The sequence below is a fragment of the Flavobacterium sp. genome (genome assembly GCF_013822155.1).
GTDB lineage: Bacteria > Bacteroidota > Bacteroidia > Flavobacteriales > Flavobacteriaceae > Flavobacterium.
The window spans coordinates 1-42,540 of record NZ_PNJW01000023.1; the positions used below are offsets into that span (position 1 = coordinate 1).

The following is a 42,540-nucleotide window of genomic DNA, read 5'->3' on the forward strand; positions in this document are numbered from 1 at the left end:
TATGGAGAAAATTCTGTTTACACAAAATAAATTTAAATTAATGTGAAAATATATATTCCGGAAATAGATTTTTCTGTTGTAAAAAAGAAGCAATTGTTTTTATTAACCCGACCTTTCTTTGCTGATTTTGGATGGTGTAATAATCAAATGGTTAAACAAGAATGGAAATTAAAAGACAATTTTGAATATACATCTCAGCTAGAAGAGGCAAATATTATTTTGATTGGAGTGCCAATTAATCAATATAAAAAAAATAATAAAGATTTTCAACTGATTGAGTATAATCAGCTTTGTGTAAAGCATAATATAAAGGGTTATGGTTATATTTCAGATGATTTTGGAATTGCTTACCCCGAATTTTCGAATCTTACTTACTTTAGAATGGGTGGATTTAAGAGTCAATTATCAACTAAAAATTTAGGTTTTCCAGTTCCACTTTCAGATCATTTTCAACGAATTTATAAACTTGAAAACCCAATTCCTAAAGATAAAACTGAAAAACCGATTGTTGGATTTTGTGGTCATGCAACAAATTCAACTGTAAAAAGGTTTAAGGAACTCGCAAAATGTTTAATGGAAAACAGCAGAAGAGTTATTGAGAATCCTTTTAGAAAAGATTGGGAGCCTATGTTTGCCTCAGCTTACGAACGATGGAGTTTGCTCCAATTTTTAGAAAAATCAAAAAAAATCACTTGCAATTTTATTTATCGAACTCAATATAGAGGAGGTGCTCAAACTCCTGAACAGAGAGAATTTACAACAAAAGAATATTATGACAACATAGCACAATCAGACTATGTTTTATGTGTTCGAGGTGCAGGAAATTTTTCCGTTCGATTTTATGAAACTTTACTAATGGGTAAAATACCTATATTTGTAAACACAGATTGTTTGTTGCCTTTAGAACATGAAATTGATTGGAAAAAGCATACGGTTTGGGTTGAGTGGAATGAACGTAATCAAATTGCGGAAAGAGTTTTTGCGTTTCATGATAAGCTTACAAATGTGCAATTTATATCACTACAAAAAAGTAATAGACAGCTATGGAAAGAAAAACTTTCTGTAGCTCATTTTTTAGAAATCTTAGCACATGCTGTTTAATTTTTTAAAATATATTAAACCAACTTGGTATTTTAATCTTAAGCCAACTCGTGATTGGGGGTATTTTCCTTTGCCGGAGCAATTAGAACAACTTAATTTATTACCCAAAGACACAAATTATTTATCCGAAACTGCTCAAAACAGAGATTGGGCTTATGCTGCTTTTCAAATAGGTTATATAAATAGAAATTATACTGAGGGTAACAATATCTGGCAAAATGAAAAAATTCCAACAAAAGATGAATACCGATTTCTCAGAAAAAATTTTCATCATTTCTGGGTAATTTATACCTTGATGATTCGAATTTTAACCGGGAATAATCCTTTTAAAGAACTCTACGGATTTTTTAATTCCAGATCAGTCAAAAGAGTTGATTATTCATTATCAGCTCTAGAATATTCAGAGTATGATATTTTTGAAAGTTCATTGGTAAAAAGTAATCCTTTAGTTTCCATAATTATTCCAACTTTAAATCGCTATATTTATTTAAAAGATGTTTTAAAAGATTTAGAAAATCAGAGTTACACAAATTTTGAAGTTATTATTGTTGATCAGTCAGAACCTTATCAGGAAGATTTTTATAAAGAATGGAATTTAAATTTACGATTTTGGTATCAAAAAGAAAAAGCTTTATGGAAGGCACGTAATGAGGCAATTAAAGAAGCAAAAGGAGAGTGGATTTTATTGTATGATGATGATTCTAGAATCGAATCAAATTGGGTTTTTGAACACCTTAAAACGATTGACTTTTTTAAGGCTGATATCTCCTCTGGAGTTTCTTTAAGTGTTGTTGGTGCTGAGATACCAAAACATTACAGTTATTTTCGCTGGAGTGATCAATTGGATACCGGAAATGTATTGTTAAAAAAAGGAATCTTTACTAAAATTGGTTTTTTTGATTTAAAATTTGAAAAGCAAAGGATGGGAGATGGAGAATTTGGATTACGAGCCTATCTAAACGGGTATAAAAACATTTCAAATCCAAAGGCTAAAAGAATTCATTTGAAAGTTAGTGAAGGTGGATTACGTCAAATGGGAAGTTGGGATGGTTGGAGACCAAAAAAAATTTTTGGACCACGACCCGTACCCAGTGTTTTGTATTTGTCCAGAAAATATTTTGGAGATAGTGCTAGTCGATTAATGTTGTTAAAAGAAATTATACCGGCGATGATTCCTTATAGATTTAAAGGAAATAAAGTAGTGTATGGATTATCTTTTTTAGTATCACCATTGTTTTTTCCCATACTCATTTTTCAAATGATAAAATCATGGCAATTGGCTACCATAAAATTGAAGGAGTAATGATTTTTTTAATTTGTAAATTATGAAAGAACAATTTTATTTTTTTGGAGATGATATAAAAAGGATGTTAGGAAAACAAAAAATAAGAATATTATTTATTTGGTTGAGCAGATCTTTTTGGGGAATTGGGTTGTATAGATTGGAAAGAAGTTTATATTTACTTTTTGGTAAGTATTACAAGGGAGTGAGAATAATTTTTATTCCAATTTTCAATTTAATTCAGTCTTACTCAAATATTGATATTCATTATCACGCTGATATAAAAGGAGGGATTAATGTTTTACATCCTTCGATAGGTATTGTTGTTTCTGGAAAAGCAATAATCGGAAAAAATTTATCGTTAACAGGAGGTAACATAATTGGAGTAAAAGAAAAGTGTGAACCAAATTCTTTTATCATCGGTGATAATTGTACTTTAGGAGCTAATGCAGTAATTCTAGGGCCACTAATGCTCGGCGATAGTATTACAATTGGAGCATCAGCCTGTTTGTTAAAAGATTGTTTAATTAACAATTCTGTTTTAGTAGGGGTTCCTGCATCAAGAGTAGAAAATAAGTAACAAATAATTTTTAGAAATCTTTTAAAGAAAATACTTTTAAAAGTAGATTAAAAAAGTAAGTTAATGTTTTTAAAATAATCAATAATTAATTTAGATAATTAAGGTGTTTAAAAAATTAAAAAAAATAGTTGTATTTTATCTTTTCAAGAAAGCTGACAAGTATCAAGCTTTTGAAATAGCTGGGGTAAAATTAAAAGGGTCAAAAGGAACATTTAGAACTAAGGTTGATAAAGATGACGCTTGGTATTTTGAATTAGTAAAAAATAGCGAACATGTCTTTGATATTGGTTCAAATATTGGTTATATGTCATTATTAGCGGCAATTCAAAATAAGAATAAAAGTGTGCTTTTAGCAGATCCTAATCCGGAAGCTTTGGCAGAGGCAGCTCAAAATATGGTGATAAATGGATTTGGTTTAAAAACAAAATTTGTAAATGCTTTTATAAGCGATAAAGATGGAGAAAAAATAAAATTTTATACCGTAGGAACCGGTGAAGCGGGTAGTATGTTTTCAGGACATGCTGAAACTGCTAAAGCAGTGAATTCTTATTATTTTGTTAGTCAAATGACTATTGATACTATTGTTGATAAGGTAAAAGTTGTTCCCGATTTAATCAAAATTGATGTAGAAGGAGCAGAATCATTAGCATTGCAAGGGGCAATAAAAACAGCCTCACTTAAAAAAACAAAGTTTATGATAGAAATGCATTCCCCACCAGAATTGCCAATGGTACAAAATGCAAAAAAAGTTTTAGATTGGTGTATTTCAAATCAATATAATGCATTTTATCTCTGTAATTCAAAACGAATTGAGTCGCCTGAAGTTATTGCCCATAGGGGAAAATGTCATTTATTATTATTGCCGGAAAATGAATTGTTTCCGGAATATTTAAAAAACATTAAAGAAGGGAGTCAATTACCTAAAAATATAAATTGAGGAATATTATTTTACTTACTTCTGAATTTCCTCCTTTGCCTGGTGGTATTGGTACTCATGCTTTACAGTTAGCAATGGGTTTATCACAAAATGGATATATGGTAACAGTGATTACCGATCGTCGATCTGATGATTGGGAAAAAGAAGATATTTTTGATACTAATTTAAGTTTTAAGGTAATTCGAATTGCAAAAAAAAGTTTTGGAAGAACTTACTGGAATAGAATTCTACAAACAATAATTCAAATTATTAAAGGAAAGCAACAAATTGTTATTGGTTCAGGAAAATTTTCACTTTGGACTATTGGTTTTGTATCGCTGTTTTTTAGAAATAATAAATACTTAGGGGTGATTCATGGGACAGAATTAAGAGCAGGTGGTTCAATTAGTAAATTGCTTACTAAGTTGAGTTTAAAAAAATGCAGAAAATTAATTGCTGTTTCTAATTTTACAAAAAATAAAATATTGGATATATTGCCATTAGCGAAAGTAGTTGTAATAAATAATGGAGTTGTTTTGCCTGTAATAAAAAAGGAATTAATTGAAAAAGAATTAGGAATTTCATTAGTAACTGTTGGAAATTTGACTCAAAGAAAAGGGCAGCATAATGTGATTAATGCTTTACCAGAAATACTGAAATCAAATAGTTCCGTGCACTATCATTGTATAGGCATTTTATCAGAATTAGATAAAAATATTACCTTAACATTGAAGATGAATGTTATAGAAAATGTTACTTTCCACGGTGTTTTATCTGACAATGAAATGTATAATCAAATGCAAAGGAGTCACATTTTTATGATGTTAAGTGAAAATTTGAGTAATGGTGATTTTGAAGGATTTGGAATTGCAGTATTAGAAGCAAATGCATTAGGACTTCCAGCTATTGGGTCCAAAAACTCAGGTATTGCAGACGCTATAAAAGATGGTTTTAATGGAAAGTTAGTTTCCCCCCATAATCCAGTTGAAATCAAAGAAGCTATTTTAGAAATTTTGAATAACTATAATAGCTATTCAATTCAAGCAAAACAATGGGCTTTACAAAGTAAATGGGAATATATTATTCCAAAATATATTAATGTTTTAGAAGAATGAAAAGAAAGAAACTTGTTATAATATCACACACAGAACATTATATTGAAGAAGGAATTCCTAAAGGATGGGGACCAACTGTTCATGAAATTAATTATTTAGCAAATCATTGGGAAGAAGTTGTACATGTAGCCTGTTTGTATAATGAAAAGCCACCATTAAGTTCAGTTGCTTATAATCAGTCTAATATTACTTATGTTCCAATACCAGCTTACGGAGGGAACACATTTTTTAAAAAAATGAATATTCTTTTTAAAATGCCTGGAATAATTCGGACTGTAAAAAAGAATTTGGCAAATGCTACTGAAGTACAGCTTAGAGTACCCACCGCAATGGGATTATTTTTATTGCCTTTATTTACATGGATTTGGAAGAGGAAATACATTTTTTGGGTTAAATATGCCGGTGATTGGGAACAAGAGCGACCACCTAGATCAAATGGATGGCAACGATGGTTTTTGCAAAAAAAATGGATTAATTTTCCGGTTACAATTAATGGTTTTTGGCTAAATCAAGCTCCACAATGTTTTTCTTTTGAGAATCCTTGTTTGACACAGCTTAACATAAAAGAGGGAGCAAAAATTGCAGATAATAAAAAGTTCGAACCTCCTTTTGTATTAACTTTTGTAGGTCGTATTGACCATGTAAAAGGGGTTGACAGAATTTTGAATGCCTTAGCAACGATTCCAAAAGAAAAAATTAAAGAAATACATATTATTGGTGATGGTCCAAATAAGATTATGTGTGAATTACAAGCAAAAAATCTTGACCTTTCCGTTCAGTTTCATGGCTATTTAGATAGACCTAGTGTTCATCATTATTTAGCAAAATCTCATTTTTTTATGCTCCCTAGTTCTAATGAGGGTTTCCCAAAAGTAATTGCTGAGGCTGCTTGTTATGGTACTATACCTGTGGTGTCTAATGTAAGTAGCATAAAGCATTATTTAAATGATGAAAACGGGTTTGTTTGGGATTTAAAGGGTAAAGTTACTTATTCGGAAGTAGTTCAAAGTGCGTTTGAAACATCTAACGAAAAACTTCTTTTAAAAGCAAATAAAATTCAAGAGCTCTCAGAATTGTTTACTTTTGATCACTATTATTTTCATTTGTGTAATTCTGTTTTAAATTTAAAAAGTAAAAAGTAAAAAGTAAAAAGTAAAAAATGTACACTAATACCCAGTATAACAGTTTACTAGTTTTTCACTCCGGATTAGGAGTGTTATTTTTTATTTTTAGGCCCATGGCAATTGTTTATGGGTTATTGATTTTGTTGATAGGTGTTTTTTGGATTTTTAGAAATCATAATAAAAATGAAGAGGCATTATTAGTTGCGGCTTATTTTATGGGGGCTGAGGTTTTTTTAAGAATGACAAAAGGAACTCTGAATTATGAATTCGTAAAGTACTCAGTAATGGGGGTGCTGCTTTTAGGAATGTATTTTAAAGGATTTTCAAAGAATGCAGTTCCTTACTTAGTTTTTTTTATTTTATTATTACCAGGAATTGTTATGGGTATGCTAACAATAAATCAAGAAGAAAGATTCAGGCAGATATTAATGTTTAACCTGTCTGGACCATTTTGTCTAATAATTGCCTCAATTTATTGTTATAACAGAAAAATAACTTTTAAAAAATTAATGGATGTACTTCTCTTTGCGGGATTGCCGATTATTGGTTGTGCAACATATTTAGTTTTGTATACCCCTGATTTAAAAGAAGTTTTAGTAAACACCGGTTCAAATTTTGATACATCTGGTGGTTTTGGTCCAAATCAAGTTGCTACCATTTTAGGGTTTGGTTTATTTGCTTTTTTTGCAAGAGCATTATTTTCTTCTCCAACAAAATGGCAATTACTTATTAATCTTTTAATTGTTTGCTTTTTTAGTTATCGAGCCTTGTTAACTTTTTCCAGAGGGGGATTATTAACTGGCTTATTTATGGTAATACTTTTATTAGGTATAGTTTTTTTTAAAGGTAATAGTAATGCTAAAATGAAAATAGTATTATCTATCGGTACTTTAATTTCTGTTTTTATTATTATTTGGTTATATACTGTTTTTTTAACAGGTGGATTAATTGAGAAAAGATATGCTAATCAAGATGCCCAAGGAAGAGAAAAAGCAAGTATGCTTTCCGGAAGAGAGGAAATTGCTTTAACAGAAATTGATTTGTTTTTAGAGAGCCCCTATTTGGGTGGTGGTGTTGGAAGTGGAACAGTATATAGAAGACAATTATTTGATGCAAGTATAGCCTCTCATAATGAAGTAACCAGAATGATTGGTGAGCATGGAATGTTTGGAATAATGGGACTTTTATTACTAATTGCAACACCTCTTTTTCTATTTATAGATAATAGAAACCATTTTTTTCTATTGAGTTTTTTGGCTTTTTGGTTTCTAACCTTAAATCATGCAGCCATGAGAACTGCAGCTCCTTCTTTTGTTTATGCATTATGTTTATTAAAAATCCAAATGGATGAAAACACTGTTATATATAGGAAACAAATTATCGAAACATGGAATAAACGTTTCAACAATTGAGACGCTAGGGCCGCTTTTAGAAAAAGAAGGTTTCAATGTAATTATGTCATCGTCTAAAAATAACCCTATTCTTAGGTTATTAGATATGATTTTTGATACTGTTATTAATTTTAAAAAAGTTGATTTCGTTTTAATTGATACCTACAGTACACTAAATTTTTGGTATGCTTTCATAATTAGTCAATGTTGTCGGTTATTAAAAATCAAGTATATCCCCATTTTGCATGGAGGTAATTTGCCAAATAGAATTAAGAAAAATCCTTTTTTGTCAAGGTTACTTTTCAATAATTCTTATATAAATATTACACCATCCGGTTATTTGTTTCATCACTTAAAGGAGTTTCAGATAAAAAATGTTAAACAAATTCCAAATACTATTTCTGTTTCTGAGTATAATCACGATTTAAGAAATATTGTAAGACCTAGGCTTCTTTGGGTGAGAGCTTTTGCATCGATTTACAATCCTGAAATGGCTTTAAAGGTTTTTTCTAAGTTGAAAAAAATTTATCCTGATGCTGAATTATGTATGGTTGGTCCTTATAAAGATATGAGCAAAGAGGTTGTTCAACAGTTAATTGAAAAGAACAAAGTAGATATTAAATTATCAGGTAGATTAACAAAAGCTGAATGGACTCAACTTTCAAAAAAATATGATATTTTCATTAATACTACCCATTTTGACAATACTCCCGTAAGTGTTATCGAAGCAATGGCACTTGGACTGCCAATTGTATCAACAAATGTTGGCGGTATTCCATTTCTTCTTGAAGATAGGGAAAACGCACTATTGGTAAATGATTCAGATGTAGATGAAATGGTGAAGTCAATTACAGAATTGATTGAGAACCCGGAATTAGCAAGAAAATTAAGTGTAAACGGGCGAAAAGAAGCAGAACAATTTGATTGGAATGTTGTTAAAAACCAATGGAAAGAAATATTAAAATAGGGTAAAAAATCTTTCATAAATTACTAAATTGCACCTTCAATTTAAATATTGAAAATAATGCAAAGTAAAAAGAAAATACATTTTGAAGTTTCCGAGAGAAAAATACTTCTCCGACTCTTTGATGTATTATTTGTTTTACTTTCACTTTATATTGTTGGGATAGTATTTCAATTTGACTATTTCTCAATCACCACTTATAATTTTTATTGGATTATTGTTTTAGGAGCTTATATCCTAATTATAGGTTCTGTTTTTGAAATGTATAATCTTCAAGTAGCCAGTAATCAATTTCAGGTTATAAAGAGTATAATATTGACGTCTTCTACAACTGTTTTAGTTTTTTTATTGACGCCATTTTTTACACCAACATTACCCTCAAATCGGTTGCAAATTCTATATTTTTATATAGCAATTTTTATCGCTTTATTTTTATGGAGGATGTTTTATTTAAAATACCTGGCTTCACATCGTTTTGAAAAGAAAGTTATTCTAATTTGTGAAAAAGAATTAGCCGATGAATTGATTTTGGGATTAAAAAGTGTAGACCCGCATTATACTATAGTTGCCTTAGTTAATACAGATGAAAATTCAGATTTTTCTATTCTAAATAAAACGGTTTCTATTATTTCTGTGGCCGGTTTAGAAAAATTTGTTTCAAAGAATTCAATTTCTGAGATTGTTATAGCTACTCAAAAAACAGAAGAAATTACAGTAGATTTATATAATAAATTGTTGCTACTACTTGAAAATGGTTTTATCATTAGAGAATATACCCATGTTTATGAGAACTTGACACAACGGATTCCTGTTCAATACGTTGCGAGAGATTTTTATCGATATTTTCCTTTTAGTCGAAGTAATCAAAATCAATTGTACTTACTTTTTGTTAGAATATTTGAATACATAATAGCGATAATTGGAATTACTCTTGGTTTGTTTTTTGTTCCATTTATTTTAATTGGTAATTTTATAGGAAATCGAGGGAAACTTTTTTATTCTCAAATTCGGGTAGGTAAAAATGGAGAAGAGTTCAGGATTATTAAATTCAGAACGATGGTCAAAAATGCAGAATCAGCTGGAGCTGTTTTTGCCACTACAAATGATGCCAGAATAACTCCGTTTGGGAAATTTTTAAGAAAAAGCAGAATTGATGAGTTTCCTCAGTTTATAAATATCTTATTAGGACATATGGCTGTTATCGGTCCGAGACCTGAAAGACCTGTTTTTGTCAATGAAATTGCTGAAATTATGCCTTTTTATCAAACGCGTCATGTTGTAAAACCGGGATTAACAGGTTGGGCTCAGGTAAATTATTCTTATGGAGATTCTATTGATGACAGTTTAATCAAATTGCAATATGATTTGTACTACATCAAACATCGAAGCATTTTTTTAGATTTTAATATAATGCTTAAAACCCTAAGTACAATCTTATTTTTTAGGGGTCAATAAATTATTGAGTTGAAAGGATTCTTTTTCTTAATTTAAAAAGAATTATTACTATCGTCAGTAGAATAGGTAGCATTTGGAACAAATGTGTTTTGTTTAGCATAAAAAGCAAATAAATGCTAAAACTTGTCAAAACAAAGTAAAATATGCGTTTAAACCAAATCAAATTCTTCCTGATATAGCAATAAACTAATCCAATTAAAAACGGATTAAAAAGCAGAACATTATAGTTTTGTAATACTTCCCGATGCAAAGAATAAAATCCCACTAATGACAGGAAGATTCCTAAACTACCTAAAAGGAATAAAAAAAGCAGGTATATCCAATTTCTATTAGAAACCACAACTAATACTAAAAATAATAGAAAAGTATAAATAGTATTCCACCATGAATTTGAAAGTAATGTAACATCTTGTTGGAATAATGTTACCGTTTTACCGGCTAAAGGTTTGTTGTTAACTTCAAGTTGCTCTAAACTTTTTAATAATTCAATTGGAAGAAATAATTGTTCAGCTTTTTCATCGGTTCTGTGGCCAAAAATAATATTGATTCCTAATTTTTCATAAAATAAATTAGCTAAATATGGATTAAGAACATCACGATAACTTTCTTCGATATTGCCCACTTTTTTAATAACAGGTTTCCCTAATTCATCATTTATTTTGTCAACCACCATTGTTGTGCAGTTTTTATCAATAAATTTATAAGTATAAAAGCGTCCTTCAGAAAATACAGCTTGATTTAAATTATCAAAAAGTTTTTGCTTTTGTTCCGTTGTTAAATTTAATTCCTGTTCAAAAACACTTCTGTTTTCCATTCGATAGGAATACATAAAATGTTCAAATGAACTGTTGGCAACATAGTATTGCATATCGCCTTTTACAAATTTTAAATAAAAATTGGGCGTACTGAAATCAAACATACCAAAGTTATAGACCACATCTATACCACGAGAGGGTTCTTGAATACGAATACCGGTATGTCCGAAAATAGAATGCAATTCTTCACCACTTCCACAAGTTAAAATACTTATTTTAGATTGTGGAGATAGGGGATAGGTTTGACTAAATAGAGATTGTCCATTAAGTGAAATAAACAATAATAAAATATAGAAATGTAATTTTTGAATCATACGAACTATCTAAAAATTCCCAAATCTACTTTGACCGAGAAAACATTTGAATATAATGCGGCACTTTGATCGCCAATATCGGTTAATGCATAATCGATTTGAATTCCTTTGTATTTAAAACCTAAACCAATATTAGGTTGAAATCCCACTTTTTCTGAATTGTCAATTTGTTGGATGTTTTGAAAATTCCCTACTCCGGCTCTTAAAAATACTAAATCGGTATACCCAAATTCAAAGCCAAAAGCCGGATCAATACTAACGCCATCAGTTGAAATAATATCATTGGTTTTGGCAAACTGCATATTCAAATTTAATGAACTCAGTAAAGTATAATCATAATTAAATTCGAATTTTCTTGAAATTCCAAATTGAGCTTTTGGAAGCGTAATTTCTGTGCTTTCCGGCAATTCCTGATTTTCACCCGGTATCGCATCGGCAATGCTTTGGAATTTCTCTTCATCAATGTTCCAAACATTATAGGTTGTTGTGATGTCTCTGACCATTAACCCAAATTTCCAGTCATTACGTTCAAATTGAATCCCAACATCTATTCCAAAACCCCACGAATTAGCAAATTTTCCTATAATTCTTCGGATAATTTTTGCATTTACTCCGTATTGCCAACCCGGTACTTGAAGACTTCTGGCATATGAAAAAGTTGCTCCGTAATCAGCAGTTGAAAATAAATTAATTCGGTTATAATCAATATTTCCTTCGCTGTCAATAAGTTGAGTAGTGTCTAGAATGTCATCAACTCCAAAACGTATTAATGAAAATCCCCAAGCACTCCGGTCATCAATTGGCATGGCAAAGGCAGCATAATCATACTGGGCTATATTGGCAAAATAGCTGGCATGCATTAAAGATAGCTGATTGTCTTCTAAATGGATTAATCCTGCCGGATTCCAATAGCCTGAATTCACATCGTTTGAATTGGCTGTAACAGCATTTGACATTCCTAAAGCCGCTGCATCTACACCAATATTCATGAACTCATTAGAATATTTTCTGATGGATTGGCTATAAGAAAAGGACGTGATGAACAGCAAAAAACATATAAAGGTTTTTTTCAAAGCAAATTTTTTATATACCCTTTGGGTTTTACAATTTTTTCTCAAAAATAGAAAATTTTAGTGAGGTGCTTCTTTCTATTGATGAAATAAAACAGAAAAAAACACTCCCATAAAAATATCAAGTAAAAAACGCACTTGTTTGTGAGTTATTGTATTAAATTTGTTTTCAAACCATTGAATATGAATATTAAGTCGAAAATACCCAATTTTATTACATTATTAAACTTATTATCAGGCTGTATAGCGTTAGTTTTTGTAGCTAGAAATCGGTTTGATATTGCTTTTTTCTTTGTTTGTTTGGGAATATTTTTTGATTTTTTTGATGGTTTTTTTGCCCGTTTATTTAAAGTTCAAAGTCCATTGGGGGTTCAATTAGATTCTTTAGCAGATATGGTAACCAGTGGAGCTGTTCCCGGATTTGTGATGTTTCAATTGATTTTTAAGTATCAAAATGAAGGTATTTCAGTATTTGATGATTTTTTTCCAACCAACCATATTTTGCCATTGGCTGGTTTTCTAATAACATTAGGTTCTTGTTATCGTTTGGCTAAATTTAATATTGATACCCGTCAAACTAATTCTTTTATTGGTTTGCCTACTCCGGCCAATGCATTATTTATATTAAGTATCCCTTTAATTATAGATTCTACAACTTTTTTAGGATTAAAAGAATTCTTGAGTAACCCTTACTTTTTGATGGCGATTTCAGCTTTTAGTGCTTATATCTTAAATGCTGAGATTCCTCTTTTCTCTTTAAAAATGAAGAATTTTTCATGGGAAACGCACAAGATACAAGTCCTTTTTTTACTGTTTTCCCTAATTTTATTGTTTAGTCTTAAGATACTAGGATTGCCATTAGTAATATTACTTTATGTTCTGCTTTCTGTAATTCAAAATAAAATGGATCAATAATCGTTTTGAGTTTCATTATTTTCTAATAAATGAGAAAACCGGTTAAAAGAAAACCTACTGTAAAAAGAAAATCCAGTCGTAAAAAATCGCCTTTTTCAGGAAAGTTTTTATCTATTGGAGCATTTTTATTATTTCTATTATTTATTGGAATTGCAGGATATCATTATAGAGAAGCATTGGCTTACTATTTTAGTTTTCGCTCCAGACATGAATTAAAAACGGCTAATACTACAAAAATTGAAGGAGCAAGAATTTTCCAAGTATTAAGCAAACATTCTTCAAATGTCTTTGGTTTAGATGTTTCAGAATACCAAGGTGATATTCGTTGGGAAGAAGTTAAAACAGTTGAAGATACCTTCCAATTAGCGTTTGCATTCATCAGGGCAACTGCAGGGAAAGATAGAATTGATGCTAAATTTAAACATAATTGGTCGAAAGCAAAAGAAAACGGATTTGTTTGTGGAGCCTATCACTATTATCGTCCCAATGAAAATTCAATTAAACAAGCTGATAATTTCATCAAAACTGTTACGCTTAAAAAAGGAGATTTTCCTCCAATTTTAGATATTGAAAACTTACCTAAAACACAATCAATCGATAGTTTAAAAGTTGGATTACGTCGATGGTTAACAAAAGTTGAAAACCATTATGGTGTTAAACCGATTATTTATTCAGGCGAAAGTTATTATAAAGATTTTTTGAAAAAAGAATTTAAAGGCTACTCATTTTGGATTGCCAATTACAATTTTTTTGTAGAACAAATTAAAGATGATTGGCTTTTTTGGCAGTTTACTGAAAAAGCTACAATTCCAGGAATCAAAGGTCCTGTCGATATCAATATTTATAATGGAACTCCAAAAATGTTGAACTATTTCGTTTTGCAGTGACGTAAACTTAAAATTCCAGCTTTTTTTTACGCAATTCAAAATTTTGTCCTAAATATACTTTTCTAACCATTTCATCAGCAGCAAGTTCTTCCGGAATACCGGCTTTTAAGATACCACCTTCAAACATTAAATAAGTTTTGTCCGTGATTGCTAACGTTTCTTGAACGTTATGGTCGGTAATCAGTATACCGATGTTTTTATTTTTTAATTGTGCAACAATTCGTTGAATGTCCTCTACTGCTACAGGGTCAACTCCGGCAAATGGTTCATCTAATAAGATAAATTTTGGGTCAGTTGCTAAGGCTCTTGCAATTTCAGTTCTCCGGCGTTCACCACCGGATAATAGGTCACCTCTATTCGTTCTAATGTGTTGTAATCCAAATTCATCAATCAAACTTTCCATTTTTGCTTCCTGTTCAGCTTTGGAAAGTTTGGTTAACTGTAAAACGCTTAAAATGTTATCTTCAATGCTTAATTTTCTAAAAACGGAAGCTTCTTGAGCTAAATACCCAATTCCATTTTGAGCCCTTTTGTACATTGGAAAGTCGGTGATTTCTAAATCGTCAAGAAATATTTTACCACTATTGGGTTTAACTAAACCAACAATCATGTAAAAAGAAGTGGTTTTTCCGGCACCATTTGGGCCTAATAAACCCACAATTTCTCCTTGGTTTACCTCTACAGAAACGCCTTTAACAACACTTCTTCCTTTGTATGTTTTAACAATATTTTCGGCTCTTAATTTCATTTTTATAGTTGCTAGTTCCTGATTTTATGAGATTATATTCTAACACAAATAAACAAATTTTGTAGATTGTATAACCTAAATTAACAATAGATTATCTTATTGCTGATTTTCTAAAGCTTCCCAAAATTCATAAGCTCGACGTAAATGTGGAATAACTATTGTTCCTCCAACTAAGGTGGCAATTCCCATCGCTTCCATCATTTCTTCACGAGTTATACCGTGTTTATAACTAGTTTCTAAATGGTATTTGATGCAATCATCACAACGTAAAACGGCTGAAGCGACTAAGCCTAATAACTCTTTTGTTTTTACATCCAATGCACCTTCTGCATAAGCATTGGTATCTAAATTAAAAATACGTTTGATAATTAAGTTATTATCAGAAAGTAGTTTTTCGTTCATTTTGGAACGATAATCATTAAATTCTTGAACTATATTTGACATAGATTAAATATTAATTTGAATTAGATTCTTTCAATTGTTTTCTCACTACAAGATAGCTTATTAAAATACTAAATTCATAGAGAATCATAATAGGAATAGCAACAATTACTTGACTGATAACATCGGGAGGTGTAATAATGGCAGAAACGATTAAGACAATGACAAGAGCATATTTTCTGTATTTTTTCAAAAATTCAGGAGTAATCAAGCCCATTTTGGACAAAAAGTAAATTATAATAGGTAGTTCAAATAAAACACCACAAGCAATGACGGATGTTTTAATCATACTGGTATAAGATTCTAAATTGAATTCATTTACAATTTCAGTACTTGTAGTGAAGGAACCAAAAAAGTAAACTGAAAGCGGGGTAATAATAAAATATCCGAAAAGCACTCCAATGAAAAAAAGGAAAGAAGATATGATGACAAAAGCTCCTGCATATTTTTTTTCCTTAGAATAGAGAGCAGGACTTATAAATTTCCAAACTTCCCACAATATAAAAGGAAAACCTACTACAAATCCAACCGTTATAGATACCCATATTAATAAAGATACTTGTCCACCCATATCGGTATTCTGAATGATAAAAGGCATTTCAACATTGCAAATATCAGAATCTGTAAATCCAAAGAATTGGGTTACTTTACAAAAAAAGTGATAAGTTATAAAGTCCGGATCTTTAGGGCCAAAAAGAATATCAGTAAAAATAAAATCACTGAAGAAAAAAGCGACAATAGCAAGAACCAAAATGATTGATACACTTCGAACTAACATCCATCTTAATTCTTCAAGATGGTCTAGAAATGACATTTCTTTGGTGTTTTTATCTGCCATTATACAATTCCTTCTTTTAAAATATCATGTAAATGGATTACACCTTTATAAATAGAGTCATCACTCACAATGAGTTGTGTGATTGAAAAATCTTCCATGATGTTAAGGGCTTTCACCACCATATCATCAGATTGAATCATTTTTGGATTTACGGTCATTATATCCCTAGCTTTAATGCCTGTGATTGTTTCTGTTTTACTCAGCATTCTTCGAATATCACCATCAGTAATGATACCAATAATTTTATCATTTTCTATTACAGCAGTTACACCTAATCTTTTTTCAGAAATTTCAAAAATAACAGTTTGAATGGTTGCATCTGCTTGTACCATTGGTTTCCTTGAATCATCCAACATATCTTTAACCCGAAGCAATAATTTTTTACCTAAAGCTCCGCCCGGGTGATATTTGGCAAAATCTTCACTTTTAAAATTTCTTATTTCCATGAGACAAACTGCTAAACAATCACCCATTACTAATTGTGCTGTTGTACTGTTTGTTGGTGCTAAATTATTCGGACAAGCTTCTTTTTCAACAGTTGTATCTAAAACATAAGTTGAATTTTTAGCTAAAAAGGAAGATAGGTTCCCGGTCATAGCAATTAAAGTGTTACCAAAACGATTTAAAATGGGAACTAAAATTTTTATTTCCGGACTATTGCCGCTTTTTGAAATGCAAATAATGATGTCATTGGGTTGTACCATTCCTAAATCACCGTGAACTGCTTCTGATGCATGTAAAAACAAGGAAGGTGTTCCGGTAGAATTTAAAGTAGCTACAATTTTTTGAGCAATAATGGCACTTTTCCCAATTCCGGTTACAATCAATCGCCCTTTTGATTCATAAATCAAACGTACGCAATCAGCTAAGTCATCTGTCAGTAATTCAGAGAGTTTTGAAATGGCTTTACTTTCTGATAAAATGGTTTCTTTAGCGGTTGCTAAAATTTTTTCTTTTGTTATCAAAACGGAATAGATATAAAATTTGTATGAATAAAAGAAAGTTGTATCTTTATGGATGCAAATTTAATTAAAATACCATTACATAAGAATGAATCCCAACGAAATTGATATTCACAAGGAATTAAAAAAGTATTTTGGTTTCGATCACTTTAAAGGCTTACAAGAGCAAGTCATAAAAAGTATTTTGAATAAAGAAAATACTTTTGTTATAATGCCAACAGGTGGTGGTAAATCGTTGTGCTACCAATTACCCGCTTTAATTCAAGACGGAACTGCAATTGTGGTTTCTCCTTTGATTGCTTTGATGAAGAACCAAGTTGATGCCATCAGGAGCGTTTCTTCTGAGGATGGTATTGCACATGTATTGAATTCTTCATTAACGAAAACAGAAATAAATCAAGTTAAAAAGGATATTGTTTCAGGAATTACCAAATTATTATATGTTGCTCCCGAATCTTTAGCAAAAGAAGAGTATGTAGATTTTTTAAAATCGGTGCCTATTTCATTCATAGCCATTGATGAAGCTCATTGTATTTCAGAATGGGGACATGACTTCCGACCTGAATATAGAAACCTAAAAAATATTATAAAACATTTGGGAAATGTACCGGTCATTGGATTAACTGCGACCGCTACTCCAAAAGTTCAAGAAGATATTCTTAAAAATCTGGACATGTCTGATGCTACTACATATAAAGCATCGTTCAATCGTCCTAATTTATTTTATGAAATACGCCCAAAAACAAAAAATATAGAATCGGATATTATCAAATTTATAAAGCATAATAAAGGTAAGTCCGGTATTATTTATTGTTTAAGCAGAAAAAAGGTAGAAGAAATTGCCCAAGTTTTACAAGTTAACGGAATCAGTGCCGTTCCTTATCATGCGGGATTAGATGCTAAGACCAGAGCGAAGCATCAAGATATGTTTTTGATGGAAGATGTAGAAGTAGTTGTGGCAACAATTGCTTTTGGTATGGGAATTGACAAGCCGGATGTTCGCTTTGTAATTCACCATGATATTCCTAAGTCACTGGAAAGTTACTATCAGGAAACCGGTCGTGCAGGTCGTGATGGAGGCGAAGGACATTGTATGGCTTATTATTCTTATAAAGATGTTGAAAAACTAGAAAAATTCATGTCAGGTAAACCTGTTGCTGAGCAAGAAATAGGTTTTGCCTTGTTACAAGAAGTTGTTGCTTATGCCGAAACTTCGATGTCAAGACGTAAATTTTTATTACATTATTTTGGGGAAGAATTTGATAATGAAACCGGGGAAGGTGGTGACATGGATGACAATGTTCGCAATCCTAAAGCGAAAGCAGAAGCCAAAGACGATGTAGTAAAAGTGCTTAAGGTTGTTCGGGATACAAAACATTTATATAAATCGAAAGAAATCGTATTTACCTTAATGGGTAAAATAAATGCCGTAATTAAAGCACATAGAACCGATACGCAAGACCTTTTTGGCTGTGGTAGTGATCATGATGAACGGTATTGGATGGCTTTAATACGTCAAGTATTAGTGGCAGGATTGTTACATAAAGATATCGAAACATATGGAATTTTAAAACTTTCAAAAGAAGGAGCAGAGTTTATTAAAAATCCAAGTTCCTTTATGATGACTGAAGATCATGAATACAGTGAAGTAGAAGATGATGCTATTGTCGCTGCGTCTAAATCTACCGGTACTGCAGATGAGGCTCTTATGGTTATATTGAAAGATTTACGTAAAAAAGAAGCCAAAAAATTGGGGGTTCCTCCTTTTGTAGTTTTTCAAGATCCTTCCTTAGAAGATATGGCTTTGAAATACCCAATTTCAATTGATGAATTGGGTAATGTACATGGAGTGGGAGAAGGTAAAGCGAAAAAATATGGAAAACCATTTATTGAATTAATTGCTCGCTACGTTGAAGAGAATGACATTATTCGTCCGGATGATTTAATTGTTAAATCAACCGGAGCTAATTCGGCTAATAAATTATATATTATACAGAATATTGACAGGAAATTATCATTAGAAGATATTGCTAAAGCTAAAGGACTGACAATGGATAATTTATTGAAAGAGATGGAACAGATAGTTTATTCCGGAACGAAATTAAATATTAAGTATTGGGTTGATGAAATCCTGGATGATGACCAACAAGAAGAAATTCACGACTATTTTATGGATTCTCAAACCGATAAAATAGAAGATGCTCTCAAAGAATTTGATGGTGAATATGATATTGAAGAATTGCGTTTAATGCGTATTAAATTTATTAGCGAAGTAGCTAATTAGTGTTCAGTTGCAGTTTTAAGTTAGTATTCTCTGTAAACTGCGACTGAAAACTATTCAAACAATTCCCCTCGATGAGGTTTTAAGGCATCTCTTACCGCTATCATGTTTTCATCGGAAACAACCATAAATGCGATGGCATACATTTCATTGTATATTTCAAAACCGGTAATATTTATAGGAAATTTTTCAGCAGTGATAAATTCCTTTAAGTGAATTTCATGGTGTTCCGCAGTTTTGGAAGAAGCAGGGCCTCTGAAATCCCAAATCAATTTTATCCTTCTTGACATCTTTTTTTTAGCAAAAGTAAATTCATTTCTATTACTTTAATAATTCTTTCAACTATTATTTTTATTACTTTTCAAACATTAGTTAGAAAAACATGAAAAATTAAAACTTTTTTTTACATTTGAAAAAAAAATCATATGAAAAACAATTACTTAACAAAAATTCACCTTCTTTTTTTATTTGTTATTAACCTCGGTTTTTCACAAACAAATTATACCGTTTCTGCAATTCCACATCAGATTTATACTTCAACTGCTACACCAATTACAACCAGCGATGATTTGCACTCTGGAGTAATTCCAATTGGTTTTGATTTTAATTATTTCGGAAATAATTTTAATCAATTGACTATCAGTACAAATGGTTATGTCAGTTTTAATTTAAATTTGGCAAGCACTTTTAGTGAGTGGAATTTAAATGCTCAAATTTCTCAACTTAACATAAAGAACTCAATTTTTGCATGTTATCACGATATGTATAATTCAAATCAAACAGGTTCTTTAACTTACTCGTTAGTTGGTTATGCACCATATAGAAAATTTGTTGTCTTGTTCGAAAATCAACCACATTTTTCCTGTACGCAGTTAAAAAGCACATTTCAATTGATATTATATGAAACATTTAACTTCATTGATGTACAAATTGTTGACAAACCGGTTTGTTCTACTTGGAATGGTGGAAACGCTTTAATTGGTATAATAAATGAAAGTGGTAGTATTTCCTACACTCCTCCCGGAAGAAATACAGGAGTTTGGACAGCATCAGAAGAAGGATGGCGATTTGCAAGACCAAATGTAAGTTCAGTATATTATTACACGGTTTGTGATAATGATTTAGATGGATTTGAATCGTTTAATTTGGACTTAATCAAAGAAGCTATCGATTCTAATTTACCGCAAAATGTAACTATTCATGAAACATTATCGGATGCAACCACGGGAGTAAATGCTTTGCCTGGAACAAATTATATTAACATAAATCCATACAATCAAACACTTTATGCCGTTGGTGGCGGGACGATAACAGAAGTTGAAATTTCAGTTGTTGATTGTGCAAATGATTATGATTCAGATTCTGTTTCTACCGATTTAGAAGATGTAAATGGTGATGGAAATCTAGCTAATGACGATACTGATGGTGATGGAATTCCTGATTTTCTCGATAATGATGATGATGGAGATATGGTTTTAACCGAATTTGAATATGTTTTTGGTGATGGAAGAAGTTCAGATGATATAACTAATGTTGATACAGATTTAGACGGAATTCCCAATTATCTTGATAATGATGATGACGGAGATGGTATATTAACCATTGATGAAGATTACAACGGAAACAATAACCCAATGGATGATGACACAAACTCTAACGGTATTGCTGACTTTTTAGAAGAAAGTGTAGCATTGAGTTTAGCAGATGAATCGCAGTTGAAAAGAGCAATATCCATTTACCCAAATCCGGCAAATAATGTGATTAACATCAATAATTTAAGCACTTTTTCAATTGATATTTTTAAAATATTTACGATTAATGGTAGCCTAATCAAAGAATTGAAAAATGCTGATTCCTATCAAAATATAGATGTGAGTCAACTACAATCCGGAGTTTATTTCATCTCAATTGAAGTAAATAATCAAAAACTAAATTATAAGTTTATTAAAAATTAATTTTTTTTTAAAATCTTGATCTAAAAGGTTTGGCAATTGCTGAACCTTTTTTTATGGGATACAAATTAAAAAAATTACTTTTGCAAAAAGATAACGATGCCCAAAGAACTTCTCATTCAAGTAGCACCCGAAGTTGCCGCCAATGATTCTTTATTAAAAGATCATGTGGCTAAGATGATTCGTGTTTCGCTATCAGAAGTTCAACATATTTCGATTGTAAAACGTTCAATTGATGCTCGTCAGAAAGCTATTAAAATCAATTTGAAGTTGATCGTTTTTTTTCAAGGAGAACCTTTTTCTGAACAAAAAATTGAATTACCCCATTATCCAAATGTAGCCAATCAAAAAGAAGTTATCATTATTGGAGCCGGTCCGGCAGGACTTTTTGCCGCTCTTCAACTTATAGAATTAGGTTTAAAACCTATTGTTATTGAACGTGGGAAAGATGTTCGCGGTCGTCGCCGAGATTTAAAAGCCATCAATGTCGATCACATCGTCAACGAAGATTCTAATTATTGTTTTGGCGAAGGTGGAGCAGGTACTTATTCCGATGGAAAACTCTACACGCGGTCCAAAAAACGTGGTGATGTCGATAGAATTTTACAATTATTAGTTGGTTTCGGAGCTTCTCCGGATATTCTAGTTGAAGCTCATCCGCATATTGGAACTAATAAATTACCACAAATTATTCAAGACATTCGTGAAAAAATCATCGAATGCGGCGGACAAGTTTTATTTGAAACCCGTGTGACGGATTTTATTGTCAAAAACAATGAAATGCAAGGAATTTTAACCCAAAATGGAGAAACAATTTCGGCTAATAAAGTGATTTTGGCGACCGGACATTCCGCTCGTGATATTTTCGAATTATTAGACAGAAAAAAAATCCTTATCGAAGCGAAACCTTTTGCATTAGGGGTTCGTGCAGAACATCCACAGGAATTGATTGATTCGATTCAGTATAGCTGCGATTTTCGGGGAGATTATTTGCCACCGGCTCCGTATTCCATCGTCAAGCAAGTGAATGGTCGTGGGATGTATTCGTTTTGTATGTGTCCGGGTGGTGTAATTGCTCCTTGTGCTACTAGTCCGGGTGAAGTGGTTACCAACGGTTGGTCGCCTTCCAAAAGAGATCAAGCTACTGCCAATTCCGGTATTGTAGTAGAATTAAAATTGGAAGATTTTAAACCTTTTGCCAAATTTGGACCTCTAGCCGGAATGGAATTTCAAAAATCTATCGAACAAAAAGCATGGCATTTGGCTGGACAGACACAGAAAGTTCCTGCACAACGAATGATTGATTTTACGCAAAATAAAATTTCTACTTCGATTCCTAAAACATCGTATGTTCCGGGAACGACTTCGGTTGAAATGGGACAGGTTTTTCCTGGTTTTCTTACCCAAATTATGCGAGAAGGTTTTCTTCAATTTGGCAAATCAATGAAAGGATATTTAACCAACGAAGCCATTTTGCATGCACCGGAAAGTCGCACATCATCACCGGTTCGAATTCCCAGAGATGCTCAAACCTTAGAACATCTTCAAATTAAAGGACTCTATCCTTGTGGAGAAGGAGCAGGTTTTGCAGGTGGAATTGTTTCTGCTGCGATTGACGGCGAAAAATGTGCGTTGAAGATTAAGGAGAGTTTGTAAATCTTATAGACTTCAACACCCGTTAAACTTTTCACAAATCTATATAAATTCAAATAAAAACGAACTTTTTCTTACCTTTGAAGAGCTATAAAAGTGCTATGATAGAAGAGAAAGTAATTTTAGTCAATGAGAAAGATGAACCAATTGGTTTGATGAATAAATTGGAAGCTCATGAAAAAGCGGTTTTGCACCGTGCCTTTTCTGTTTTTATTTTAAATGATAAAAACGAAGTTATGCTTCAACAACGAGCTCATCAAAAATACCATTCACCCTTATTGTGGACAAACACGTGTTGTAGTCATCAACGGGAAGGTGAAACTAATATTCAAGCAGGAACGAGACGATTAAGTGAGGAAATGGGTTTTTCTGCCGAATTGAAGGAGTTGTTTCATTTTATTTATAAAGCTCCTTTTGATAATGGTTTGACAGAGCATGAATTAGATCATGTAATGATTGGATATTACAATAATAAACCAATAATTAATCCTGATGAAGTTGAAAATTGGAAATGGATGAGTATTGAAGCTATTAAAGAAGACATGCAAATTCACTCGGAGATTTATACCGTTTGGTTTAAAATTATTTTTGATGAGTTTTATCATTATTTAGAAGAGCACAAACTATAACCTTTTACCAATTACCTTTAACCATTTGCCATGAAAGTTACTGTTTCCAGAAAAGCTCATTTTAACGCCGCTCATCGATTGTATCGTAAAGATTGGACGATTGAAAAAAACGATTTGGTTTTTGGTAAGTGTAATAATCCAAATTTTCACGGACATAATTATGAATTAATTGTCAGTGTAACCGGAGAAATTGACACGGAAACAGGTTTTGTCATGGATGTAAAGATTTTATCCGATTTAATTAAAGAGCATATTGAAGAGGCTTTTGACCATAAAAATCTAAATGTAGATGTGCCTGATTTTTTTGATTTGAATCCAACAGCTGAAAATATTGCCGTTGTAATTTGGAATAAATTACGACCTCAAATAAAAAATGAATTAGAATTGGAAGTTGTTTTGTATGAAACACCACGCAATTTTGTAACCTATAGAGGAAACTAAAATGGCACTGAAAGTTGGAGACAAAATTCCTCGGTTTACCGCAAAAGATACAAACGGAAATATTTTTGACAGTTCAATAGGATTGGATAAAAAACCGGCAGTAATTTATTTTTATCCAAAAGACGATACACCGGGTTGTACAACGCAAGCTTGTTCGTTTAGAGATCAATATGAAGATTTTACCGATTTAGGTGCTGAAGTAATAGGAGTCAGCAGTGATTCAATCGCTTCTCATCAAAAGTTTGTATCGAAGCACAAGCTTCCTTTTATTTTATTATCGGATGAAGATAAAAATATCAGAAAACTTTTTGGTGTACCAACCGCTTTATTTGGACTTCTTCCCGGACGAGTGACTTATGTAACAGATGAAAATGGAATTATACGATTGATTTTCGACAATTTATCGGCTAAAATTCACATTGAAAAAGCACTTCAGATGCTTAAAAAAACAGTATAAGTGTTTGATAAGAAGATAGTGTCAAATCAATTGCTTATTTTTGACCTTTGCAAGAAAAAAAAATGACCAAACCACTTTATCCTTTTACTTTTGAACCCATTTTTAAAGAACGCATTTGGGGAGGAACAAAACTACGCGATTATTTGAATAAATCCATTTCTTCTGAAATTACGGGGGAAAGTTGGGAATTATCAACGGTTCCAAATGATGTAAGTGTTGTCAATAATGGCATTTTAAAAGGGAAGAATCTAAATGAATTAATAGACCAATTTCCGGAAGAAATTTTAGGAAAAGAAGTGTATAGCAGATTTGGAAAGCAATTTCCGTTGTTATTCAAATACCTAGATGCTCGGGAAGATTTATCGATTCAATTGCATCCAAATGACGAATTGGCTAAAGCCAGACACAATTCTTTTGGAAAAACGGAAATGTGGTATGTGATGCATGCCGATAAAGGTGCCCGTTTGATTATTGGATTTAAAGAGGACACTAATCAAGCTGACTATTTAAGCCACTTAAAAAATAAAAGTTTACTCACTATATTAAATGAAATTCCAGTTAAAAAAGGAGATGTTTTTTTATTAGAAACCGGTACTGTTCATGCTATTGGTGGTGGGATTTTATTAGCGGAAATTCAACAAACCAGTGATATTACTTACCGAGTTTACGATTGGGATAGGGTAGATTCCAACGGAAAAGGGCGTGAATTGCACACGGAATTGGCTTTAGAAGCAATCAACTTTCAAACAGTATCAGCAAAAAAAGAATACACTACAATTGAAAATAAAACCATTTCAGTTGTTGATTGTCCTTATTTTAAAACAAATATTATAGAACTCAACGGAGAAATTCCGATTCATACAAACAAAGATTCATTTACTGTATTGATGTGTACTGATGGAAATTTAGAGTTATATTTAAATGATGAAAAGTACGTTTACAAAGCAGGTGATACCGTTTTAATACCGGCTGTTCTAACATCATTTTTATTAAAGGGAAAAGCAACATTATTAGAAATTACTGTTTAGGAAACGAAACTAATTTATTTAATTCTAATTTTTTACGTACTTTTGCACCGCAATTAAAATATATATAAAAATGGCAAGTATTAAAAATTTGAAGAAAGACATCAATTTTGTGATGGGAGATATTATTGAGGCGGTTTATATCCACGAAATGACAACTACTGGCAAACCAACCGAGAAATCAAATGCGTTGATTGATGAAGCTATTGCTACTTTTGACACGTTAATTTCTAAAGTAAACGACAAAAAAGTTGAAAGTCGTAAAGCTCATTTAAAACAAGTAGAAAAAGATTTGGAATCAGCTGCGATTCAATTGGTTGAAAAAGTGAACGCACTTTAATCCGATTTTTTGATAAAAAAAGTGCCTTTTTGTTTTGGAATATTCAATTTCAAAATTATATTTGCACTCAGATTGAGACGCCGATGTAGCTCAGCTGGCTAGAGCAGCTGATTTGTAATCAGCAGGTCGTGGGTTCGAGTCCCTCTATCGGCTCAATTTTAAGGACAACTTTTACGGTTGTCCTTTTTTTTTGGAGTAGTATGAACCTAATTTAATTTGATAGTATTGGAAATTGCTGTAAATTTATTTATAAAAAAAACCATAAGATTAAAACTTATGGTTTTTAGTTTTATTGTTGTTCTTCCTTTTTTCGTTTTTCAATAAATTCAGTCAGTAATTTTCCATATTTAGACTGAGCTACTTTGGGCGACATTGAATGATGAATGGTGTCTAAATATTTAATTTGGGCATCATAAATCTCAGACAAAGCAATATAAGGACTCACTTCATATTCTTTTTGAGTTAAAGCAAAGTTTATAGCATATAAATATTTGCGTTTAAGTAATTGTTCTTTTGCTTTTTGAATACTGTCTAGTTGCACAAGATTGCTGTTTTTTTGAGCATTTATTTCTTTTTCTATCAATCCTAATTGTTGATTTGAAAAACGAGCATTTATTTTTTTGAAATTCAAATAGAGGTCATTATTTTTTGAACCTTTTACAACAGCATCTGCATAAAAAGTTTCTAAATTGGTTTCTAATGAAAGTTCTCCGGGTTCAGCAAAAACTACTAAATTATTGTCTAAGGAGTTTGTTTGACCTCTGTCTAAAAAGAAATATAACATTTCCGGCGAATCAATTGTCAAATAGCTGTCAAATGTTGATTTACCATTAAAAATAATTGAATCAATGACAATTAAACTAGTGTCTTTTAGTTGTTGTATGAATAATTTTCCTTGCTTGATTCCTTTTATGTTTCCTGAAATATGCAGGTTATAGTCTTTTTTATTTTCTTTCTCACAGGCTGCAAATAAAAGAAGTATGGTAAAAAGTAGGACTATTTTAGTGATGAATTTCATTTGTTTTTATGTCTTTTGAATTTGGTTGCAAAATAGGGATTTTTTGAAAAACTGAAGTTTTTTTTTAGAGGATAGTTTTTTAAAAAATAAAAATCCCTGAATGATTACTTTCAGGGATTTTTATCTTTTTGATATATTTTAATTTAACCTTTTAGCCAAGCTTCACGAATTGTTTTTTTGCTGTCGTCTGTAGCTTGATATCCATCTACTTCATCCATTGGAATTTGTACGGTTCCTTTTAAGGTAATTTCTTTATCTTCTCTTTTTATTTTAAAAGTAATCGGGTCATTTTCTTGCCATGACATACTTCCAATAATCATATCGTATATATTGTCTAAATTATAAGCTGTATCATTAATGGCAAGAATAATATCTCCGCCTTGTAATCCTAGGGATTTCATAAAACTATTTAACTCAATTCCAGGTAGAACAATAATTTCTTTGGTTGAAGGATTTACGGTGATATAGGGTGTTTGACCTTTTAGAAAAACATTTCCCGGAATTTGTATTTTAGTTTGGGTAACACCCATTTTACCGAAAAATTCATCGTAAGGAAGCGGTGTTGAACCTGCCACATAAGTAGTTAAAAAAGTTCGAATCTCAGGATAGGTCAGAGAAACAATTTTATCAAATAATTCGCTGTCATCAAATGGTTTAGCATCACCAAATTCTTTAGATAATTTTTGCATCAAATCAAGAATTCCTCTTTCCCCATTTGAGCTCTCCCGTAATTGAATATCCAAACACATTCCAATTAAAGCTCCTTTTTCATAAACATTTAAGTAAGCATCTTTATATTGTTTTTTTAGAACCTCTGCACTCATTTTAGTGAATGGCATAGTTTCATCATAGCGTTTAGAATTAGTAATTTTACCGGCCATTCTTTCATAAAAATCATCTTCTGTAATTAGTCCTTGGTTCACTTGAAATAAATTGGCAAAATATTCAGTAATTCCTTCATACATCCATAAATGCTGTGACATCTTTGGAGTGTTGAAATCAAAATAATGAATCTCTTTAGAATGCACACTTAAAGGCGTAACAATATGAAAAAATTCATGCGAAACCACATCTACTAAACTTTGTTCTAATTGTTCTGCCGGCATTGCTTCCGGAAAAACAACAGTTGTTGACGTATTGTGTTCCAGAGCACCATATCCTTTAGCATCCGATGTTTCATAATCTGACAAATAAAGTAAAATGGCATATTTTTTTGTGCTATTTACCTTTCCTAAAAATTTCTTTTGGGCTTTCATCATTTTTTCCATCGTAGGTTTCAAATCTTCCGCTTTGAATGCCCCTTTAGGAGAATAAACACTTAAAATAATTTCCATATCATCTACCATAAAAGTAGTGTAATTCGGATTGTTATACATAATTGGATGATCTACCAATTCAGCATATCTTGAAGCTGTAAATACATCAATACTTTCACTCTTATCCAAATCAATCATTGAAGTAGCTCCAAATAAATTGGTAGGTTTTGTGATTGATAATCGATAAGGCAGTTCTTTCAAGTCTTTGAAATAGCCTACGAAACCATGTGTGTTGATAACAAAATTGAGGCCTTCTGCAATGTTAGTTCCTGCCGGTGAAAATATATCCCCTTTTCCAAACTCAGAACCTGATTCAGAATCATATGTATCATTTACTAAATAAGTAACTTTTGCTAATGATTTAGCTTCTTTTATTACCCATGAATTTTCATCCATTTTGGCTATCACAAGTTCTTTTCCTTTTGCGTCATAGGCTTTTAAATTGTCAATATAACGTCCGTAATCATCTTCGGAATAGGTTCCGGGAACTATTTTAGGTAGATAAAAGGTAGTTTCATTGGTTTTTATTTTTGGAGGCATGACGGTCACCGCCACTCTGTCATTGTTAATATTGACTAAGTCAATAGAAACCTGAACTTCGTTGGTTTTGTTTTGAGCGGTTGCAATGGAAAGGTTTAACAGTAAAAATGTACCGGTAAAGACTATCGATAAAAATGATTTTTTCATGAAATAATTATATAATTGATAATAAGTTGCAAAAGTTCTTATTTTGTTACAAATAACAACAAAAAACGCTTTTATTCAAAGCGCTTAACTGTTAAGGGTTTGATAAAGTTTATTTAGTTTGTAATAGAATCCAATCTTTTATGTCAGCTAATACAGTTGGAGAAAAAGTTTGTTCAATTGTTCCGTATTCTTCAACTGCACCGGTTTTGCATTCTTGAAATAAGTGATTTAAATTAGGATATACTTTAAGGGTAACTTTTTTATTTCCACCTTTTAATAACGAATTTTTAATGCCTTCTGTATTTGCTTTAGATGGAACTTGTAAATCCTTTTCTCCATTTAAAGCCAGAACAGGACATTTTACTTTTTCTAAATATAGGCTTGGATTAAATTTCATAAAACTTCGATACCAAGGAGAGCTTAATTGTTCGATTTGTTGGGCAATCATTTGCTTTTTGTCAGATTCGCTAAGTTGTTCAAATTGGGGGTTTTCATTTGTTATTTTTTCCAGAATGGTGGCTAATTCCTTTTTAACCGTTTCATCATCAGCATCACTTTTTACGATTGTGTAAATAGATTGATTAATTTTTCTGGTTTCACTTAGTTGTTCTTCCGTCATTCCGGCAACTTTTCCAATTTGATAGGCTTGATCCAATAAAAGCTCCATACACGGAATTCCGGGACCGGCTAACAATATGATAAAATCGATAGTTTTATCTTTTGAAGCAACAATAGGGGCAATCATACCACCTTCGCTATGTCCTAGTAATCCAATTTTTTTAGAATCAACTCCTGATTTTGTTTTTAAAAATGTGACTGCAGCTTCAACATCTGTAGCAAAATCATAAGAAGTGGCAAGTGAACGATCGCCCTGAGATTTTGCGACGCCTCTGTCGTCAAAACGAAGCACTCCAATGCCATTTTTAGTTAAGTAATCAGCAATCACCCAGAAAGATTTATGTCCAAAAATTTCTGAATTACGGTCTTGCGGTCCACTTCCTGAAATTAATATCACTACCGGATAAGGTTTGTTGTTTTGAGGATAAGTTAAGGTTCCTGCTAAAGTTATTTTGTCTTTTTTATTTTCAAAAGTTACTTCTTCAATACCATAATCAAATTTACCTTTCGGTTCTTGTGGTCGATTTAGTTTGGTTTCTTCCATTTTCTCCCGTGACAGATTTAATGGAAAGTTTTGACCGTTTTGAGAAAAAGTACCTTCAAAAACAGTTTCAGCATTTAATTTTCCGGCATAAGAAAATCCTGCTGCGTCAAACGTAATTTTTAAAAGATTATCTTGAAAAGTAACGGATGATAACGGAATTCCATTTGCATTTTGTTGTGGAACACTCATGGTTCCGGAATAGTTGTTTTCGTTTTTGGCAATTGAAAAACTTATTCTTAATTCGGATCCCATGACACTTATTTTTCCATACCAATCACCGGTAATTTCTTGAGAAAATGATGCTATTGAATAAAAAAGGACAACTAATAAACTGATTTTTTTCATTTTTATAAAGATTAATTAAAAGTGGTTATTATATATTTTGAAACAACTTCTGCTACAAGAATGGTAAAAATAAATAGTATAATGTTTTTAATTCCTTTAGCATTTGTTGCTACTTTAAAACCATTCCATAATAGAACGGAAAACCAAATCAATGTACATATAGCTACAAAGCTGAATAGCATTAACAGTATTATGTCAAGAGTTGAAATAGTATTAAATCTACTAGCTACAATGATGTTATAAGTACGATTACTTACGTCATACATTATATTGTTGAAATTAAAAAAAGGTAATATATAGAAAGGAATTCGGGCAATTAAAGACGCGTTTAATACATCAACAAAACGCGTTTTAGAATTGATTAATTTCCCAGTTATAAACAATAGTATAGTTAATAAGACAGTATTAAAAAAATTATCGAGAACTACTTCAAAAAAAGTGATTGATTTTAATAAATGAAAATCAACTATACCGTCAAAACGACCATTAAAAAGGTAGCCTAAAAAGGAACCAATTAAGGTCATTACTAATCCAAAAATTAAAAGTTGACGTTCTGAGTAAAGTTCATAAGGATTATATAATGGTTTCATTATTTAGTCAATTACTTTAAAATTGTTTCTAATACTTTTTTTAATTCTTCAGGTTTTTGGGTGCCAATTAAAAGATTCTTTCGATTTAAAAAATGCAATTCTAAGCCCATATTTCCGGCTACATTAAATGCCTTTCCGTTTCTGCCGTATCGAACACCCCAACCACCATAATCAAAAATTGGACTATATTTGATTACTTCCATTTGACTTATTTCTGAAAAAAAATATTTTCTTTCTTTCCAATGAAAAGGGAAGAAACGTATTGATATATAGTCTTTTGTGATGATAGTTTCAAGTTTTAAAAAATAGAAAAATAAGATAAAAATTCCAAAAAACAGAAAATAGAGACTAAGAAATAAAAGGGATAGTTTGTTGTTTTCAAATTCATTTAACAATGAGTATCCTCCCAGTAGATTGGCACCAATAATGATTGCCCAAACCCACCACTGTGTGAATTTTTGATTTTCCTGAAATAATGGTTTTTCATTCATTTGCTTATTTATTTTGTGTTTTTTTAATTTTTTCTATCATGTCATCCAGTTTATTTCGAACAGTTGGATAACTATTACCCATTTGAATGGCCATTTCTTTTAAACTTCCACTGGAAAGAAAAAACTGTAGAATAAAATTTTGTTCTTCTTCCGAAAGTTTCAATAGTAATGGTAAAGAATAGTTTCCAGAAACTTGTGTTTGACAAGTTTCACAAGTTAATTGTGAAACAGAGAGGGAGCTTTCACAACTCGGACAGTGAATGGGTAATTTAGGCTTCATTTTAAATAAAGTTTAAACAAAAGTAAATAATATTTAAATAAATATTAATATAATTTAAATTTATTTTATTTTTTCCAATAAAAAAAGCAATCCGAGAGAAGAATGCTTTGTGTTTATTGAATATGTTTTTATCGTTTGGATATCTTGTTGTGTGTGATTTGACGTTGGAGTGTACATTTAAAGCGGTCAATGCCATTTACTCTTTTCTTAGCATGTTTGGTTGCTCTTCCTTGAACACGTTCCCGCCACATTTTAAAACTCGAAGCCTTCATTTCTCTTCGCATGAGTTCAATGGTTTCTTGTTCAGAAATTCCAAACTGAAAAGAGATAGCTTCAAAAGGGGTGCGATCTTCCCAAGCCATTTCTATTATTCGGTCTATTTGAACCGCTGTAAAATCTTTTAGAAGTAGTGACATGTTAAATCAAAAAGCAAATAACGTTAGAAAATAAAAAAACTCTTGGTGAACAAGAGTTAAAATATACTTAATCAAATTTATTTTTGATATAGTATTTGCTGTCTAAATCATCAAAATCATCAATAATTGGTTTTGGTTTTGGTTTACTGGCCGTAACTTTCTTTTTCCAAAGTTCAAAATTATCCTTTGAAAGTCGTTTTCTCATAATTTCAGTAACTTCGTTTTCTGAAATTCCAAATTCAACCTTAATTACTTCGAAAGGTTTCTTTTCCTCTTGAGCCATACTGATAACGCGTTCAATTTGTTCGTTATCCAGTTCCACTCTTTTACTTTTTTTCATTAGTTCAAAAGCACAATTAATATTTAATGTAAAGTTTCAAATTCTAAACCAATATTAGTGAAAAAATAAATTACTTTTTCAAACAATGCTTATTTTTTTAAATTAATGTTCGGGAGCTCTGTATTTTTGAAATGGTATTTTTAATAAATTGACTAGTTGGTTGTTTTCTTCCGGTTTCATATGGGTGTCAACTCCATAAATAATTTTTTCTCTATCTAAATAAGAATACGTTCCAAATAGTCTATCCCAAATAGAAAATATATTTCCGTAATTACTGTCTGTGTAAGGTAATTTATAGTGATGGTGCACTTTGTGCATATCGGGTGAAATAATAAAATAACTTAACAATTTATCTATTTTTTTAGGAAGTGGAATATTGGCATGATTAAATTGTGAAAAAACTACAGAAAGTGATTGGTATAAAAAAACCATCCACATCGGGCTTCCAACTATTAAAACACCAATTACAGTAAAGATGAAACGAATGATGCTTTCACCCGGATGATGTCGATTGGCCGAAGTAGTATCAATCCATGTATCTGTGTGGTGTATTAAATGAAAACGCCATAAAAAAGTTACTTTATGTTCAATTAAATGAACCAAATAGGCTCCAATCAAATCGAGTAAAAGTAATCCAACAATGGTGTAAATCCATATATTCATTTGCGGTAGCCATTGTAGAATTCCAAAATTTTGTTGTATAGCTAAATCGGCTGCTAATAACAAAATAAAAGCCATCAGAAAATTGATGATTATAGTGGTTATCGTAAAGAAAATGTTTATTCCTGCATGTTCAATTTTATTATATTGAAATTTGAATAAAGGATAAGCGTTTTCAATTAGCCAAAAAAGGGTAATACCTCCAACAAGAATGAGGCCTCTGTGAAGTGAGGAAATGCTTTCAAAATAATCAATGATAGTTTGCATTTATTTTTTTTACTAATTTAAATAATATTTTGATTTAATTTTAGCGATTATCTTATAATTCTAAAAGTTAGATTAATTCTAGTGCCAATTGGTTTTGATGTTTTGGGAATTTGATGTTTCCAACAATGTTGTGTTTCACCTTTCATAATTAACAAGCTACCGTGTTCTAATGTAATTTTTTGTTTACACTCTTTAATTTCATTGTGCTGTAAATGAAAAACTCTTTCTGCTCCAAAACTAATTGAGGCAATTACCGGGTTTCTACCTAATTCTTTTTCATTATCTGCATGCCATCCATTACTGTCTTTACCGTCACGATATTGGTTTAGTAAAACTGTTGTGAAATTTTCAAGACAAATTTCCTCCACTTCATTTTTGATAAACATTAGCAAAGGATTCCATTTATGAGGTTGCATTACGATATTAGAATAAGAATATGTTTTACCATTATTTCCATATAAAGCGGTCAATCGAGGTTGAGGATATGTTTGACCAAAAACAGTAATATTGTCTTGTTGCCAAGGAATTTCATTTTTTAATTTTTGGAATAATTCATTAGATTTTTCTACTGAAAATAAATTTGGATAATACTCGATTTCAGCGTCGGGTAAATCAAATACAATTTTTTCTTTGGGAAATAATGAATTCATTTGGTAAAAATAAAAAAAGCGATGGAAAATTCCATCGCTTAAGGTAAATTATGCTGTAATCTGTTATTCGTTTTTTTGTAACACATTTTTATAAATAAATCCGGCAACAATTGCTCCTAAAATTGGGGCAAGCCAGAAAAGCCATAGTTGACTCAAAGGTTCTCCACCTACAAAAATAGCCTGGGAAGTAGAACGAGCCGGATTAACAGATGTGTTTGTAATAGGAATACTGATTAGATGAATTAAGGTTAATGCTAAACCGATTGCAATTCCTGCAAATTTACCGTTTGCAAATTTATCAGTTGCTCCAAGTATTATTAATAAGAAAAACATTGTCAATACGAATTCAGCCACAAAAGCGGCTGTCATCGAATAGCCTGAAGGGGAAAAAGCACCATAACCATTGGATGCAAAAGCACCAGCTTGGGTGTTGTCAATGCCAACAAAACTATCTTGACCGTTCATAATAAAGTAAAGCGTTGCAGCTGCGGCAAGACCTCCAATACATTGAGAAATGATATAAGGTAAAAGTTCTTTGGCGTCAAAACGTCCACCAGCCCAAAGTCCAAATGAAACAGCCGGGTTAAAATGACCACCTGAAATATGCCCAACAGCATAAGCCATCGTTAATACGGTTAAACCGAAAGCTAACGAAACTCCGGCAAACCCGATTCCTAAATCGGGAATTCCTGCTGCAAATAGTGCACTTCCGCAACCTCCAAAAACCAACCAATAAGTTCCAAAAAATTCTGCAAATAGTTTTTTCATAAAATTGTAGTTTAATTAATATTTAGTGTATTGATAAGCCCAAAAAATCAAAGCAAATTGTAAAGGTAAACGTAATAGTCTAATCCATTTTGGTAATTCCAATCCGGCATTTTCATTCTGATACATGTATAGATTTGCCGGAAATATTGCCAGTAATAATATGATTATTCCCCAAGCCGCAAATGGGGTGAATTCAGGAACGCATAGTAATAATCCCAATAAAATCTCCGCAATTCCTGAGGTGTAATTCAGTAATTTGGGATTTGAAAAATAAGGAGGAATTATTTTTAAATAAAGTTTCGGATTTCGAAAATGATTAAAACCGGCTATTATATATATAGCAGACATTAGGTACAAATGCCAAGGTAAATTCATAAATGAATTGCTTTGTTCAATACGAATTTATAAAAAAAATGTTAATAAAATGAAGAACAGTAAAATATTTTACGAAATAAGCATTAAATCTTTCTTATGAATTTGATATTCATGACAACAATCGCAAGAATGATAAGAATAATTCCAAACCATTGCAAACCATTTACTTTTTCACTTAAAAGGAAATAAGCCATAAGAACTGAAACCGGTAATTCTAGCGAGGAAACAATACTTCCAAGTCCAATACCTGTCAAAGGAAAACCGGCATTTAATAACATTGGTGGAATGATAGTGCCAAAAAGAGCAACAATAATTCCCCATTTTAAAAAGATTTCAAAATTAAATGGGGTTGATTGTGTAACTATTGAAAAGAGAAAAACAATGATTGCTCCCCCTAGGAGCATGTATAGACTTCGTTGTGCAGAGGTAATTTCTGTGGCCACGCGATTGGCTGTAAACATGGTAGTCGTAAAGGATGCAGCTGCTAAAATTCCCCAAAATAATCCACGCCAATCTAAAGCAATTTCATTTTGAATTAAGTTTGTTGCTAAAACTGTTCCAATTAATACAATGACAACAGCCATTATTTTTTGAATAGAAGGTAGTTTTTTATCTAAAATCATTTCTAATAATACCCCCATCCAAACGGTTTGCATGAGTAAGACAATAGCAATGGAAACATCGATGTATTTCACACTTAAGTAATAGAAAACACTCGTCATGCCTAAGGAAGTTCCTGCCAACATTAAATGAAAAATATTTTTCCCGGTTGCTTTAAAAGCTATGTTTTTATTTTTAACTCGTTGGAAAGAATTGATAAGAAGCACACCAATGATTCCATATACAAATTGAGCTGTAGTGACTTCAGCAGTGGTGAAATTTTCGTGATAGGCTAATTTTACAAACGTAGCCAACATGCCATAACTTGTCGCTCCAAGGGCAACTAAGAAAACTCCTTTCAGTACTCGATTTCCGAACATATTTGATTTTTAAAAAGCGGGCAAAGATAGGGAAAAGTTGCGAGTTGCGGGTTGAAAGTTTCAAGTTTCATATTTTTTGTATTGTCAATACTATTCTGGATATTTTTATGTTTAAATTAAAAAAGTCCATGAAAAAGATACTTTTATTATTCGTTTTATCTTTTGTCTGTTGCAATCATACACCACCGGTTGAAGTAGCAAAAGATTACAAGTCCATTCATAACGAAGCATTAACTTTTTGCAAACAAAATCAATTTAATCAGGATTTTTATTTTTTTGTTGATTTAAGTATTCATTCCGGTAAAAACCGCTTTTTTATTTATGATTTTAAAAACCAAAAAGTAGTTAATCAAAGTCTTGTAACGCATGGTGCTTGTGATGTTTTCCAAGAACATCCTGAAAAATATAAAAAAGTAAAATTCAGTAATAAATCCAATAGCCATTGTTCAATGAAAGGAAAATATAAAATCGGAAAACGTGATTACAGTTCGTGGGGAATTAATATAAAATATTGGCTTCACGGTTTAGAAAGCAGTAATAATAATGCAATTAACCGAGTAGTGGTGTTACATTCTTGGGATGCTGTATCAAATGAAGAAATTTATCCCAGATACTCTCCATTAAGTTGGGGTTGTCCGGCCGTTTCCGATGAATTTATGAAAGTGTTGGATGAAAAATTAAAATTAGATAATCAACCGGTTTTATTGTGGATTGTGGAGTGATTTTAAATCCAACCAAATTTTTCCTGCATAATTTTTGTTTTGTTTTCAGTCAAATATTTTTTGAATGCCTCGGCAACCGGTGAGTGATTTTTTTGTTTCATCCATATTAAACTCCACATTGACTTTAGCGGTAAACCTATTATTGGAATGATATGTAAATCGCCATTATTTAACTCATTTTTTATCCCAATTAAAGGCATAATTGAACAACCTAATCCTGCAATTAAGGCCTGTTTTACAGCTTCATTTGAGGTTAACTCCATTTTTTTTACTAATAGCAGTTTGTTGCTTTCCAGAAATTGTTCCATCACTTGTCGGGTCCCCGATCCTTTTTCTCTATAAATTATAGGAATATTTTCTATGATCGATTTATCATTTTGCTTATCAGAAAATTTAAATTCTTTATTTCCAACCAAATAGAGTTTGTTTTCCATTAAGTCGATTTTTTCAACCTCCATGTTTTCTGGTAACAGAGAAACCAGCGAAAAGTCAACATCATTATTTTGCAAACTTTTAATCACCTTGGCCTTGTTTGTAACGTCGAGTTCTAATTCAACTGCATTATTTTCTTTAATAAAATCAGTAATAAAATAAGGTATAACGTATTTACCAGTAGATACTACAGAAATTTTTAATCTTCCGGATAACTGACCTTTGAAAGCCATTGTTTTGTGGTTAATCGCTTGTACTTCGTTAAGGATTTTTTCTGCTGCAAATGCTATTTCCTTGCCAAAATCGGTTACATATAGTTGTCTGCCAATTACTTCAGTCAGAGGAATGTCAAATTGATCTTGGAATTTTTTTAATTGTATAGAAACTGCAGGTTGTGTAAGATGCAATTCTTCGGACGCCCTTGTGATGCTTTTTGTTTCTGTAATTTTTAAGAAAACCAGCAATTGATGTAAAGTATAATGCATAACTTTTGTTTATATATATCATTACAAATATAAATAAAAATATATGAAATGTTTTAGAGAAATTTGTCCCGTAAAACACATTAAAATAAATATGTATGAAAAAGAATCTTGAGAAATACAGTCTAATCTATTGTATGATTTGGTTACTCACCGGTTTTTTGTTGTCTTGCCTGATGCCTGAAAATCTTTTTACTCATTTTTATTTAGGAGTGGGAGTTCTTTTCACTTTGTTTGCTTTAAAAAAATTAAACTTTAAAATAAATTAATATGAAAACAAATTTAACTTTCGATTTAATCGATGGAACTTTTAAACCATTTGAAGCAAAAAGAGTACTATTTACTTTAATTAAAGATAAGATTAATTTTCATGAATTAGAGCTTTTCAGTGCTAATGAACGTTATGGAATTGATTTGCCACATTCAAGAAAACGAATCAAAGATTTAAATGATACTTTGGTGAGAATTGAACAAGTGATCAATGAATTTGAAAAATCCAATCTTGAGATTAAGATTTCAGGAGCTATTGAAATTGTAGCTGTTGAAAAAATGGAAAAAAATGAAGTTTTTTAAAGGAAGAAAAGCCATTATAGCGACCAAGCATCATAAAGAACAAGTTATTCTCCCTTTACTGAAAGAACACTTGGAAATAGAAGTTTTTGTGCCACACGAGTATGATACCGATAAGTTTGGCACATTTACGGGTGAAATTTCAAGGGATGGAAGTGCTTTAGATGCTGTTCGTAAGAAATGTTTAGACGCAATGAGCACGTTTGGATATGATTTAGGAATCGCTTCCGAAGGTTCTTTTGGTTCCCACCCGAGTATGTTTTTTGCACAAGCCGATGACGAGTTGGTTATTTTGATTGACAAAAAAAACGAACTTGAAATTATTGCACGTGAATTAAGTTTACAAACTAATTTCAATGCGGATAAAATTTCAACATACGAACAACTACAAACCTTTGCTCAACAAGTCAATTTTCCGTCTCACGGATTAATTATCAAAGATTCCGATGAAAAAGATGCCAAGATATACAAAGACATTACAGATTGGAACGATTTAAAGAGAATTTATGCTACAGTTTCGAGTACTTTATCAACGATTTATGTTGAAACAGATATGCGTGCTCACAGAAATCCGACCCGAATGCAAGTGATTGAAAAAGCCACTCAAAATTTAATTAAAAAAATTCACACCCTTTGCCCCAATTGCCAAACTCCTGGATTTGATGTCTCCGAATTGATTAAAGGCCTTCCTTGTGAATGGTGTAAATTACCAACGGAATCCCTACTTGCTTTACAGTATTCTTGTAAAAAATGTCATCATACAACACTAGAAAAATATCCAAAAGGTAAACACTATGAATCACCCGAATTTTGCTCCTATTGCAACCCTTAATAAAAGAGGTGTTGTTACAAAATCCATCAAAAAAGCGGCTTTTTATCTTAATAAAGGGGAAGTTGTTGCCATTCCTACTGAAACGGTTTATGGACTGGCAGCGAGTATTTATGATGACAGTGCTTTAAAAAAGATATTTGAAATCAAGCAAAGACCTTTTTTTAATCCGTTGATAGTTCATATCGATTCAATGGAATCTATGGATAAAGTTGCCAAGAATGTTCCAGACAAAGCCTATTTGTTGGCTAAACATTTCTGGCCAGGGCCATTAACCATGATTTTTGAGAAAAACGAAATGGTTTCAAACATCGTTACAGCAAATAAAAATACTGTAGCCGTAAGAATTCCCAATCATCCCATAGCTTTAGAATTAATAAAAGAAGTCGGTTTTCCACTTGCAGCACCCAGTGCAAATCCTTTCGGTTCGATAAGTCCGACCACAGCCAAACATGTAGAAAAGTATTTTAAAAATCAGCTGGAAGTAATTTTGGATGGTGGAATGGCAGCCAAAGGTATTGAATCTACAATTGTAGGTTTTAGTAAAAATGAAGTAGTTGTTTACCGATTAGGTTCTGTATCCATTGAAATGCTTGAGGCGGTCGTGGGTAAAGTAAAAATAAGGAAGAAATTGGAAAAACAACCCATAGCTCCCGGTATGCTAGAAAGGCATTATGCACCTAAAACACCCATGATTTTAAGTGCCAATCCGCTTAATTCCGCTTTAAATTTGATTGGAAAAAACATCGGACTTCTAGTGTTTAAAGAAAAATCAGTTTACTCGGATTATTATACCGAAGTTTTATCTCCCACAGGTGATTTTAATGAAGCCGCCAAAAATTTATATGCAGCCATGCATCAATTGGATGCCATGGGATTTGATTTGTTAATTGCAGAAAAATTTCCTGATAAAGGCATAGGCAAATCGATTAATGATCGATTGCTGAGAGCGACAAAAAAAGAAACCAATTTTACACCCAATAACATATTTATCTAATGAATTTAGATTTATTACTTCAAAATTTAACGAATCCGGCCTTATTGTTTTTTGTCTTAGGAATTTTAGCCGTAAAGTTTAAAAGCGATCTGGAAATTCCACCCAATTCTTCTAAATTTATATCACTATATCTTTTATTTTCTATCGGTTTTAAAGGTGGACAAGAATTGGTGCATAGTGAGTTGAATCTCACTATTTTGTGGGCATTAATTTTTGGAGTTGTTGTAGCTTGTGCAATTCCTCTGTATACTTTTTTTATTCTAAAAAGAAGACTAAGTACCGAAAATTCGGGAGCCATTGCAGCTGCTTATGGCTCGGTGAGTGCCGTTACATTTGTTACGGCTGTTTCTTTTTTGGAAATTCAAAACATATCGTTTAACGGACATATGGTTGCGGTGATGGCTTTGATGGAGGCCCCTGCCATCATTATTGGTGTAATTTTGATTCGTTCCTTTGGATCTAAAGAGTCGTGCAACAGCTCTTTAGGGTCCATTATCAAGCATTCATTTACCAACGGAAGCGTGTTTTTGATTTTGGGAAGTTTATTGATTGGTTTTTTAGCCAGCGATAAGGAGGCCATGGGAATTAAGCCCTTTACAACCGATATATTTAAAGGATTCTTAGCTATATTTTTATTGGATATGGGAATTGTTTGCGGTAAAAAAATAAACGATTTTTTGAAAAGTGGTTGGTTTACGGCTCTTTTTGCGATTGTGATTCCTTTAGTCAACGGAACTTTGGTTGCTTTGCTCAGTCAACTGATTACGAATGATACCGGTGACCGATTTATGTTTGCGGTACTCGCGGCAAGTGCTTCCTATATTGCTGTTCCAGCTGCTATGAAAATGGCAGTGCCAAAAGCAAATCCGGGACTTTTTGTGCCCATGGCATTGGCGGTTTCATTTCCTTTTAATATTACTTTGGGAATGCCGATTTACTTGGCTGTTATAAAGTGTTTTTAATTTTTTATAAGCACTAATAAAGTAAAACTAATGAGTTGAATTTTAATTTGTTTTTTTTATATAATCCATGTCCAAAACATCTCTTAATTTATTCAAACTATGTTTTGATAAAGTTCTGAAACCAATTTCAATGAAAAAAAAACGTATCATTAGAATTTGAAGAATAGCTACAAATGGTAAGATTATTGAAAAATCTTCCTTTCCCAAAATAACGGAAAGTCCAATTCCAACAATTGGAAACAATAAAATAATGCTTAGTAAAATTCTAAATGGTTTATTTATTTCCAATTTAACATGGCCTTCATTATTTTTTATTGAACCAGAAATTACACAAAAAGCTCCTTTCCCAATTTCGGTTGAAATTAATTTGAAGGTATTTCCTTCAATCATACCCAAAAATGATTTATCTGTACTTTGTGAACTAAGAATTTGAGAGATTTCTGTTCTTCTTTTTAATCGGTCTAGAGCCTCTTTTTCATCACCAAATAATTTGAATGTATAGCTACTGGTTGGAAATATTTTCATAAAGTAAGTATTATTAATCCACCAAATCTTTTAAATGTACTCGTAATGCTTTTACGGAAATACTTATCTCCCAAAAAGAAATACCTAAAGAAACTAACAGACAAAACAAACTGGCTCCAAAAAATATAATTCCGGCCAATTGTTGTTCAAAGAATAAAACCAACATTGCAAAAACCGATAGGAATAGACTTAAAACTCCTGCCAATTGCATGTAACGAATAAGAGATAATCGCAAATTTAGGTTGGCGATTTCAATTAAGATGCTTTTGTTTTCTTTCTCGTCGTATGTTTTTTTTAGGCCTCGAACAATTTGAGCAATGGTCAAAAAGCGGTTGGTATAGGCTAACAAAATCAAGGAAGTGGCAGAGAAAAGCAGGGCAGGGGTTTCGATGGTTAAAATCATTTCTTTTAAGTTGCGGTTTGCGAGTTCAAAGTTCGTGAATTTTTATGAACCTTTGACAATGGTTTAATGTCGGCAAGGTTGAAAGAAACAGCCGTTAGAATTATTTTGGTCATTTCATAGCCTTTGATTTCATACAAAGTTAAGATGTCTGCAGATGAGTGTTTGAAGGAGTGATTATTCCATAATTTGATTCATCTTAGCAATTCAGGAATTATCAATTAGGTTATAAATAAAAAAAAGAACCTTTTTTAATTTTAATGCGGTTCTGTTGTTTGTTATTTTAACTGTCAGTTTTTACGATACTCTGCAAATACGCTAAAAATCTCGTTAGAATACCCTCATTTTGACTTTCGGGATTGTCTAATTTTGTCGCATATTCAAATGCTTTAAAAGTAGAAATAAAAAATGCGATGAAGCAAATAATTACTACAATGGTTAAAAGGATTAGGTCTAGATTTTCCATTTATTTTTTTAGTTTTAAATTAAAATAAATTAAAAATCCAAGGATAGTAGGAGGCCATAATCCAATAAATAAGGCACGTTCAGGATTATTTAAAACAACATAATAATATTCGGA

Annotated in this window: 49 protein-coding genes and 1 tRNA gene; 26 read left to right on the top strand and 24 right to left on the bottom strand. The window is 31.7% G+C overall.

Features of this window, described 5'->3' with window-relative positions; genetic code table 11:
- The first annotated feature begins 42 nt into the window (after window positions 1–42).
- From C0512_RS07440 to C0512_RS07480, 9 genes are all read left to right on the top strand, one after another.
- The gene (locus tag C0512_RS07440) at window positions 43–1,101 is read left to right on the top strand and encodes an exostosin family protein (protein ID WP_290860133.1); all 1,059 of its coding nucleotides are present in this window, start codon (window positions 43–45) and stop codon (window positions 1,099–1,101) included.
- A complete protein-coding gene (locus C0512_RS07445; RefSeq protein WP_290860134.1) occupies window positions 1,091–2,404 on the top strand; it encodes a glycosyltransferase family 2 protein in 1,314 nt (437 codons plus the stop codon). Before C0512_RS07440 ends, C0512_RS07445 begins: the two co-directional genes overlap by 11 nt.
- Window positions 2,405–2,426: 22 nt before the next feature.
- A complete protein-coding gene (locus C0512_RS07450) occupies window positions 2,427–2,963 on the top strand; it encodes a serine acetyltransferase (protein ID WP_290860135.1) in 537 nt (178 codons plus the stop codon).
- A gap of 103 nt (window positions 2,964–3,066) precedes the next feature.
- A complete protein-coding gene (locus C0512_RS07455) occupies window positions 3,067–3,900 on the top strand; it encodes an FkbM family methyltransferase (RefSeq protein ID WP_290860136.1) in 834 nt (277 codons plus the stop codon).
- On the top strand, window positions 3,897–4,994 hold the full coding sequence (locus C0512_RS07460) for a glycosyltransferase family 4 protein (protein WP_290860137.1): 1,098 nt from the start codon (window positions 3,897–3,899) through the stop codon (window positions 4,992–4,994). The genes C0512_RS07455 and C0512_RS07460 overlap by 4 nt, the downstream gene beginning before the upstream one ends.
- Window positions 4,991–6,136, top strand: coding sequence for a glycosyltransferase (locus tag C0512_RS07465; protein ID WP_290860138.1), 1,146 nt, complete (start codon window positions 4,991–4,993; stop codon window positions 6,134–6,136). The genes C0512_RS07460 and C0512_RS07465 overlap by 4 nt, the downstream gene beginning before the upstream one ends.
- A 17-nt stretch (window positions 6,137–6,153) precedes the next feature.
- Window positions 6,154–7,530: an O-antigen ligase gene (locus C0512_RS07470; RefSeq protein WP_290860139.1), complete on the top strand. Its 1,377-nt coding sequence runs from the start codon at window positions 6,154–6,156 to the stop codon at window positions 7,528–7,530.
- Entirely contained in the window at window positions 7,466–8,476 is a 1,011-nt protein-coding gene (locus C0512_RS07475; protein ID WP_290860140.1) for a glycosyltransferase family 4 protein, read from the top strand. The genes C0512_RS07470 and C0512_RS07475 overlap by 65 nt, the downstream gene beginning before the upstream one ends.
- Window positions 8,477–8,533: 57 nt before the next feature.
- Window positions 8,534–9,928, top strand: coding sequence for an exopolysaccharide biosynthesis polyprenyl glycosylphosphotransferase (locus C0512_RS07480; RefSeq protein ID WP_290860141.1), 1,395 nt, complete (start codon window positions 8,534–8,536; stop codon window positions 9,926–9,928).
- 1 nt (window position 9,929) lies between these two features.
- Here C0512_RS07480 and C0512_RS07485 read toward each other — a convergent pair whose 3' ends face one another.
- Both C0512_RS07485 and C0512_RS07490 read right to left on the bottom strand, forming a co-directional pair.
- Entirely contained in the window at window positions 9,930–11,057 is a 1,128-nt protein-coding gene (locus C0512_RS07485) for a DUF4105 domain-containing protein (RefSeq protein WP_290860142.1), read from the bottom strand.
- A gap of 5 nt (window positions 11,058–11,062) precedes the next feature.
- Window positions 11,063–12,046: a PorV/PorQ family protein gene (locus C0512_RS07490; RefSeq protein WP_290860194.1), complete on the bottom strand. Its 984-nt coding sequence runs from the start codon at window positions 12,044–12,046 to the stop codon at window positions 11,063–11,065.
- Window positions 12,047–12,310: 264 nt separating this feature from the next.
- On the opposite strand from C0512_RS07490, the gene C0512_RS07495 reads away from it, so the two are divergent.
- Together C0512_RS07495 and C0512_RS07500 are read left to right on the top strand one after the other, a co-directional pair.
- Complete coding sequence (locus tag C0512_RS07495; RefSeq protein ID WP_290860143.1) at window positions 12,311–13,042, top strand: CDP-alcohol phosphatidyltransferase family protein; 732 nt, start codon at window positions 12,311–12,313, stop codon at window positions 13,040–13,042.
- A gap of 29 nt (window positions 13,043–13,071) precedes the next feature.
- Window positions 13,072–13,929 carry a glycoside hydrolase family 25 protein gene (locus C0512_RS07500; protein WP_290860144.1) on the top strand — a complete coding sequence of 286 codons (858 nt, stop codon included), beginning with the start codon at window positions 13,072–13,074 and terminating at the stop codon, window positions 13,927–13,929.
- Window positions 13,930–13,936: 7 nt separating this feature from the next.
- On the opposite strand, the gene lptB is transcribed toward C0512_RS07500, so the two are convergent.
- The 4 genes from lptB to C0512_RS07520 all read right to left on the bottom strand — a co-directional run bounded on the left by lptB (window position 13,937) and on the right by C0512_RS07520 (window position 16,921).
- Window positions 13,937–14,677 carry an LPS export ABC transporter ATP-binding protein gene (lptB, locus tag C0512_RS07505; RefSeq protein WP_290860145.1) on the bottom strand — a complete coding sequence of 247 codons (741 nt, stop codon included), beginning with the start codon at window positions 14,675–14,677 and terminating at the stop codon, window positions 13,937–13,939.
- A 96-nt stretch (window positions 14,678–14,773) separates the two neighbouring features.
- Entirely contained in the window at window positions 14,774–15,121 is a 348-nt protein-coding gene (locus C0512_RS07510; RefSeq protein WP_290860146.1) for a carboxymuconolactone decarboxylase family protein, read from the bottom strand.
- A 10-nt stretch (window positions 15,122–15,131) separates the two neighbouring features.
- Window positions 15,132–15,956, bottom strand: a complete 825-nt coding sequence (tatC, locus tag C0512_RS07515) for a twin-arginine translocase subunit TatC (RefSeq protein ID WP_290860147.1) — start codon at window positions 15,954–15,956, stop codon at window positions 15,132–15,134.
- The gene (locus C0512_RS07520) at window positions 15,956–16,921 is read right to left on the bottom strand and encodes a KpsF/GutQ family sugar-phosphate isomerase (protein ID WP_290860148.1); all 966 of its coding nucleotides are present in this window, start codon (window positions 16,919–16,921) and stop codon (window positions 15,956–15,958) included. Before C0512_RS07520 ends, tatC begins: the two co-directional genes overlap by 1 nt.
- A gap of 85 nt (window positions 16,922–17,006) precedes the next feature.
- On the opposite strand from C0512_RS07520, the gene recQ reads away from it, so the two are divergent.
- Window positions 17,007–19,202 (top strand): DNA helicase RecQ, encoded by a 2,196-nt coding sequence (gene recQ, locus C0512_RS07525; RefSeq protein WP_290860149.1) that lies wholly within the window; start codon window positions 17,007–17,009, stop codon window positions 19,200–19,202.
- A 50-nt stretch (window positions 19,203–19,252) separates the two neighbouring features.
- Here the strand turns inward: recQ and C0512_RS07530 are convergent, their stop codons facing one another.
- Window positions 19,253–19,489, bottom strand: a complete 237-nt coding sequence (locus C0512_RS07530; RefSeq protein WP_290860150.1) for a hypothetical protein — start codon at window positions 19,487–19,489, stop codon at window positions 19,253–19,255.
- Window positions 19,490–19,624: 135 nt separating this feature from the next.
- On the opposite strand from C0512_RS07530, the gene C0512_RS07535 reads away from it, so the two are divergent.
- The 8 genes from C0512_RS07535 to C0512_RS07570 all read left to right on the top strand — a co-directional run bounded on the left by C0512_RS07535 (window position 19,625) and on the right by C0512_RS07570 (window position 25,849).
- Window positions 19,625–21,154, top strand: a complete 1,530-nt coding sequence (locus tag C0512_RS07535) for a T9SS type A sorting domain-containing protein (RefSeq protein ID WP_290860151.1) — start codon at window positions 19,625–19,627, stop codon at window positions 21,152–21,154.
- Between the two features lie 96 nt (window positions 21,155–21,250).
- Window positions 21,251–22,807 (top strand): NAD(P)/FAD-dependent oxidoreductase, encoded by a 1,557-nt coding sequence (locus C0512_RS07540; protein WP_290860152.1) that lies wholly within the window; start codon window positions 21,251–21,253, stop codon window positions 22,805–22,807.
- Window positions 22,808–22,905: 98 nt separating this feature from the next.
- Window positions 22,906–23,433: an isopentenyl-diphosphate Delta-isomerase gene (idi, locus tag C0512_RS07545; protein ID WP_290860153.1), complete on the top strand. Its 528-nt coding sequence runs from the start codon at window positions 22,906–22,908 to the stop codon at window positions 23,431–23,433.
- Window positions 23,434–23,463: 30 nt separating this feature from the next.
- Entirely contained in the window at window positions 23,464–23,874 is a 411-nt protein-coding gene (locus tag C0512_RS07550) for a 6-carboxytetrahydropterin synthase (RefSeq protein WP_290860154.1), read from the top strand.
- Between the two features lies 1 nt (window position 23,875).
- Window positions 23,876–24,331, top strand: a complete 456-nt coding sequence (locus C0512_RS07555) for a peroxiredoxin (protein ID WP_290860155.1) — start codon at window positions 23,876–23,878, stop codon at window positions 24,329–24,331.
- Between the two features lie 62 nt (window positions 24,332–24,393).
- Entirely contained in the window at window positions 24,394–25,359 is a 966-nt protein-coding gene (locus tag C0512_RS07560) for a type I phosphomannose isomerase catalytic subunit (protein ID WP_290860156.1), read from the top strand.
- 70 nt (window positions 25,360–25,429) lie between these two features.
- Complete coding sequence (locus C0512_RS07565) at window positions 25,430–25,696, top strand: hypothetical protein (protein ID WP_290860157.1); 267 nt, start codon at window positions 25,430–25,432, stop codon at window positions 25,694–25,696.
- Between the two features lie 79 nt (window positions 25,697–25,775).
- Window positions 25,776–25,849, top strand: a tRNA-Thr gene (locus C0512_RS07570).
- A gap of 136 nt (window positions 25,850–25,985) precedes the next feature.
- On the opposite strand, the gene C0512_RS07575 is transcribed toward C0512_RS07570, so the two are convergent.
- From C0512_RS07575 to C0512_RS07635, 13 genes are all read right to left on the bottom strand, one after another.
- Window positions 25,986–26,714 carry a DUF4369 domain-containing protein gene (locus C0512_RS07575; RefSeq protein ID WP_367160687.1) on the bottom strand — a complete coding sequence of 243 codons (729 nt, stop codon included), beginning with the start codon at window positions 26,712–26,714 and terminating at the stop codon, window positions 25,986–25,988.
- Between the two features lie 143 nt (window positions 26,715–26,857).
- Complete coding sequence (locus C0512_RS07580) at window positions 26,858–28,717, bottom strand: peptidase M61 (RefSeq protein WP_290860158.1); 1,860 nt, start codon at window positions 28,715–28,717, stop codon at window positions 26,858–26,860.
- A gap of 109 nt (window positions 28,718–28,826) precedes the next feature.
- Window positions 28,827–30,224: an alpha/beta fold hydrolase gene (locus C0512_RS07585; RefSeq protein WP_290860159.1), complete on the bottom strand. Its 1,398-nt coding sequence runs from the start codon at window positions 30,222–30,224 to the stop codon at window positions 28,827–28,829.
- A gap of 11 nt (window positions 30,225–30,235) precedes the next feature.
- On the bottom strand, window positions 30,236–30,814 hold the full coding sequence (locus tag C0512_RS07590) for a hypothetical protein (protein WP_290860160.1): 579 nt from the start codon (window positions 30,812–30,814) through the stop codon (window positions 30,236–30,238).
- Window positions 30,815–30,825: 11 nt separating this feature from the next.
- Window positions 30,826–31,305 carry a hypothetical protein gene (locus C0512_RS07595; RefSeq protein ID WP_290860161.1) on the bottom strand — a complete coding sequence of 160 codons (480 nt, stop codon included), beginning with the start codon at window positions 31,303–31,305 and terminating at the stop codon, window positions 30,826–30,828.
- A 4-nt stretch (window positions 31,306–31,309) separates the two neighbouring features.
- Window positions 31,310–31,585: a DUF2089 family protein gene (locus C0512_RS07600; RefSeq protein ID WP_290860162.1), complete on the bottom strand. Its 276-nt coding sequence runs from the start codon at window positions 31,583–31,585 to the stop codon at window positions 31,310–31,312.
- Between the two features lie 128 nt (window positions 31,586–31,713).
- A complete protein-coding gene (locus C0512_RS07605; protein ID WP_290860163.1) occupies window positions 31,714–32,001 on the bottom strand; it encodes a TIGR03643 family protein in 288 nt (95 codons plus the stop codon).
- A 67-nt stretch (window positions 32,002–32,068) separates the two neighbouring features.
- Window positions 32,069–32,341, bottom strand: a complete 273-nt coding sequence (locus tag C0512_RS07610; protein WP_290860164.1) for a TIGR03643 family protein — start codon at window positions 32,339–32,341, stop codon at window positions 32,069–32,071.
- Between the two features lie 102 nt (window positions 32,342–32,443).
- Window positions 32,444–33,268 carry a sterol desaturase family protein gene (locus C0512_RS07615; protein ID WP_290860165.1) on the bottom strand — a complete coding sequence of 275 codons (825 nt, stop codon included), beginning with the start codon at window positions 33,266–33,268 and terminating at the stop codon, window positions 32,444–32,446.
- A gap of 47 nt (window positions 33,269–33,315) precedes the next feature.
- Window positions 33,316–33,918, bottom strand: a complete 603-nt coding sequence (locus C0512_RS07620; RefSeq protein WP_290860166.1) for an alpha-ketoglutarate-dependent dioxygenase AlkB — start codon at window positions 33,916–33,918, stop codon at window positions 33,316–33,318.
- Between the two features lie 63 nt (window positions 33,919–33,981).
- Complete coding sequence (aqpZ, locus tag C0512_RS07625) at window positions 33,982–34,686, bottom strand: aquaporin Z (RefSeq protein WP_290860168.1); 705 nt, start codon at window positions 34,684–34,686, stop codon at window positions 33,982–33,984.
- Between the two features lie 15 nt (window positions 34,687–34,701).
- Window positions 34,702–35,061, bottom strand: coding sequence for a MauE/DoxX family redox-associated membrane protein (locus tag C0512_RS07630; RefSeq protein ID WP_290860170.1), 360 nt, complete (start codon window positions 35,059–35,061; stop codon window positions 34,702–34,704).
- 83 nt (window positions 35,062–35,144) lie between these two features.
- Window positions 35,145–36,041: a DMT family transporter gene (locus tag C0512_RS07635; protein ID WP_290860172.1), complete on the bottom strand. Its 897-nt coding sequence runs from the start codon at window positions 36,039–36,041 to the stop codon at window positions 35,145–35,147.
- Between the two features lie 128 nt (window positions 36,042–36,169).
- Here C0512_RS07635 and C0512_RS07640 point away from each other — a divergent pair, with 128 nt between their 5' ends.
- Complete coding sequence (locus C0512_RS07640) at window positions 36,170–36,763, top strand: murein L,D-transpeptidase catalytic domain-containing protein (RefSeq protein ID WP_290860174.1); 594 nt, start codon at window positions 36,170–36,172, stop codon at window positions 36,761–36,763.
- Window positions 36,764–36,765: 2 nt separating this feature from the next.
- Here the strand turns inward: C0512_RS07640 and C0512_RS07645 are convergent, their stop codons facing one another.
- Window positions 36,766–37,680 carry a LysR family transcriptional regulator gene (locus C0512_RS07645; RefSeq protein ID WP_290860176.1) on the bottom strand — a complete coding sequence of 305 codons (915 nt, stop codon included), beginning with the start codon at window positions 37,678–37,680 and terminating at the stop codon, window positions 36,766–36,768.
- A gap of 95 nt (window positions 37,681–37,775) precedes the next feature.
- On the opposite strand from C0512_RS07645, the gene C0512_RS07650 reads away from it, so the two are divergent.
- From C0512_RS07650 to C0512_RS07670, 5 genes are read left to right on the top strand one after another with little or no spacing between them, the layout of a single operon-like run.
- The gene (locus C0512_RS07650) at window positions 37,776–37,946 is read left to right on the top strand and encodes a hypothetical protein (RefSeq protein WP_290860178.1); all 171 of its coding nucleotides are present in this window, start codon (window positions 37,776–37,778) and stop codon (window positions 37,944–37,946) included.
- Window position 37,947: 1 nt separating this feature from the next.
- Complete coding sequence (locus C0512_RS07655; protein ID WP_290860180.1) at window positions 37,948–38,250, top strand: hypothetical protein; 303 nt, start codon at window positions 37,948–37,950, stop codon at window positions 38,248–38,250.
- Entirely contained in the window at window positions 38,237–39,079 is an 843-nt protein-coding gene (locus C0512_RS07660; RefSeq protein WP_290860182.1) for a DUF6671 family protein, read from the top strand. The genes C0512_RS07655 and C0512_RS07660 overlap by 14 nt, the downstream gene beginning before the upstream one ends.
- Window positions 39,042–40,073: an L-threonylcarbamoyladenylate synthase gene (locus C0512_RS07665; protein WP_290860184.1), complete on the top strand. Its 1,032-nt coding sequence runs from the start codon at window positions 39,042–39,044 to the stop codon at window positions 40,071–40,073. Before C0512_RS07660 ends, C0512_RS07665 begins: the two co-directional genes overlap by 38 nt.
- Entirely contained in the window at window positions 40,073–41,035 is a 963-nt protein-coding gene (locus tag C0512_RS07670; protein WP_290860186.1) for a sodium-dependent bicarbonate transport family permease, read from the top strand. Before C0512_RS07665 ends, C0512_RS07670 begins: the two co-directional genes overlap by 1 nt.
- Before the next feature lie 42 nt (window positions 41,036–41,077).
- Here the strand turns inward: C0512_RS07670 and C0512_RS07675 are convergent, their stop codons facing one another.
- From C0512_RS07675 to C0512_RS07685, 3 genes are all read right to left on the bottom strand, one after another.
- Window positions 41,078–41,560 (bottom strand): hypothetical protein, encoded by a 483-nt coding sequence (locus C0512_RS07675; protein WP_290860188.1) that lies wholly within the window; start codon window positions 41,558–41,560, stop codon window positions 41,078–41,080.
- A 13-nt stretch (window positions 41,561–41,573) separates the two neighbouring features.
- A complete protein-coding gene (locus C0512_RS07680; protein ID WP_290860190.1) occupies window positions 41,574–41,963 on the bottom strand; it encodes a DUF2721 domain-containing protein in 390 nt (129 codons plus the stop codon).
- A 280-nt stretch (window positions 41,964–42,243) separates the two neighbouring features.
- Complete coding sequence (locus tag C0512_RS07685; protein WP_290860192.1) at window positions 42,244–42,426, bottom strand: hypothetical protein; 183 nt, start codon at window positions 42,424–42,426, stop codon at window positions 42,244–42,246.
- Window positions 42,427–42,540 lie beyond the last annotated feature (114 nt).

Coding starts and splice junctions, on each gene's coding strand:
- C0512_RS07445 (WP_290860134.1), top strand. CDS start 1,091: ATGCTGTTTAATTTTTTAAAATATATTAAACCAACTTGGTATTTTAAT.
- C0512_RS07450 (WP_290860135.1), top strand. CDS start 2,427: ATGAAAGAACAATTTTATTTTTTTGGAGATGATATAAAAAGGATGTTA.
- C0512_RS07465 (WP_290860138.1), top strand. CDS start 4,991: ATGAAAAGAAAGAAACTTGTTATAATATCACACACAGAACATTATATT.
- C0512_RS07470 (WP_290860139.1), top strand. CDS start 6,154: ATGTACACTAATACCCAGTATAACAGTTTACTAGTTTTTCACTCCGGA.
- C0512_RS07475 (WP_290860140.1), top strand. CDS start 7,466: ATGAAAACACTGTTATATATAGGAAACAAATTATCGAAACATGGAATA.
- C0512_RS07480 (WP_290860141.1), top strand. CDS start 8,534: ATGCAAAGTAAAAAGAAAATACATTTTGAAGTTTCCGAGAGAAAAATA.
- C0512_RS07485 (WP_290860142.1), bottom strand. CDS start 11,057: ATGATTCAAAAATTACATTTCTATATTTTATTATTGTTTATTTCACTT.
- C0512_RS07490 (WP_290860194.1), bottom strand. CDS start 12,046: ATGAATATTGGTGTAGATGCAGCGGCTTTAGGAATGTCAAATGCTGTT.
- C0512_RS07495 (WP_290860143.1), top strand. CDS start 12,311: ATGAATATTAAGTCGAAAATACCCAATTTTATTACATTATTAAACTTA.
- C0512_RS07500 (WP_290860144.1), top strand. CDS start 13,072: ATGAGAAAACCGGTTAAAAGAAAACCTACTGTAAAAAGAAAATCCAGT.
- lptB (WP_290860145.1), bottom strand. CDS start 14,677: ATGAAATTAAGAGCCGAAAATATTGTTAAAACATACAAAGGAAGAAGT.
- C0512_RS07510 (WP_290860146.1), bottom strand. CDS start 15,121: ATGTCAAATATAGTTCAAGAATTTAATGATTATCGTTCCAAAATGAAC.
- tatC (WP_290860147.1), bottom strand. CDS start 15,956: ATGGCAGATAAAAACACCAAAGAAATGTCATTTCTAGACCATCTTGAA.
- recQ (WP_290860149.1), top strand. CDS start 17,007: ATGAATCCCAACGAAATTGATATTCACAAGGAATTAAAAAAGTATTTT.
- C0512_RS07530 (WP_290860150.1), bottom strand. CDS start 19,489: ATGTCAAGAAGGATAAAATTGATTTGGGATTTCAGAGGCCCTGCTTCT.
- C0512_RS07535 (WP_290860151.1), top strand. CDS start 19,625: ATGAAAAACAATTACTTAACAAAAATTCACCTTCTTTTTTTATTTGTT.
- C0512_RS07540 (WP_290860152.1), top strand. CDS start 21,251: ATGCCCAAAGAACTTCTCATTCAAGTAGCACCCGAAGTTGCCGCCAAT.
- idi (WP_290860153.1), top strand. CDS start 22,906: ATGATAGAAGAGAAAGTAATTTTAGTCAATGAGAAAGATGAACCAATT.
- C0512_RS07550 (WP_290860154.1), top strand. CDS start 23,464: ATGAAAGTTACTGTTTCCAGAAAAGCTCATTTTAACGCCGCTCATCGA.
- C0512_RS07555 (WP_290860155.1), top strand. CDS start 23,876: ATGGCACTGAAAGTTGGAGACAAAATTCCTCGGTTTACCGCAAAAGAT.
- C0512_RS07560 (WP_290860156.1), top strand. CDS start 24,394: ATGACCAAACCACTTTATCCTTTTACTTTTGAACCCATTTTTAAAGAA.
- C0512_RS07565 (WP_290860157.1), top strand. CDS start 25,430: ATGGCAAGTATTAAAAATTTGAAGAAAGACATCAATTTTGTGATGGGA.
- C0512_RS07575 (WP_367160687.1), bottom strand. CDS start 26,714: ATGAAATTCATCACTAAAATAGTCCTACTTTTTACCATACTTCTTTTA.
- C0512_RS07580 (WP_290860158.1), bottom strand. CDS start 28,717: ATGAAAAAATCATTTTTATCGATAGTCTTTACCGGTACATTTTTACTG.
- C0512_RS07585 (WP_290860159.1), bottom strand. CDS start 30,224: ATGAAAAAAATCAGTTTATTAGTTGTCCTTTTTTATTCAATAGCATCA.
- C0512_RS07590 (WP_290860160.1), bottom strand. CDS start 30,814: ATGAAACCATTATATAATCCTTATGAACTTTACTCAGAACGTCAACTT.
- C0512_RS07595 (WP_290860161.1), bottom strand. CDS start 31,305: ATGAATGAAAAACCATTATTTCAGGAAAATCAAAAATTCACACAGTGG.
- C0512_RS07600 (WP_290860162.1), bottom strand. CDS start 31,585: ATGAAGCCTAAATTACCCATTCACTGTCCGAGTTGTGAAAGCTCCCTC.
- C0512_RS07605 (WP_290860163.1), bottom strand. CDS start 32,001: ATGTCACTACTTCTAAAAGATTTTACAGCGGTTCAAATAGACCGAATA.
- C0512_RS07610 (WP_290860164.1), bottom strand. CDS start 32,341: ATGAAAAAAAGTAAAAGAGTGGAACTGGATAACGAACAAATTGAACGC.
- C0512_RS07615 (WP_290860165.1), bottom strand. CDS start 33,268: ATGCAAACTATCATTGATTATTTTGAAAGCATTTCCTCACTTCACAGA.
- C0512_RS07620 (WP_290860166.1), bottom strand. CDS start 33,918: ATGAATTCATTATTTCCCAAAGAAAAAATTGTATTTGATTTACCCGAC.
- aqpZ (WP_290860168.1), bottom strand. CDS start 34,686: ATGAAAAAACTATTTGCAGAATTTTTTGGAACTTATTGGTTGGTTTTT.
- C0512_RS07630 (WP_290860170.1), bottom strand. CDS start 35,061: ATGAATTTACCTTGGCATTTGTACCTAATGTCTGCTATATATATAATA.
- C0512_RS07635 (WP_290860172.1), bottom strand. CDS start 36,041: ATGTTCGGAAATCGAGTACTGAAAGGAGTTTTCTTAGTTGCCCTTGGA.
- C0512_RS07640 (WP_290860174.1), top strand. CDS start 36,170: ATGAAAAAGATACTTTTATTATTCGTTTTATCTTTTGTCTGTTGCAAT.
- C0512_RS07645 (WP_290860176.1), bottom strand. CDS start 37,680: ATGCATTATACTTTACATCAATTGCTGGTTTTCTTAAAAATTACAGAA.
- C0512_RS07650 (WP_290860178.1), top strand. CDS start 37,776: ATGAAAAAGAATCTTGAGAAATACAGTCTAATCTATTGTATGATTTGG.
- C0512_RS07655 (WP_290860180.1), top strand. CDS start 37,948: ATGAAAACAAATTTAACTTTCGATTTAATCGATGGAACTTTTAAACCA.
- C0512_RS07660 (WP_290860182.1), top strand. CDS start 38,237: ATGAAGTTTTTTAAAGGAAGAAAAGCCATTATAGCGACCAAGCATCAT.
- C0512_RS07665 (WP_290860184.1), top strand. CDS start 39,042: ATGAATCACCCGAATTTTGCTCCTATTGCAACCCTTAATAAAAGAGGT.
- C0512_RS07670 (WP_290860186.1), top strand. CDS start 40,073: ATGAATTTAGATTTATTACTTCAAAATTTAACGAATCCGGCCTTATTG.
- C0512_RS07675 (WP_290860188.1), bottom strand. CDS start 41,560: ATGAAAATATTTCCAACCAGTAGCTATACATTCAAATTATTTGGTGAT.
- C0512_RS07680 (WP_290860190.1), bottom strand. CDS start 41,963: ATGATTTTAACCATCGAAACCCCTGCCCTGCTTTTCTCTGCCACTTCC.
- C0512_RS07685 (WP_290860192.1), bottom strand. CDS start 42,426: ATGGAAAATCTAGACCTAATCCTTTTAACCATTGTAGTAATTATTTGC.